This window comes from Ferrovibrio sp. (assembly GCF_017994015.1).
Classification (GTDB): Bacteria; Pseudomonadota; Alphaproteobacteria; order Ferrovibrionales; family Ferrovibrionaceae; genus Ferrovibrio.
On the sequence record NZ_JAGOLP010000001.1, the window covers coordinates 273,722 to 322,975 of the forward strand.

At 63.5% G+C, this 49,254-nt stretch carries 47 protein-coding genes (1 of these 47 running past the window's edge); 28 read left to right on the forward strand and 19 right to left on the reverse strand.

Annotation, left to right across the window (positions count from 1 at the left end):
• Positions 1-381: the 3' portion of a hypothetical protein gene (locus KBB36_RS01485; RefSeq protein ID WP_290975846.1), read on the forward strand. 33 nt of this gene lie to the left of the window's left edge; the window shows 381 of its 414 coding nt (coding positions 34-414); its start codon lies off the left edge, out of view; it ends in the stop codon at positions 379-381.
• Positions 382-400: 19 nt separating this feature from the next.
• On the opposite strand, the gene KBB36_RS01490 is transcribed toward KBB36_RS01485, so the two are convergent.
• Positions 401-952 carry a hypothetical protein gene (locus KBB36_RS01490; protein WP_290975849.1) on the reverse strand — a complete coding sequence of 184 codons (552 nt, stop codon included), beginning with the start codon at positions 950-952 and terminating at the stop codon, positions 401-403.
• A 514-nt stretch (positions 953-1,466) separates the two neighbouring features.
• On the opposite strand from KBB36_RS01490, the gene KBB36_RS01495 reads away from it, so the two are divergent.
• From KBB36_RS01495 to KBB36_RS01510, 4 genes are all read left to right on the forward strand, one after another.
• Entirely contained in the window at positions 1,467-2,615 is a 1,149-nt protein-coding gene (locus tag KBB36_RS01495; protein ID WP_290975852.1) for an FIST N-terminal domain-containing protein, read from the forward strand.
• Positions 2,608-4,878, forward strand: coding sequence for an ATP-binding protein (locus KBB36_RS01500; RefSeq protein ID WP_290975855.1), 2,271 nt, complete (start codon positions 2,608-2,610; stop codon positions 4,876-4,878). Before KBB36_RS01495 ends, KBB36_RS01500 begins: the two co-directional genes overlap by 8 nt.
• Positions 4,875-5,771 (forward strand): response regulator, encoded by an 897-nt coding sequence (locus KBB36_RS01505; RefSeq protein WP_290975858.1) that lies wholly within the window; start codon positions 4,875-4,877, stop codon positions 5,769-5,771. Before KBB36_RS01500 ends, KBB36_RS01505 begins: the two co-directional genes overlap by 4 nt.
• A 123-nt stretch (positions 5,772-5,894) precedes the next feature.
• The gene (locus KBB36_RS01510) at positions 5,895-6,479 is read left to right on the forward strand and encodes a hypothetical protein (RefSeq protein WP_290975861.1); all 585 of its coding nucleotides are present in this window, start codon (positions 5,895-5,897) and stop codon (positions 6,477-6,479) included.
• Here the strand turns inward: KBB36_RS01510 and KBB36_RS01515 are convergent.
• Genes KBB36_RS01515 through KBB36_RS01525 form a run of 3 tightly spaced genes read right to left on the reverse strand, consistent with a single transcriptional unit; the run spans position 6,473 to position 10,565 of the window.
• Positions 6,473-7,675 (reverse strand): NAD(P)/FAD-dependent oxidoreductase, encoded by a 1,203-nt coding sequence (locus tag KBB36_RS01515; RefSeq protein ID WP_290975863.1) that lies wholly within the window; start codon positions 7,673-7,675, stop codon positions 6,473-6,475. The genes KBB36_RS01510 and KBB36_RS01515 overlap by 7 nt on opposite strands.
• Positions 7,662-8,996 carry a hypothetical protein gene (locus tag KBB36_RS01520; protein ID WP_290975865.1) on the reverse strand — a complete coding sequence of 445 codons (1,335 nt, stop codon included), beginning with the start codon at positions 8,994-8,996 and terminating at the stop codon, positions 7,662-7,664. The genes KBB36_RS01515 and KBB36_RS01520 overlap by 14 nt, the downstream gene beginning before the upstream one ends.
• A gap of 36 nt (positions 8,997-9,032) precedes the next feature.
• Complete coding sequence (locus KBB36_RS01525) at positions 9,033-10,565, reverse strand: M81 family metallopeptidase (protein WP_290975867.1); 1,533 nt, start codon at positions 10,563-10,565, stop codon at positions 9,033-9,035.
• Positions 10,566-10,648: 83 nt separating this feature from the next.
• On the opposite strand from KBB36_RS01525, the gene KBB36_RS01530 reads away from it, so the two are divergent.
• A complete protein-coding gene (locus KBB36_RS01530) occupies positions 10,649-12,268 on the forward strand; it encodes an ABC transporter substrate-binding protein (RefSeq protein ID WP_290975870.1) in 1,620 nt (539 codons plus the stop codon).
• A gap of 35 nt (positions 12,269-12,303) precedes the next feature.
• Here the strand turns inward: KBB36_RS01530 and KBB36_RS01535 are convergent, their stop codons facing one another.
• From KBB36_RS01535 to KBB36_RS01550, 4 genes are all read right to left on the reverse strand, one after another.
• Entirely contained in the window at positions 12,304-13,479 is a 1,176-nt protein-coding gene (locus KBB36_RS01535) for a 3-hydroxybenzoate 6-monooxygenase (protein ID WP_290975873.1), read from the reverse strand.
• Positions 13,480-13,530: 51 nt separating this feature from the next.
• Positions 13,531-14,706 (reverse strand): hypothetical protein, encoded by a 1,176-nt coding sequence (locus KBB36_RS01540; protein ID WP_290975875.1) that lies wholly within the window; start codon positions 14,704-14,706, stop codon positions 13,531-13,533.
• Between the two features lie 66 nt (positions 14,707-14,772).
• Positions 14,773-16,941 (reverse strand): methyl-accepting chemotaxis protein, encoded by a 2,169-nt coding sequence (locus tag KBB36_RS01545; RefSeq protein WP_290975878.1) that lies wholly within the window; start codon positions 16,939-16,941, stop codon positions 14,773-14,775.
• 94 nt (positions 16,942-17,035) lie between these two features.
• Entirely contained in the window at positions 17,036-17,758 is a 723-nt protein-coding gene (locus KBB36_RS01550; RefSeq protein WP_290975881.1) for a hypothetical protein, read from the reverse strand.
• A 50-nt stretch (positions 17,759-17,808) separates the two neighbouring features.
• On the opposite strand from KBB36_RS01550, the gene nth reads away from it, so the two are divergent.
• Together nth and KBB36_RS01560 are read left to right on the forward strand one after the other, a co-directional pair.
• Positions 17,809-18,471, forward strand: coding sequence for an endonuclease III (gene nth, locus KBB36_RS01555; RefSeq protein WP_290975884.1), 663 nt, complete (start codon positions 17,809-17,811; stop codon positions 18,469-18,471).
• The gene (locus tag KBB36_RS01560) at positions 18,468-18,800 is read left to right on the forward strand and encodes a hypothetical protein (protein WP_290975887.1); all 333 of its coding nucleotides are present in this window, start codon (positions 18,468-18,470) and stop codon (positions 18,798-18,800) included. The genes nth and KBB36_RS01560 overlap by 4 nt, the downstream gene beginning before the upstream one ends.
• Here the strand turns inward: KBB36_RS01560 and KBB36_RS01565 are convergent.
• The 7 genes from KBB36_RS01565 to KBB36_RS01595 form a co-directional block, all read right to left on the reverse strand.
• Positions 18,792-20,051 carry an NAD(P)-binding domain-containing protein gene (locus KBB36_RS01565; protein WP_290975889.1) on the reverse strand — a complete coding sequence of 420 codons (1,260 nt, stop codon included), beginning with the start codon at positions 20,049-20,051 and terminating at the stop codon, positions 18,792-18,794. The two genes, KBB36_RS01560 and KBB36_RS01565, sit on opposite strands and share 9 nt — an antisense overlap.
• Entirely contained in the window at positions 20,048-20,992 is a 945-nt protein-coding gene (locus KBB36_RS01570; RefSeq protein ID WP_290975892.1) for an SDR family oxidoreductase, read from the reverse strand. The genes KBB36_RS01565 and KBB36_RS01570 overlap by 4 nt, the downstream gene beginning before the upstream one ends.
• On the reverse strand, positions 20,989-21,897 hold the full coding sequence (locus KBB36_RS01575) for a bile acid:sodium symporter family protein (protein ID WP_290975894.1): 909 nt from the start codon (positions 21,895-21,897) through the stop codon (positions 20,989-20,991). Before KBB36_RS01575 ends, KBB36_RS01570 begins: the two co-directional genes overlap by 4 nt.
• Positions 21,898-21,941: 44 nt before the next feature.
• Positions 21,942-22,409, reverse strand: a complete 468-nt coding sequence (locus KBB36_RS01580) for a hypothetical protein (protein ID WP_290975897.1) — start codon at positions 22,407-22,409, stop codon at positions 21,942-21,944.
• Between the two features lie 12 nt (positions 22,410-22,421).
• Positions 22,422-23,225: a polymer-forming cytoskeletal protein gene (locus KBB36_RS01585; RefSeq protein ID WP_290975899.1), complete on the reverse strand. Its 804-nt coding sequence runs from the start codon at positions 23,223-23,225 to the stop codon at positions 22,422-22,424.
• Between the two features lie 66 nt (positions 23,226-23,291).
• Entirely contained in the window at positions 23,292-23,987 is a 696-nt protein-coding gene (locus tag KBB36_RS01590) for an EI24 domain-containing protein (RefSeq protein WP_290975902.1), read from the reverse strand.
• Positions 23,984-25,420 carry an amidase gene (locus tag KBB36_RS01595; protein WP_290975905.1) on the reverse strand — a complete coding sequence of 479 codons (1,437 nt, stop codon included), beginning with the start codon at positions 25,418-25,420 and terminating at the stop codon, positions 23,984-23,986. The genes KBB36_RS01590 and KBB36_RS01595 overlap by 4 nt, the downstream gene beginning before the upstream one ends.
• 87 nt (positions 25,421-25,507) lie before the next feature.
• Between KBB36_RS01595 and KBB36_RS01600 the strand changes: the two genes are divergently transcribed.
• Together KBB36_RS01600 and KBB36_RS01605 are read left to right on the forward strand one after the other, a co-directional pair.
• Positions 25,508-26,524: an adenosine kinase gene (locus KBB36_RS01600; RefSeq protein WP_290975908.1), complete on the forward strand. Its 1,017-nt coding sequence runs from the start codon at positions 25,508-25,510 to the stop codon at positions 26,522-26,524.
• A 276-nt stretch (positions 26,525-26,800) separates the two neighbouring features.
• Positions 26,801-28,045: a branched-chain amino acid ABC transporter substrate-binding protein gene (locus tag KBB36_RS01605; RefSeq protein ID WP_290975911.1), complete on the forward strand. Its 1,245-nt coding sequence runs from the start codon at positions 26,801-26,803 to the stop codon at positions 28,043-28,045.
• A gap of 236 nt (positions 28,046-28,281) precedes the next feature.
• On the opposite strand, the gene KBB36_RS01610 is transcribed toward KBB36_RS01605, so the two are convergent.
• The gene (locus KBB36_RS01610; RefSeq protein WP_290975914.1) at positions 28,282-29,049 is read right to left on the reverse strand and encodes a hypothetical protein; all 768 of its coding nucleotides are present in this window, start codon (positions 29,047-29,049) and stop codon (positions 28,282-28,284) included.
• Between the two features lie 65 nt (positions 29,050-29,114).
• Between KBB36_RS01610 and KBB36_RS01615 the strand changes: the two genes are divergently transcribed.
• Positions 29,115-30,002, forward strand: coding sequence for an SDR family oxidoreductase (locus tag KBB36_RS01615; RefSeq protein WP_290975917.1), 888 nt, complete (start codon positions 29,115-29,117; stop codon positions 30,000-30,002).
• A gap of 6 nt (positions 30,003-30,008) precedes the next feature.
• Here the strand turns inward: KBB36_RS01615 and KBB36_RS01620 are convergent, their stop codons facing one another.
• Positions 30,009-30,761: an alpha/beta hydrolase gene (locus KBB36_RS01620; RefSeq protein WP_290975920.1), complete on the reverse strand. Its 753-nt coding sequence runs from the start codon at positions 30,759-30,761 to the stop codon at positions 30,009-30,011.
• Between the two features lie 94 nt (positions 30,762-30,855).
• On the opposite strand from KBB36_RS01620, the gene KBB36_RS01625 reads away from it, so the two are divergent.
• The 8 genes from KBB36_RS01625 (at position 30,856) to KBB36_RS01660 (ending at position 38,723) form a co-directional block, all read left to right on the forward strand.
• Entirely contained in the window at positions 30,856-32,052 is a 1,197-nt protein-coding gene (locus KBB36_RS01625; RefSeq protein WP_290975923.1) for a glycosyltransferase family 4 protein, read from the forward strand.
• Positions 32,049-33,011, forward strand: coding sequence for a glycosyltransferase family 9 protein (locus tag KBB36_RS01630; RefSeq protein ID WP_290975926.1), 963 nt, complete (start codon positions 32,049-32,051; stop codon positions 33,009-33,011). Before KBB36_RS01625 ends, KBB36_RS01630 begins: the two co-directional genes overlap by 4 nt.
• Before the next feature lie 64 nt (positions 33,012-33,075).
• The gene (locus tag KBB36_RS01635; RefSeq protein WP_290975929.1) at positions 33,076-33,318 is read left to right on the forward strand and encodes a type II toxin-antitoxin system Phd/YefM family antitoxin; all 243 of its coding nucleotides are present in this window, start codon (positions 33,076-33,078) and stop codon (positions 33,316-33,318) included.
• Positions 33,315-33,713 carry a type II toxin-antitoxin system VapC family toxin gene (locus KBB36_RS01640; RefSeq protein ID WP_290975932.1) on the forward strand — a complete coding sequence of 133 codons (399 nt, stop codon included), beginning with the start codon at positions 33,315-33,317 and terminating at the stop codon, positions 33,711-33,713. Before KBB36_RS01635 ends, KBB36_RS01640 begins: the two co-directional genes overlap by 4 nt.
• 102 nt (positions 33,714-33,815) lie before the next feature.
• Positions 33,816-35,804 (forward strand): threonine--tRNA ligase, encoded by a 1,989-nt coding sequence (thrS, locus tag KBB36_RS01645; RefSeq protein ID WP_290975935.1) that lies wholly within the window; start codon positions 33,816-33,818, stop codon positions 35,802-35,804.
• A 37-nt stretch (positions 35,805-35,841) separates the two neighbouring features.
• Complete coding sequence (infC, locus tag KBB36_RS01650; protein WP_290975990.1) at positions 35,842-36,384, forward strand: translation initiation factor IF-3; 543 nt, start codon at positions 35,842-35,844, stop codon at positions 36,382-36,384.
• A gap of 115 nt (positions 36,385-36,499) precedes the next feature.
• Positions 36,500-37,477, forward strand: coding sequence for an NADPH:quinone oxidoreductase family protein (locus KBB36_RS01655; RefSeq protein ID WP_366933160.1), 978 nt, complete (start codon positions 36,500-36,502; stop codon positions 37,475-37,477).
• Between the two features lie 13 nt (positions 37,478-37,490).
• Entirely contained in the window at positions 37,491-38,723 is a 1,233-nt protein-coding gene (locus KBB36_RS01660; RefSeq protein ID WP_290975941.1) for a methyltransferase, read from the forward strand.
• A 3-nt stretch (positions 38,724-38,726) separates the two neighbouring features.
• Here KBB36_RS01660 and KBB36_RS01665 read toward each other — a convergent pair whose 3' ends face one another.
• Entirely contained in the window at positions 38,727-39,500 is a 774-nt protein-coding gene (locus KBB36_RS01665; RefSeq protein ID WP_290975944.1) for an FCD domain-containing protein, read from the reverse strand.
• A gap of 117 nt (positions 39,501-39,617) precedes the next feature.
• Between KBB36_RS01665 and KBB36_RS01670 the strand changes: the two genes are divergently transcribed.
• The 9 genes from KBB36_RS01670 (at position 39,618) to KBB36_RS01710 (ending at position 48,851) form a co-directional block, all read left to right on the forward strand.
• Positions 39,618-40,910, forward strand: coding sequence for a serine hydrolase (locus tag KBB36_RS01670; RefSeq protein WP_290975946.1), 1,293 nt, complete (start codon positions 39,618-39,620; stop codon positions 40,908-40,910).
• A gap of 148 nt (positions 40,911-41,058) precedes the next feature.
• Positions 41,059-42,300, forward strand: coding sequence for a branched-chain amino acid ABC transporter substrate-binding protein (locus KBB36_RS01675; RefSeq protein ID WP_290975949.1), 1,242 nt, complete (start codon positions 41,059-41,061; stop codon positions 42,298-42,300).
• A gap of 146 nt (positions 42,301-42,446) precedes the next feature.
• Positions 42,447-43,397: a branched-chain amino acid ABC transporter permease gene (locus KBB36_RS01680; RefSeq protein WP_290975952.1), complete on the forward strand. Its 951-nt coding sequence runs from the start codon at positions 42,447-42,449 to the stop codon at positions 43,395-43,397.
• A gap of 3 nt (positions 43,398-43,400) precedes the next feature.
• Positions 43,401-44,687 (forward strand): branched-chain amino acid ABC transporter permease, encoded by a 1,287-nt coding sequence (locus KBB36_RS01685; RefSeq protein ID WP_290975955.1) that lies wholly within the window; start codon positions 43,401-43,403, stop codon positions 44,685-44,687.
• Positions 44,688-44,689: 2 nt separating this feature from the next.
• Entirely contained in the window at positions 44,690-45,451 is a 762-nt protein-coding gene (locus KBB36_RS01690) for an ABC transporter ATP-binding protein (RefSeq protein ID WP_290975957.1), read from the forward strand.
• 2 nt (positions 45,452-45,453) lie between these two features.
• Positions 45,454-46,161, forward strand: a complete 708-nt coding sequence (locus tag KBB36_RS01695; protein WP_290975960.1) for an ABC transporter ATP-binding protein — start codon at positions 45,454-45,456, stop codon at positions 46,159-46,161.
• 67 nt (positions 46,162-46,228) lie between these two features.
• A complete protein-coding gene (locus KBB36_RS01700; RefSeq protein WP_290975962.1) occupies positions 46,229-47,365 on the forward strand; it encodes a hypothetical protein in 1,137 nt (378 codons plus the stop codon).
• A 65-nt stretch (positions 47,366-47,430) separates the two neighbouring features.
• A complete protein-coding gene (locus KBB36_RS01705; protein WP_290975964.1) occupies positions 47,431-48,402 on the forward strand; it encodes an SPFH domain-containing protein in 972 nt (323 codons plus the stop codon).
• Entirely contained in the window at positions 48,399-48,851 is a 453-nt protein-coding gene (locus KBB36_RS01710; RefSeq protein ID WP_290975968.1) for an NfeD family protein, read from the forward strand. The genes KBB36_RS01705 and KBB36_RS01710 overlap by 4 nt, the downstream gene beginning before the upstream one ends.
• Here the strand turns inward: KBB36_RS01710 and sugE are convergent.
• On the reverse strand, positions 48,829-49,149 hold the full coding sequence (gene sugE / locus KBB36_RS01715) for a quaternary ammonium compound efflux SMR transporter SugE (protein ID WP_290975971.1): 321 nt from the start codon (positions 49,147-49,149) through the stop codon (positions 48,829-48,831). The genes KBB36_RS01710 and sugE overlap by 23 nt on opposite strands.
• Positions 49,150-49,254 lie beyond the last annotated feature (105 nt).

A 49,254-nucleotide genomic window follows, 5' to 3' on the forward strand; every position in this document is an offset into this window, starting at 1 on the left:
GTGCTGCTCGGCCTGATTTTCCTGGCTGGGGCGCTGGATGGCTTTTGGTTCATTTTCACCGGCCAGCATGCCATCCATCCGCCCACCTCGGATGCCGGGCTGGCCTTTGAGGCGGCGCTGAAAGCCACCGGGTTTTTCTGGCCGCTGATGAAAAGCGTGGAACTGGTGGCGGCTTTCTGCCTGCTGAGCAACAAGGCGCCGGCTTTGGGCCTGGCGCTGCTGGCGCCTTTGCTGGCCGTGATCGTGCTGTTTCACTTCGTGCTCAATCCCGGCGGCATCCCGCTGGCAATCATCCTGATCCTGCTGAGCGGCATTCTGGCCTTCCAGTATCGCCGGCGCTTTGCCGGCCTGATCGGTTCGAGCTGCCAGACCGGCAACTGAACGGCCGGCTCCGGCAGCCTCAGGCCGCCTCGCCCAGCATCTGCTGCGCCGATTTTTGCCGGAACAGGAACATCATGTTGGTGCCTGATAGCCAGTGATCGAACGGCGTAAGATGATGTGTGATCACGGCAAGCCCCTGGCTTTCGGCATAATCAAGAAATGTTTGCAGGTGCCACGGGGCGGCGATGATCGAACGCGCCGTGAGGTGCGGCTGCAGGGCGGCTAGCTGCCGGGCAACATGGCCAGGATCGGTGGTGGTTTCGTGCAGGAACAGGTCGATCTTGTGCTCCAACTGAGCCAGCACCTGTTCGGAATCGCCGCGCACCACTTCACCGCGATAGCCGGGAAAAAGCCGCCAGAGAAACGCATCGCGCTCCAGCACACGCAAGATCATGGCGGCGCCAAAGCCGTGGCGCACGCCCGCCTCAACAACAAAACCGGGCTTGGTGGCCCGGATCAGCAGGTAATGTGCCAGGCGATGGCCCCAGCGGTATTCCGGATCAACCAAAGCCTGCCAGTGGTGGGCATCCAGGGCTTCCTGGCAATAGCGGTGAAAATCCACATCAGCCAACAATTCCTCACGATAGCGCAAGATCTCGCTTAGGCTATGGCCGGTGATGGTTGCGATTGTGGCACACAGAACCCGCTGATTTTCCGGCGTGGTGTGGAAACTCTCCAATCCCGGCTTATAAGAGCGGAACAGTCATATTAGCGCCAGACGGAGGCGTGGGGCGAATGTGCGGAAGATCACCAGCAGGCGCGGCGCCAAAAGCAGGATTCGACCAAAAGGCCCCTCTAAAAGATGTTTTAAAATCATCAATCAACCCTGCAATTTTTTATATACGGTATTTTACAGAATATACTGCCGCAACAAACAATTTAAACGGGCGCCCTTCTTAATGCCCACAGGCCTTTTGCCACTGCTGCCGCCAGGGCTGTATCGCCCTGTCATTATTGCTGCAACAACAGGCGATATTCCAAAGGTTATCAAGAACTAACGCCAGCCCCCCTTGTGCAGTTATCGCGGCCGCCTGTAATCAATCAGCAGGCGAGAGCAGCCCGCCGGCCGAGAGGATGTGTTGGTCATGCGCGTATCCACCGCCCTGTGGCAGCCTGATTCAAATACAGCACCCGACCTGACCGCCTTGCCGGCTGATGCGGGCTTGGTGCTGTATTTCGGCAGCCGCGCGGCATTGGCCCGGCATCAGCCCTATCCTGCCCTGCGCGCCACCTGCCCCACGGCCCTGATCCTGGGTTGCAGCACGGGCGGCGAGATCATGGATGACGAAGTGCATGACGGCGCCATCGCCGCCGCCGCCATCCGTTTTAATCACACACCGCTGAGCCACGGCTCGGTTATGCTGCCGGCGAACGGCTCGTCCTTCGAGGCCGGCCAGGCCTTGGCGCAACAGCTGGAGGCTGACGATCTGGCCGGCCTGTTTGTGCTGAGCGACGGCACTCATATCAATGGCAGCGAGCTGATTGCCGGCCTGCAATCTGTTCTGGGCAAAAACATCATCATCACCGGCGGCCTGGCTGGTGATGGCGCCGATTTTGCCGAAACCTGGGTTGGCCTGAATGAAGTGGCAGCGCCCGGCCGCATTGCCGCTATCGGCTTTCGCGGCAAGGCGATACGGCTGGGCCATGGCAGCTTTGGCGGCTGGGATGCCTTTGGCCCGATCCGCAGCATCACGCGCTCAGAGGGCAACGTGTTGTATGAGCTGGATGGCAAGCCGGTGCTGCCGCTCTACAAATCCTATCTTGGGCCTGAAGCACAAAACCTGCCCGGCAGTGCGCTATTATTCCCGCTCACCATCGCGCCGCCCGGTCATGACAGGGAACGCCTGGTGCGCACTGTGTTGAAAGTGGATGAAGCCAATGGCTCGATGACCTTTGCCGGCGACGTGCCGCAGGGTTGGTCCGGGCAATTGATGCGCGGCAATTTCAACCAGCTTGTTGCCGGCGCGGAACAGGCGGCATTGGCCGCCAGCCAGCGCGCCGCCGGCATTGAGGGCGACCGGCTGGCCTTGCTGATCTCGTGTATCGGCCGCAAATTGCTGATGGGCCAGCGTGTGGTGGACGAGGCTGAGGAAGTGAAGGCGATCCTGCCGGACATGCCGCTGATCGGCTTCTACTCCTATGGCGAAATTGCCCCGCACAAGCTGACCGGCCGCTGCGAGTTGCACAACCAGACCATGACCATCACCATTCTGGGCGAAGAGAATCATGCCTGATACGGTGCATGGCCTGCTGCGCCGACAGATCCGGCAAGCGACGCATGACGGTATGCTTGATCTTGACCGGCTCTACAGCCTGGTGAGCAGCGCCTATCATGATGCCGATGCGGATCGTGAGCGCGAAATGCGCGCCAGCCAGCTTGTGTCGGAAGAATTGCAGGAGCTGCATGAAAAGCTGAAAGGCGAGAGCGAGCGCCGCCTCACACAAGCCAGAAACGAGCTTGATCTGGCGATTGAGGCTTCTGGTGCCGGCTTGTGGCGCTGGGATATCGCCACCAACAAATTCATGGTTTCGGACCGTTTTCGCAGCATCATCGGGATCGAGACCAATGCAGAATTTGAAGGCTTCTTTGGCGGCACCGGCTTTCACAGCCTGATCCACCCGGACGACCTGAACCTGGTCAAAACGGCCCTGCGCGGCATAACGCTGGGCGAGCCATTCGAGATCGAATTCCGCATCGTTCTGCGGAGCGGCGAAACCCGCTGGCTGCAAGGTATCGGCCGTGGTTTCGCAAGCGGGCCGGATCATCTGCGCCAGGCTGCGGGCACCATCGTGGATGTTACCGAGCGCCGCATCGCGCGCGAAAACCTGGGCTTTGCCATCGATGCCATGAATGAGGGCTTTGCCCTGTTCGATCCGGATGATTGCCTGCAATTGTGGAACCAGCGCTATATCGAGGCTTTTCCGCATCTGAAATCCGTGCTGCGGCGTGGCATCAGTTTTGAGGAAATCACGCAATTCGCAGCACAAGCCGCCAAGCTGGGTAACCGTGACTTCAACCCCACTGCCTGGGTGATGTGGCGCCTGAAGCAGCATCTCAATCCGGGCGAAGCTTTTGAGCAGACATTGCTGGATGGCCGGGTGTTGCGCACCATCGAACGGCGCACCTCGAATGGCGGCACAGTGCTGACGGTGCAGGATATCACCGGCGAGCGCGAGCGGCAGCGCCAGCTTGAAGAAGCAAAAAACCAGGCGGTTGCTTCAGACAAGGCCAAGTCGGATTTTCTGGCGGTGATGAGTCATGAAATCCGCACGCCGCTTAACGGCGTCACCGGCATGCTGCAGATATTGTCGCAATCACCGCTCTCCGGCCAGCAGGCAGAATGGGTTGCCACGGCGCAGCAATCGGCCGACCTGCTGTTAAGCGTGGTCAATAACATCCTCGACTTCTCCAAGCTGGAAACCGGCGCCTTCGAGCCGGACCCGGAAGACTTTGATCTCGACGCGCTGCTGGAAGGCGTTGTGTCGATGATGACACCGCGCGCCTTGCAGCGCGGCAACCAGATTGAACGCAGCATACCGGCCGATAGCCTGCGCTGGCTGCGCGCCGATACCTTCCGCCTGCGTCAGATCCTGGTCAATCTGATCGGCAATGCCATCAAATTCACCGAACATGGCCGCATTGATATCCGCGCCGATGCCAGGCCGGCAGCGCAAGGCCGCGTCGCATTACATTGCAGTGTGACCGATACCGGCATCGGCATCACCGAAGAGATACAGGCCCGCCTGTTCCGGCGTTTCAGCCAGGGCGATGCCTCCACCACACGCAAATATGGCGGCACCGGCCTTGGTCTAGCCATCTGCAAAAGCCTGGTGGAGAAGATGGGCGGCAACATCCAGGTGAACAGCGCCAGCGGGCAAGGTGCCAGTTTCAGCTTCAGCATCCTGTGCGACCCGGCTTTGTCCGTGGAAGGCGAAACCAGCCATCACCACGCGACAGCCGAGTTGCCCACCCTGAACCGCAATCTCAACATCCTGGTGGCGGAAGACAACGCCACCAACCAGATGGTGACGCGCCTGCTGCTGGAAGGCGGCGGTCATCATTGCACCATTGTGAATAATGGGATCGAAGCCGTTCAGGCGGTGCGCAGCGGCAGATTCGATCTGGTGTTGATGGATGTGGAGATGCCGGAAATGGACGGGCCAACGGCGGCACGTCAGATCCGCGCCCTGGGAAATGAAAAGGCTGATATCCCGATCATCGCGCTGACCGCCAATGCCTTTACCGATCAGCGCCAGGCCTATCTCGATTCCGGCATGAACGACTATGTCAGCAAGCCGATCGATCCGCATAAACTCAGCGCCTCGATTGCCCGGCAATGCGGCGATGGCGCTGAGGCCCTTGGCCCGCTGGTCGGCAGCCAGGATGGGCCGGCAGATGATGCCTTGACCCAGGATCACGCCGCCGAATTGAGCCTGCTGCTGGAACAGCTTAACTCGCTGGAAGCCAGTATCGAACCGGGAGCGCGCCGGCCATGAACCGGCAGCCGGCATCGCTGGAGCAGATCGATATCGTGGTGGTGGACGACAACCGCACCATGCTGAACCTGATGCGCACCATCTGCCGTTCCATCGGTATTCACAGAATCCGGGTATTCCAGAATGTCGAAGAGGGCATGAACGACATCCGCGTGATTCATCCCGATATCCTGATCACCGATTATGAGATGGAACCGATCACCGGGCTGGATCTGGTGCACATGATCCGCTCCGACAGCAACCCGGTCCTGAAGCGCCTACCGATCCTGATGGTGACGGCCCATTCGCATCGCGGGCTGGTGCTGGAAGCACGCGATACCGGGGTGGATGATTTCATCGTCAAGCCGGTATCCCCAGAGCGGGTTGAGGCCGGCATCCGGGCGATGATCGAGCGCAAGGCACGGTCTGCGGCATCTGCGCCGCCAAACGGCGATAACCAGGGCATGCTCCCTGGCAAAGACGGGGGCGACACTGCACAGCAGGCGATAAAGCTGGAGCGGTTGCGCAAGGCGGAACAGGAAATACGCGCCCTGAAGGAACAATACGAGCGCGATTTGCTGCCGGCCGTCACGCAGTTGGCCACGCTGCTGTCGCAGATCGAAGCCGGCCAGCTTGACCCTGACCGCCTGCCCAAGGCATTTCGCGCCGCGCATGACTTCAAGGGCCAGGGCGCCAGCTTCGGCTATCCACTGCTTTCCGAATTCGCCGGTTCGCTGGCGCGGCTGCTGCGCGACAAAATCCAGCTTACCGAAGTTGAACTTAAAATCGCCCGCGCCCATGCAGATGCGCTTATCATCGTGGCGCGCAATCGTATCCGCGGTGATGGCGGCCAGACCGGCCGCGCCCTGCGCCAGAGCTTTGAACGCATGGTGGCCAAAATCGGCGGCCAGTGAGCCTATAAGTTCAAAAACGGCGCCTCACGGGTGCTTTGCGCCAGATCAATGCCAGATGCGCTGACCAGCGACATAACAGCCGCATAAACAGCGCCTTCATTCCTGCCCTTCCCGGAGTCCACCATGCCGACCGCCAGCCTGACGATGCCAACCGGCAACCTGCATGCCAATCCGGTACTGCATGCAGCCCTGCTCTACTGGCTCAGCCTGCCGAAAGCGCATGACGAGGCCTTGCCGGATTTCCTGCATATCGATGCGGAGACGATTCCGCATGACATCCTGCCGCATCTGCTGATCGCCGAGATGAGTGATGCCGATTTTGACCATGGCCATTACCTGCTGGCCGGCACCGAGATCAAACGCTGGTTCCGCCTGCCGCCCGAAGGGCTGGATGTGGATCATGCGGCGCGTATCACCCCGGCCGGCTATATCGACCATATGTATGAAATCGCCCGCGACCTGGTGGCGCGCCGCATGCCGCTGCATGTACAGACCAAGTTCCTGCAACCACATCAGCCGCCGGTGATATCCGAAAGTGTGGTGATGCCGCTGACCCGCGGCGGCGACAAGGTGGAATGTGTGATGATCGTGCAGGTGTTTCACAGCCCCGGCGCCGCAGCCAATGCGCCCGCGCCCGAGCCGCATGCCCTGCTGCCGCCAGGCGCCGATGTGATGGTGGAATACAGCCCGATCCGCCCGGCCTATTGACGGCGCTGCAAGGCCCGGCCCGCCGCCTGGCCGGATGCCCAGGCCCATTGAAAATTGAAGCCGCCGAGATGGCCGGTGACATCCACCACCTCGCCGATACAATAAAGCCCCGGCACGGCGCGCGCCATCATGCTCTGGGATGACAGCCCGGCGGTGTCGACGCCGCCGAGCGTCACTTCCGCCGTGCGATAGCCCTCATGCCCGGCCGGCAGCAGGCGCCATTGTTTCAGCGTGTTGGCGGCCTGGCGCAGCCGCGCATCGCTGAGATCAGCCAGCCGCATGGTGCCATCATCGCCGGCGCGGAACAAAGCCAGGCGGCGCGGCAGCCATTGCCCGATAGCCGTGGCCAATTCCTGTTTCGGCGTTTCACGCCGCGCCTGTTTCAGCTCCGCCAGCACATCCTGCTCTGGCGCCAGATCGGCCTCGATCGCCGCGCCCTCGCGCCAATAGGATGAAATCTGCAACACTGCCGGACCGCTGAGGCCGCGATGGGTGAAGAGCAGGGCTTCGCGGAACCGCGTCTTGGCGCAGCTCAGAACACTATCCGGTACCGCCAGGCCGGCCAGGGCGCGCAAAGGCTCCAGTTCCTCAGGCGCGAAAGTGAGCGGCACCAGCCCGGCGCGGGTGGGCACCAGATTGAGGCCGAATTGCGCAGCGATGCGATAACCCAGGCCACTGGCGCCAAGCTTGGGAATCGAAAGCCCGCCGGTGGCCACCACCAATTGCGGCGCCGTATAGTGGCCTTGATCCGTGCTGACCTGATAACCCGCGCCATCATGCGCCACGGCGGCAATGCTCTCGCCCAGGCGCAGCACCACGCCGCCCTTCTCACATTCCGCCAGCAACATGGCGACGATCTGCCTGGCCGAGCCGTCGCAGAATAGTTGGCCCAGGGTTTTTTCATGCCAGGCAATGCCATGCGCTTCCACCAGGGCGATGAAATCCTGCGGCGTGTAGCGGCGCAGAGCCGAGGTGCAGAAATGCGGATTGGCCGAGATGAAATGCCCCGGCGCGGCATTCAGATTGGTGAAATTGCAGCGCCCGCCGCCGGAAATGCGGATTTTCTCGCCCGGGCTTGTCGCATGATCCAGCAGCAGCACACGCAGGCCGCGCTGGCCGGCCACGCCGGCACACATCAGCCCGGCGCCGCCGGCGCCGAGCACAATCACATCAAAAGCAGAATCAGGGTCGGTCACGCGGCGGCACACGGGTTTCCAGGGCCGGCGGCGTATACGCCACCCGGAAGCGGCAGGGCGCATTGCCGTAGCGCGCTTCCAGCGCCTGGCAGGCTGCGGCAATGCCGGCCGGATTGGGTTTGGTGCCGGTTTCGATCCAGCCCAGCAGGGCGGCAAACAGCGCCGGATAGACCGGATCAGCCAGATAGCTGTGATCGGCATGCTCGGTGAAGCTCTGCACCAGATTGCCGCCCTGGCCGGCGCGTTCCATCGTGCTGCGGAAATACGCATCCAGCTCCACAAACGCCGTCGGGTCGTTCAGGCCCTTCACCGTCACGACCGGCAGCCGGATACGGCCGCTGGGATCGGTATCGGCGCCGAAGCTGGCCACCGCCTGGGGATCGGCGCGATAGCGCAGCACCCCTGCATTCAGGCTTGCATCATCGGCCGAGCCGGCATACCGCACGCCGCTATTGCCGAAGGCGCTGCGGCCGGCGGTGCGCTTCTGGGCGATATCCTGGAAATGCCAGGTGGCCCAGGCCAGATGGCCCTGGATCGACCGCTCCGGAATCTTGATGACATCGGCGATGGTTTTCACCTTCGCCTGTTGCTCGGGGCTGCGCTGCGCCGCCGGCTTGTCGAGGCCGAGGCAGTCATTGACCCGCCGGGTCAGTTCCGGCCGGGTCAGCGCCGCGCCTTCCGGCAGGCCCTGCCAGAGCGGATAAGCCGGCTCATTCGGTGCCGGGTGGTTGTTGCACAGATACTGGTAGACAACACGCAGATCGAGGCGGAAATCGTAGGAACGCGTGCCGCCGGCCAGCACGCCGCTGGTGAGCAGCACGCCGTCATAGGCGCGGCCATACATCTCGGCGCCCATAGCCGCCACCCCGGCGCCCCAGGATTGCCCATGCAGGATGGTGCGCTTGGGTACGGCAACATGACGCCGGAAAATCCGGTTCAGCCGCTCGGTATCCTCGGCAGCGGCGCGCAAAGCCACGCCGCCCTGGCGGAAGCTGGAACCGGCCCAGGCATAGCCGGCACGCACGGTGATCGACCAGCGTTTGAAATCCTCTTCGGTGCGCTTCATCGATGGCGCGCCGAGTTCCGGCCCGCCATGGGCATGCAGCACCAGATGGCCATTCCAATCCGCCGGGATCGCAATCAGATAAAACGCCCCCGCCCGATCCTGGCCAGCCAGGCAGCGCGTGCCGGCCGGTGCGGCATCCGGGCAGTTTTGCGCCACAGGCGCCGCTTCCAGGGCGGTGTCGGGGCCGGGCAGGCTGCCGGCGCAGCCGGCAAGCAGCAGCCCGGATAACAGCAGGGCCAGGTTCGGGCGCTTCATTGGCGTTTCCTCGGTTGGTGTTTTTTTATCTTTGCCTCAGGCCGGCGCCCAATCCAGCTCGGGATCAAGCGGGAAGATCGGGCGCGGCACATTTTTCCACGGCACGCGCTGCAACATCGGCGTGGTGAGACCGGGCGCATCGACTTCGATGATGCGGTCATCGCTGAACAGATCATCGAAGCCGGCGCGGAAATGGCCGCGCGATTTCACCACCAGCGAACGCAGGGCGCGCAGATCGATTCCCAGGCTTTCAAAGAACATCGGGTCCAGCGCCTGATGGCGATAGGTGGTGACCACCACGATGATGCCATCCACGGCGATGGCCGCCGCCTTGCCCATATCCATCTGCCGCCCGGCCGCCATGCCGCGCCGGCCGACAAACAGGCCGTCACTCAGCCGCAGCACACGCGCCGGCAGCGTCACTGTGCCGGAAAAACTGGTGCTGGGTTTGCGGTTGAAGGTGGCGGGAAATTGCACGCCTTCGCCCAATTGATGCGCCTCGGCGGCCAGTTCCGGATCGAAGAACGGCCCGATGGCGCAGCCGCTGACGCCGGCCTTGTGAAACGCTTCCAGGATATAGGCCGTGTTGCCGCCACCGCCGCCGCCCGGATTATCCGCCACATCGGCAAACAGCAGCGAAGGCAAGCCCGGATCGGCCGCCACCGCCAGCGCCTTCCGGGTGCAATCGGCAATCGAGGTCAGTTTGGCGACAAACCGCTGGCGCTGGCTCCAGACATGTGCCGCCACATCGCGCGCCACGGCATCGGCGCGTTCCTGGCTGGCAGCGGTCACCACCACCGATGTGCCATTCTTTGGCGTGTCGCCCAGCGAAAAGCCGGAATTGATCGATACGTCCCACACCTCCTGGCCATCCACGAATGTCTGGCCATAGGCGATCACATCGGCATAGGGCCCGGCCTTGGTATTCTGCGAGGTGGAAGGCGGGATGAAGGGCAGTTTCTGATAGCCGTTGAAGGGCCGCTCGCCGGCCAGCATACGATGCAGGTGGCGCGCGCAATCGGCGCCGCGCTCGGCCATATCGGTATGCGGATTGCAGCGATAGCTGATCAGCGCATCGGTCAGCGCCACCATGTCGGCGCTGAGATTGGCATGCAGATCGAGCGTGCAGATCAGCGGCACATCCGGGCCGATTACCTCGCGCACGGCGCGAAACAACGTGGCATCGGGATCAACATCCACCGTGGCAATGGCGGCGCCATGCTGTGACAGGAAAACCGCATCCAGCGGGCCGCCGGCAGCGATATGATCGCGCAGATGCTGCACCAGGCGGGCAACAAACCAGTCGTAAAAACCCTGCTCCACCGGGCCGGAAGCGCCCACCGCGCCGAGGATCAGCGGCAGTTTCTGCCACGATCCGAGCGCATCCATCGCCTGGGTGAAACCGGTGACGGTGGGCGGGCTGGCCGGTGCCGGCTTGGCGATATCGGCCAGCAGATCGGCGCCTTCCAGCAGCACCGCATCGCGGAATTCGGCCTCGGTGGCGATCGGCGCATTATTGTTGCTTTCCAGCATGAAGCCGCCGAAAGCGACGCGATAGAGCTTGTTCATATCAGGCTACCATTTGACAGCGGGGCGACGATTGTTCTCATACTAACGAAGCAGTTACTGCGGGGGCAATCATGGAGAGGGCAATGTTTCACATCAACCGGCGCAACCTGATTACCAGCGGCATGGCGCTCGGCGCCTTGGCGGCTTTGCCGGGTGGCGCCCGGGCGCAGGCCGGCGCCACCGTGGTGGCCGGCACGCTGACGCTGGGCACCAAGCTGGAGCTGAACACCCTCGACCCGCATTTTTTCAACGGCTTTCCGCAGGCTTCCAGCCACATCCTGATCTTCGATGCGCTGTTTGAACTGGATGAGCGTTTTGTCGCCCGCCCGGCTTTGGCCACCGGCTACAAACTGGTCAGCGAATTGATCTGGGAGATCGAGCTGCGCAAGGGCGTGAGCTTCCATAACGGCGCCGCCTTCACCGCCGCCGATGTGGTGGCGACCTATGAGCGCGTGCCGCATGTGCCGAACAGCCCGAATCTGTTCAGCCAGTTCACCAAATCCATCGACCGGATCGAAGTGGTGAACCCGCATCTGATCCGCTGCCACACCAAGGAGCCGAACCCGACCCTGCCGGGCGACCTGGCCCGCGTGTTCATCATCCCGGCGGCTTTGGCCAAGGCCAGCACGGCGGATTTCAACCTGGGCGGCGAAGCCGGCAAGGGCGCCTGTATCGGCACCGGGCCATATCGGGTCACTGAATGGGTCAATGGCGACCGCCTGCTGCTGGAAGCCAGCCCGACTTACTGGGGGCCGAAGCCGGTCTGGGGCAAGGTGGTGGAGAAGGTGATCAAGAGCGATCCCACCCGCATCGCCAACCTGCTTTCGGGCCAGGTTGATGCCATCGACGAAGTGCCGCCGGCCGATCTGCCGCGGCTGCGCGACGATGCCCGTTTCGGCACCTATAGCGGCCCCAGTTCGGTGGTGCATTACATCGCCTTTGACAGCGACCGCGATGACAGCCCGTTCATCAGCGCCAAGGATGGCCAGCCGCCGCTCAAGGGCAATCCGCTGAAGGACAAGCGGGTGCGCCGCGCCCTGTCGCTGGCGATCAACCGCGAGCTGATTGCCACCAGGTTGATGGATGGCTCGGTGACGCCAGCCTCGCAATTCATGCCCTCCAGCTTTGAAGGCACCAGCCAGAAACTGAAACCGCAGGCCTTCGACCCCGATTTGGCCAAGAAGCTGCTGGCCGAGGCCGGCTATACCGATGGCTTCAAGATCACCCTGCATGCCACCGGCGACCGCTATCCGAAGGACCGCGACATCGCCCAGGCCATCGGCCAGACCTGGACCCGGCTGGGGTTGCAGGTGGCGATTGAGGCTGTGCCCGGCACGGTTTTCTTCGGCCAGGCCAGCACGCAGAAATACTCGGCCTTCATCGCCCAGTATGGCACCGAGGAAGCCCTGGTGGGGCCGCGCGCGCTGATCCATACCGTGGATGCGACACGCGGCTTCGGCACCGCCAACCGCACGCGCCATTCCAATGCCGCGATCGACGCGCTGATCCAGAAGGCGGCGGTGGAGATGGACAAGGACAAGCGCAATGTCCTGACCGCCCAGGTGCTGGAAGCGGTGATCGAGGAACAGGCCTTCATCCCGGTCTTCCATCCCAATTGGCAATTCGCCGCGCGCAAGGAATTGCTGGTGCAAAGCCATCCGTTGCGCCGCTTCAACGCCTTCATGGTGAAACCGAAGGCGTAAGGCAGGGTTCATAACGGTTTCGGCGCCGCCATGCCTCAGGCGCCGCTGGCGCCGAAACCGTAGAGCCAATCCAGGCTGGTGTAAAAATCCGCCGGGCTTTTGGCGCCGAGCCAGGCATTGCGCGCCAGGCGCTGCGCCCCGGCCGGGTGATAGACGTATTCGCCCATGGCGCGCGAGGCCAGTTGCAGCCGCGTGGTGCGCGGCAGCCGGGCGGCGGCATAGGCTGCCAAAGCCGCCGGAATATTGTCCAGTTCTGCGCCGAGTGTTTCACCCAGGCAGACTGCATCCTCCAGCGCCATGCAGGCGCCCTGGGCCATATATTGCAGCATCGGATGCGCGGCATCACCCAGCAGCGCAACGCGGCCATCAACCCAGTTTTCCTGCGGCTCGCGGTCACACAGCACCCAGCGTTTCCAGCTTTCGGCGGCATGAATGATGCGCTGGGCGCGCGGCACCACATGGGCAAAGCTGGCTCGCACCAGCTCAGTCGGCACCGGCTCGCCGGCCACGGCTTCGCTGGCATCGGTATGCACCGTGGCCACCAGGTTGAACACTTTCCAGCCTTGCAGCGGGTAATGCACGATATGGCATTTCGGCCCGGCCCATAGCGTGGCGGCATTCCAGCGCAATTCTTCCGGCATCTGCTCGGTGGGAATCACCGAACGATAGGTGGTGTGGCCGGAAACGCGCGGTTCGCCATCGCCCACCAGCCGGGCGCGCACCGCCGAGCGCAGGCCGTCGGCGCCGATCAGCGCCTGGCCTGGCAGCCTTTCGCCATTCTCAAGCAAGGCCACCACGCCTGTGGTTTCATGGGCGTAATCCACCACGCGGGCAGCAGTGCGCAGGGCAACCCGCGGATCGGCGCGGCAGCCTTGCAGCAAAACGCCATGCAGATCAGCGCGGTGGATCACGGCATAGGGATTGCGGAAATGCTGGCGGAACGGCGCCTCCAGCGGAATGGTGCAGATACGCTGGTCTGACACCGCATCCATCAGCACCAGGCCGTCAACATACACTGCCTTGTCGCGCGCCAGGGCGCCGACGCCGAGGCGGTCCAGCGCATGGAAGGCATTGGGGCCGATCTGGATGCCGGCGCCGATCTCGCCGAGATTGCCGGCCTGTTCCAGCACCGTGACTTGCAGCCCCTGACGTGCCAGAGCCAAAGCTGCCGCCAGGCCGCCAATGCCGCCACCCGCCACCAGTATTGTCATGCCGCCCGCTCCCGCATTCCGGCCCCAGCCGCTTTATCTGTATGCGGTTTTCTACCCGGTGATGAATCCGCTGTCACCATCGCCAGCACCATCCTCCTCGGCGCGGCGCTCCGGCATCGCGAACACGGCTTTCTGCGCCGCCAGGATTTCGCTCAGATGCACAAACTGGAACCGCCGCGTCTTGAGCCGGTCGATATAACTGTCGATCACACTCAACGCATGGTCGATCTTCGAGATATTCTCGCCAAGCTGCCAGAATTTCTCATTGGCGCTGAGCAGGAAATTAACAAAATCGGCCGAGCCGGTCTGATGCACAAACAGCTTGTCGAAACTGTCGTTATATTGCTGCAACAGGCTGTGGATGATGCGCGTGGCATAGACCATGCCCTTGGCCACCGCATCGCGGTCGGCATCATAATCCTTGCGGTTTTCCCGGGCGACATAATCCACCGGCTCGCTTTCGCCGGCCAGCCAGGTGACCAGATCCATCAGCCGCTGTTTGATGCGCACATATTCGTATTCAAAATACGAGATGCCCTTCCAGCCATAAAAAACCTCAAAGGTCTTGTCGGGCGGGATGGCAAAGGCCTTGGCGATATCGCGCAAGGCTTCCATGTCATCCAGGAACCACAGCTTGTGCACCAGTTTCTCAACCCGTGCGGCACGATCCGGCGCCGTGGGCGGGATCAGTGTCTGCACCATCTTGTCAAAACGCTGATTGATGAAGGCGCGCACCGCCTCGTATTCCTGCGGCGTGATGGCGAAATAGGCTTCATCGGCCACAATGCCCTTGCTCTGCAATCGGTCCTTGACCAGAAACGGCGCATAGGACGGGATCGAGCAGAAGGCATCGATGATGGTCTGGTCGCGCTGGCGGCGCGGATCGTCAAGCGTTTCGCTGAGCAGGCCGGCATCCTGCAAGGCACGCCAGCCGCCGCGCATCCGCGGCAAATACGAGATGCCGCCTTCGCCCAGCGCATCCACGTTATAGGGTATCACCAGCTTTGTTTCGGTGTAGTTGCCGAGTGAAAAATCCGATACCCGCGTGGTGGTTTCCTTGACCACAAAACAGCGGTTGAGCCGCGCATTGGCAAAGAGCGGCTGGCGTTCTGCGCCATCCTCCAGCGGCGGCGCAGCGGCCAGCGCGCGCGTGAACAGCAGCGTGGCATAAACCCGCGACGTGCTGGAATTCAGCGTCGCGAGGAATTTTTCCTTGGCGTTTTCCATCGGGTCGGCATCCTATCCGACGCCCCCGACGGGCGATAGTTCGCCCGCCGTTATCAACTGCTCACATCAGAGCCGGAAGAAGCCCACGGTCTGCGCCAGCTGGTCGGCCTGGCCGGCCAGCGACTGCGCCGCCGCATTGGTCTGTTCCACCAGGGCGCCGTTGCGCTGGGTCATCTCGTCCATATTACCCACGGCAACATTGACCTCCTCCAGCCCGGTGGCCTGTTCGGCCGAGGCGGCGGCGATCTCGGCCACGATATCCGACACTTTCTTGATCGCGCCGACAATCTCGTCGAGCGACTGGCCGGTCTGGTTGACCAGAGCGGCGCCGCTGCGCACCTGATTGTTGGATTCCACGATCAGCGCCTTGATATCCTTCGAGGCATTGGCGGAACGCTGCGCCAGGCTGCGCACTTCCTGCGCCACCACGGCAAAGCCCTTGCCGGCCTCGCCGGCGCGTGCCGCTTCCACCGAAGCATTCAGCGCCAACAGGTTGGTCTGGAAGGCAATCTCGTCGATCAGGCCAACAATATCGCCGATCTTGCGCGCGCTATCCTCGATCCGCGCCACTGCCGCCACCGCATCGGCCACCACGCTGCCGCCCTTGTTGGCGGTATCCCGCGCCGCGCCGGCCAGCTGGTTGGCGGCCTGGGCGTTATCGGCATTCTGCTTCACCGTGGCGGTGATCTCGTGCATCGAGGCCGCCGTCTCTTCCAGGCTGGCGGCCTGCTGCTCGGTGCGGCCGGCCAGATCGGTAGAGCCGGCGGAGATTTCATGCGCCGCATCGCGCACCGCATGGGTGGCGGTGCCCAGCTGCTGCACAATTTCGGTCAGCTTGGTTGCCATGCGGTTGGCATCCTGCTGCAATTCGGCAAACACGCCATGATGCGTGCCGGCCATGCGGGCGCCAAGATCACCATCGGCCAGCCGGCCGAGCACATCCGACAATTCACGCAGCGCGCCATCGGTGGTGCCGACTAGGCGGTTGACGCCTTCGCCCAGCTTGCGCATCACGCCATCCAGCTGATCGGTGGCAATACGCTGCGCCAGATCGCCATTGGCGGCGGCCTGCACCACCTGGCCGACGGCACGATCCAGCGCCGCTTCCTGCTCCTGCCGCTCCGCCTCATGCTGCCGGCGCTGGCTTTCCTGCTCGGCAGCGAGGCGGCGATTTTCCTGTGCATTGCGCTTGAACACCGCCAAAGCCGCCGCCATGCGACCGATTTCGTCGGCGCGGGCTTCTTCGGGGATCGTGGTTTCCAGTTCACCCTTGGCCAATTGCTGCATGGCGCCGGTGATCGCCATGATCGGCCGGTTGATGCCGCGGGCCAGCAACACCGCAATCACGGCGGTGAGCACCAGCGAACCGATGGCAATCGCCAGCAGCACCAGCAAAGCGTTGCGTGCTTCGGCAGCCTGCCTGCTGGTATCGGCGACGATTTCCACCACCGCCACCGGCTGGCCGGAATAATTGGTCATCGGCGCGGTGAGCACGGCGTAATCGGCGCCATTGCGGCTGCCGCTGCCCAACTGGATTTCCCCCCGCATCGCCGCTTTGAGAGCGGCGGCAGAAGCCATCTGCTCCTTGCGCGTGGCGGCATAGAGTTTGAAATTGTCGCCATCGGGCAGATGGATACTCACCTCCACCTTGCTGCGCGCCTTCATGCGTTTGACAAATTCCTCGCCCAGCACGGTGCCGGTATCCACCACGCCGATCAGCTTGCCATCGGCACGCAGCGGCACGCTGGCGAAGATCGAAAGATTGTCGCGGCCCGGCTCGATGCCGCTATGGGTGCGGTTGGTTTCCAGTGTCTGCTTCACGGTCAGGCGCCGCGCCAGCACATTATCGCCAAAGGCAGTGGGATTATGCGAGCGCATGAAGGCGATGCCCGGCGGCACCTGCACGGTGATCAGGCCGATACCCTGGCGCTCGGTGAGGAATTTCATGGTTTCGGCCAGCACGGCCAGGCCGGCGGCGCGATCCTGCTTCACCACCGCTTCCTGCACGGCGCGCAAACCGGCCACAGTGTTGCTGACGGCTTCGAGCGCGCGGATTTCCTGCACCACACCATCCTGCACATCGCTGTAATAATCGCGCATCTGCTGCTCGATATCAGCGCGCGCATTGCTCAGATTGTCGGCCACCATATAAGCGGCAACGATGCCGATGCCGAGAAAGGTGGCGGCCAGCATGGCGGCGACAATACGCGCGCCGATGGAGCGTTGCAGGATCATGGACATTTCCCCCGATACTAAAAAAAACGCGAGTGATACGTGTTCGGGGGGGATCATCCGGCCTTGCCCGGAACTTGGCAAGTATGCCGCAACCTCAGTGTAATATTAGTTTGCGCTCTGGCCGGCTGCCACGCATGCCAGGACCACAGGCAACAAATTCTGTCAGATTCTTCGCGTAACAGATGCGTATCTCACTCAACGCATCATCTTTCACGATCAACACCATATGCTCACGCTTCAGGCCAAGCACGGCATTGGCATTCTGGAATGCGTCCAGCACCGCGCCGGCGGTGTTCGGCCCGGGCGTCAGGGCGGGCAGCGTCAGGCGCTGCATCAATTGTTCCTGGGCGGCAAAATACGCTGCCATGCTGAGGCCGCTGCACGCGCCATGTTTGGCCCATTGGCAATTCATCAGCGCAGCGCTGGGCTGGCGGCAGAGATGGCGCCGCAGCAAGGCTTCCGGCACAGCCGCAGCATCCGGCTGGCAATATTGCGGCCAGGGCTGATTGCTGCCGGACTGATTCCTGCCGGACTGGGCTTCCTGATATTGCGGCCACAGGCCATGCACCACAAAGCCGAAGCGATTATCGGCGCATTGCAGGCGGTTGCCGCGCGCCTGGCGCGGTTCGGCGCAGAAAGCCGGCGACCAGCTCAGCGCCAGCACATAATAATCAAACTGCCCCGCCACACCCCGGCTTGGGCCTTGCTGCGCACAGGCGCGGCTTTCCAGCCGCTCCGGCAGGCGACAGCTCTTAGTTTCGGCCCGCAGCGGCGCAGGCAACAGCAACAGCAGAAGGGCGACAAGCAGGCGGATCATCGGCTAAAGATTCACCAGCCGGCATTCAGCCGCAAGCCCCGGAAGCCACCATGCCCGCCAAGCCGAAAAAGCTGCCGCCCGCCACCATCCACGAGATTTTCGCCCGCCTCGCCGCCGCCGAGCCGGAACCGAAAACCGAACTGAACTATGTCAATGAATACACCTTGCTGGTGGCGGTGGTGCTATCCGCCCAGGCCACCGATCTGGGGGTGAACAAGGCCACCAAGGCGCTGTTTCAAACCGTGCAGGATCCGGCGGCGATGCTGCGCCTGGGCGAAGCCGGGCTGAAACAGCATATCAAGACCATCGGGCTGTTTAACGCCAAGGCCAAGAATGTCATCGCGCTGTCTGAAAAGCTGGTGCGCGAGCATGGCGGCAAGGTGCCGCGCAATCGTGATGCCTTGCAGGCTCTGCCCGGCGTGGGCCGCAAGACCGCCAATGTGGTGCTGAATGTATTATGGGGCGAACCCACCATTGCGGTGGATACGCATATCTTCCGGGTGTCCAACCGCATCGGCCTGGCGCCGGGCAAAACCCCGCTGGCGGTGGAACTGGGGCTGGAGAAAGTGGTGCCGAAAGAGTTCATCCAGCATGCGCATCACTGGCTGATCCTGCATGGCCGCTATATCTGCAAGGCGCGCAAGCCGGCCTGCCCGCGCTGCCGCATCCGCGACCTGTGCCGCTTCACGCCGAAGACGGAAGACGTGGATTGACGGGCTATCTACTCGACAGCAACGCCTATGACGCCATCCTGCGCCATGATGATGCGGCGCGGCTGCAACAAGCCGAGCTGGAGCTGATCGCCAGCGGTATTGTGCTGGCGGAGCTGCGCCAGATCGCCGCTGCCGAACGGCGCCAGGCTTTGCTTGCGCTGTTTTTCACCCTGCATGGTAGCGCGCCGCAAGCCGCGCCCAGCCTGGCCAGCCGCGATGCGCTTTTGCTGGCCGAGGCACGGGCGGCGGATGCCATCCTGGTGAGTGACGACAAGGCTTTGCAGGCGGCCGGTGCGGTATCCTATGCCGGCTTCCGCGCGCTATTTTAGCCCGGCAATCACCTTGCCAAGTTTGCGGCGGTAAGCATGGAAATCAACAAAGATGCCGTGTTCGCCGCTATCGGCCGGGCGCGGCGCGGCGCAGAATTTATCGATCTGGCGGCGCAGCGCCGCACCGGCCGGCTTGTCGCGGGCGGCGATATAGGCGGCGATGGCTTCGGCCTGCAACATGCGGCCCTGCCAGCCGATGCCGGCGCCTTCCAGCAGGCCACAGACATAGAGGCCGGTATCGCCGGGCGGAAAGATGTTGAGATGCAGATGCGGTGCCGGCTCGCGCCAGTTGAGCAGGGCCGTGTCGATAAAGGGAAAGCTGATGCGATAGCCGGTGGCCAGCAGCACCAGGTCAAAGGCTTCGGCGCTGCCATCCTGGAAAAACACCAACTCACCGGCAAAACGCTCGATCGGCTTGCGCAGGCTCACATCGCCCTGGCCGAGATGCTGCAACACCAGTGAATTGACAATCGGCGTGCGGTCATAGAGCCGGTGTTTCGGCTTGGGCAGGCCAAAACGTTCCGGCGGCCCGACCAGGATGCGCAGCACGGCTTCATGCAGCAGCGAACGCAGCGGGCGCGGCAGCACAAAACGCTTGTTGTGATTGCCGGCATCGGCCGGGCGACCGGCAAAAAATTTCGGCACAAAATGATTGCCGCCGCGCAGGCTCCAGGCCACGGATTTGGCGCGATGCACTGCATCCACCACAATATCGCAGCCGGTATTGCCGGCACCGACGATCAGCACCCGCTTGCCGGCAAAAATATCCGCTGTCTTGTAGGCTTTGCTATGCAGCAAGTGGCCACTGAACTGGCCCGGTATCGCCGGGATGTTGGGATCGCTGAGATGGCCATTGGCAATCACCAGGCCGGCATAAAGCGCGCTGCTGCCATCGCTGAACGAGACCTGCCAGCCGTCACGCTGGCGGCTGACACTACGCGCCTCGGTATTCAGCCGGATCTGCGGATAGAGATCAAAATGCCGCGCAAAAGCCCGCAAGTAGCTCTGCACCTGATCATGGCGCGGATAAGCCGGCAGGTTTTCATCCATCGCCAGATCGGCAAAGGCGGTGGTGCCTTTTGACGAGATCAGATGCGTGGAGGCATAAACCGCGCTGGCCGGGCCGCCATAAAGCCATTGCCCGCCGATATCGGCCTGCGCCTCCACCACCTCAAACGCGATGCCGGCCTGCTTGAAGGCTTTCGCCGCCGCCAGGCCGGCCGGGCCGGCGCCGATGATCAGATGTTTCATGCGCGGGCCTGCCAGTAGCGGTCAAAGGCGGCGGCGCTGTCATAGGCCGGCACATAGCCGAATTGCGCCTTGAGCCGGGTGTTATCCAGCACCGGGCGGTATTGCAGGAACAGCACCTGGGCCGGGCCGAGACTGGTCAGGCCAAGCCGGTTGGCGGCCCAGAGCGCACCGCGCATAACCGCCGGCGGAATGGCCAGATAGGGCTTGCCGATACGCGCCGCAATCTGGCGCAGGGTCAGCGCGCCATCGCCGGCCAGATTGTAGATGCCGGCTGGCCCGGCGCCCTGCAAAGCCGTGGCATGGTGCAGCGCGCCCACCACATCGCTTTCGGCCACAAAGCTGAACGGCGTGCTGGCGCCCAGCAGGCCGGTGATCAGCGGGCGTTCAAATATCGCCGTGATCTGGTTGGCGACGCCGGGGCCAAGCACGGTGCAGGGCCGGAACACCACCTGTTCCAGTGCGGGCTGCATCTGCCGCCAGCGCGCCAGCATTTCCTCCACCAGGCGTTTGTTGCGGGCATAGGGAAAATCCTCATTGCCGCGCACCGCATCGGTTTCGCAGAGCGGCACCGGATTATCGGCATGATAGCCATAGGCGGCGCCGCTGGAGGTGACCACCAGCCGCCGCACCCCGGCCGCCTGGCAGGCTTGCAGCACATTCTCGGTGCCGCCGACATCGATGGCATAATCCAGCGCCGCATCGCCGCCCGCTGCCACCACGGAAGCCAGATGCACCACCACACGCGGCCGCACCTGCTGGAACAGGCCGCGCAAGGCGGCGCCATCGCGGATATCGCCGAGGTGAAAGCTGCCTTGCGCCGGGCAATCGGCCAGGGCGCGGCGATCCAGGCCGATCACCGGCTCGCCGCCGGGTATTGCTGCCAGCCGCCTGAGCAGGGCCGCGCCGATGAAACCGGCGGCGCCGGTGATCAGGATACTCATGACAAATCCGCCTTGCGATCCTGGCGGCGCCAGATGCTGGCCAGGGTCCAGCCCGAAACGATATGCCAGATGCCCCAGCCGGCGGCGATCAGCGCCGCCCCGCCCAGGGCGTCAAAATGATTGAGGATCAGCGCCAGGCCGAGGCCGGAATTCTGCATGCCGACCTCGATGGTGATGGCGCGCGTATCAGGCGTGTTCAGCCCGGCGATGCGCGACACGCCCCAGCCGACGCTGAGCGCCAGCGCGTTATGCAATGCCACCAGCGGGATGATGATGCCCAGGAAACCGAGCAGATATTTGCCATTGGCGATGGCGGCGGCGGCAATGAACAGCACCAGAAACAGGAATGAGCCGGTTTGAAACGGCTTGCGCAGCCGCGCCGCCAGGGTCGGCCGGTGATGCGCCAGCAGCATGCCGGCCAGCATCGGCAGGCCGAGGATGGCGGCGGTGGACAGGATGAAGGATAGCGGCTCGATCTCGATCTGGCGCAAAAGCGCAGCGGTATCCGGGTTAAGCCCGGCCCAGAACAGAATGTTGAGCGGCGTGGAAAGCACCGCCAGCACCGAGGACAGGCCGGTGACGCAGACCGAAAGCGCGGTATTGCCGCGCCCCATATGGGTGATCAGGTTGGACAGGTTGCCGCCCGGGCAGGCGCCGACGATGATCATGCCCAGTGCCACGGATGGATGCGGCTTGAGCAGCATGGTGAGCGCCCAGGTGGCGGCCGGCAGCAGCAGCACCTGCGCCGCCATGCCCAGCACCGGCGCGAATGGCTTGCGCAAAACGGCGGCAAAGTCGCTGAGCCGCAGATCCAGCGCCACGCCGAACATGATCAGGGCCAGCACCAGGCCGAGCACGAGCTGTCCGGTGCTGTCGAGCCGCAGCACCACCTCGTCTATCGCCATGGTTCCCCCCGCTATGCCAGCCTGCTATGGGCCAGCCTGCTATCTCAGGATGCAGCTTTGCCCGGGGTTGGTTGGGTTTTCAAGAGCGCTGCGACACAATCCGCATCGGCCACGTTGGCGCCACGCCGCCGTGCCAGCACTTCGGCATGCTGCACCCGCAGCGAGGCCGGGGCATCGCCGGGATACAGCACAAATAACAGCACGCAGGCCGGCTGGTCTGACAGATACTGCCAGATTTCCGCCGGCGCCTCGCGCCGCACCTGGCCCGGCGGGCCAAACAGCGCGCGCACTTCGGCGGCCGTCTTGGCCACCACATCCTGGCTCACCGGACGACGCGGCGGCTCGCCCGGCACCGCTGGCGGCGGCGCCAGGGCCAGGTTCAATTCTTCCTTGGGTTCTGCCGGCACAACCACCGGCGCTTCAACCACCGGCGGCGGCTTGGGCGCAGCGCCGCAAGCCGCCAGAACCAGAAGCAGCAGCGCCGGAAAGGCGCTGCGCAGGAATACAGACATGCAGGCTGCCGATTACTCTGCGGCGGCGGAAGTGGCGAGGCGGCCAGACGCCACGGTCTGCACCGTGCCGCTCAATTCGCCGCCACATTCCACTTCGATCTGGCCATAGGCAATCTCGCCCATCACCTTGCCGGTGCCGCGGATCAGCAGGCGGCCGCGCACACTGAGCTTGCCCTCAAAACGGCCACGGATTTCGGCCTCGTCGATCTCGGCGGCGCCCTTGAACTGGCCGGTTTCAGCGATCTCGACAAAACGGCTGTCGCTGAGCGTGGCTTCCACTTTGCCTTCAACCACCACCTTGTCGCAGGCGGTGATCTGGCCGGTGAGGCTGATTTCGCGGCCGATGATCAGCACCTTGGGCTCGGGTGAATCATTACGCGGCGCGGCGGCGCTGGAAGCCGGCATCGCCGGCACCGGGTTGAATACGGTGGGCGCGGCAGCCGGCGCGGCCGGGCGCGGCTGGCCCAGATCCATCGCCGGGCGCTTGGCGATTTCAGGGCGGAAAGTGGGGGTGCCGGAAGCGAGATTGTCGCTCATGCTGGACGGTCCTTGATTAGCGGCTGCGGGAAAGACGGAAGGATTGGGCAGGCTGGGCCGGCCGAAGCGCTGCAAATGCAGCGGCACCGGCGGCAGATCGTCGGCGGCGGCCTTGAGCGGCGCCGGCGCAACAGCGACGGGTTCGGGCTCGCCGATTTCGGCCGGCGGCGCGGCGCTGCTGGCCACAGCCGACAGTTCCTTTGGCGGCGCTGCCTTCGGCGGCGGCGCGGCGGGCAATATGGCGGCGGATGACTCTACTGGCTTCTTGCGACCAAACATGCGGTAACCCCTCATCCCTGATGCTGTATCCAACCACCGGACGCCCTGGCCCTGGCCGCTCTGGCCTCACCTCTGCTGTGGCATCCCTGGTGCCGCCGGCAGACGCTTGAAGATATGAACCATAAACGCCGTGGCGACGATCGGCACAACTAGATTTAGCAGAGGAATGGTTAACAGAAGAACAATGAGCAATCCCGACAACCACAAGTCGCCGCGATGCCGCCGCCGCAGCTTTTCCATCTCGGCACGCGGCAGATAACGGCTGGCGACCAATTCATAATATTCACGGCTGACCAGATAGCCGTTCACCGCATAAAACAACGCCAGCTTGAACGGCGGAAAGAATAGCAGCACCAGATAAACCGGCAGCAGCAGCAGATTGATGCCCAGCACGGTGAGCAGGAAACGCAGCGATTGCAGCAGCGAAGCGGCCGCGGGAAGTGGTTTGCCGGGCGGATCGGCGGCATAGTGTTTGGCTTCCACCGCATCGGCCACATCATCCAGGAACAGGCCGATAGCGGCGGTCATCACCAGCGGAAACAGCAGCAGCTTGAGCAGGAAGGCGCCCAGGCCGGACAGCACCGCGATCAGGCTGTCGAGCCAGCCGGTGCCGGTGCTGGGCAGCAGGCCAACACCATACCAGACGGCAAATCCCAGCAGCACAAACACCACGATGGAAATGCCCAGGCTGCGCAGCAGCACGCGCCGGAAAGCCGGATCGGGCAGCTGCGCAATGGCCAGGCGAAGGGCCGCAGCGATCATCGCGGCTCCACGGGATTATGCGTGCCGAGCGCCAGGTCGGCTTCAAGCAAGGCCGACAGCGCCAGCAATTCCGCCTCGCCGCGCGGCCGCGCCACCAGTTGCAGGCCAACCGGCAGGCCGGATTTGGTGAAGCCGACCGGCACCGAGATGGCCGGCGTGCCAGTAAGCGTGACAGCGAAGGTCAGCACCAGCCAGGAGATGTAGGTGTCAAACTTGCGGCCATTGACCTCTTCCAGATAACGGACGCGATGATCAAATGGCGGCGCCACCACGGTGGGCAGAGCAAGGAAATCATGGCGTTCAAAAAACGCCGCGATGCGGTTATAGAGCGCCCCCTGCTGCTGCCGCGCAATGGCAATTTCCTCGGCGCTATGCTGCAAGCCCTTCTGGGCATTCCAGATCACCTCCGGCTTGACCAGTTCCTGTTTGTCCTTGATGCGCGGCCATACACTGGCGGCGAAGTTGATCGCGCGCAGCACCTGGAAACAATCCTCGGCATCCTTGAAGCTGGGGGCGCGGTCATCCACCGTGGTACCGAGCTTTTCCAGCCGGCGCATTGCCGCCTGGCATACTTCCACCACTTCCGGATCAACCGGGCAGAGTTCCAGATCGGGGCTGAAAGCGATGCGGCAGCCGCCGGCAAAGCGGCTCGGCAGCCGGCCCAGCGTCATCTGGCGGTCCACGGCGGCGACAAAACTTTCGCCCGGCGGCGGCAGGGTGAGCGGATCGCGGGTATCGAGGCCGCTTTGCGCATCCAGCAGCAAAGCCACATCGCCGACCGTGCGGCCCATCGGGCCATTCACCGCCAGGGTATCAAACGGCAGCGCACGCGGCCCGGTGGCAACCCGGCCCGGCGACGGCCGCAGCCCGACCACGCCGGCAAAGCTGGCCGGAATGCGCAAAGAGCCGCCCAGATCGGAACCATCGGCCAGCCAGACCTCGCCGGTAGCCACCGCCACCGCCGAACCGCCGGACGAGCCGCCCGGGGTGAGTGCGGTATTCCATGGATTGGTGGTGGTGCCGAACACGTCATTGAAGGTTTGTGCCCCGGCGCCGAATTCCGGCGTATTGGCCTTGGCGACAATCAGCGCGCCCTTGGCTTCCAGCCGCTCCACCGACCAGTCCGACCGCGTGGAGATATGATCGGCAAAGGCGCGGCTGCCCCAGGTGGTGCGCACGCCAGACACTTCAACCAGATCCTTGATCGCCATCGGCAGGCCATAAAGATAGCCCGGGCCGGGATTTTCCGGCCGCTCCAGCCGCGCCGCAGCGGCGCGCGCACGCTCGAAGCAGCGCGTCGGCAGCGCATTCACCTTCGGCTCCACCTCGGCAATACGCGCCTCGGCGGCATCAATCAGTTCGGCGGGGGTGAAATCGCCGTTTTTCAGGCCATCCACTGCCTGGCGCGCCGTCAACCGGATCAACTCGTTCATAGCGTCCTCATCCTCCACCGAATTGCGTTCTTTTCATGGCCGGGGTAAGGGAGAGTAACGACAAACTTTCACACCGGGTAGGCTTCCATGACCGTTACCAACTCCACCCCAGCCGACAAGCGCGGCGTTCTGGCGATTGGCAATGCCATCGTGGATGTGCTGGCCCAGGTGGATGATGGCTTCCTGCAACAGCATGGCATGAACAAGGCGCATATGACGCTGATTGATGCCGAGCGCGCCGAAGCCATCTATGCCGCCATGCCGGCCGCCAAGGTGCGCATGTCGGGCGGCTCGGCAGCCAATACCGCCGCCGGCATCGCCATGCTGGGCGGTGCTGTGCGTTTTGTCGGCCGCGTGCGCAACGACGAACTGGGCGATGCCTTCAGCGCCGATATCCGCAAGATCGGTGTGGGTTTTGACACCAGCCCGGCCCAGGACGGCCCGGCCACGGCGCGCTGCCTGATCCTGGTGACACCGGATGCCCAGCGCACCATGAACACCTATCTCGGCGCCTGCGCCCAGATGACGCCTGAAGATATCGACCCCGCCGCCATCGCCGCAGCCCAGGTGACCTATCTGGAAGGGTATCTATGGGACCAGCCGCATGCCAAGGAAGCCATGCGCAAGGCGATGCGGCTGACCCATGAAGCCGGCGGCAAGGTGGCGATGACGCTGTCTGATGCCTTCTGCGTTGAACGCCACCGCGCCGAATTCCAGCATCTGGTGGAGCATAATATCGACATCCTGTTCGCCAATGAAAGCGAGATTGTGTCGCTGTACCAGACCAGCGATTTTGACGGCGCCTTGCAGCATGTGCGCGATCATGTTGACGTGGCGGCGCTGACCCGCTCGGAAAAAGGCTCGGTGATCCTGGCCGGGCAGAATGTGCATATCATCGATGCCGTGCCGGGGGTGAGCGTGGTGGATACCACCGGCGCCGGCGATCTTTACGCCGCCGGTTTCCTGCATGGCTATGTTGATGGCTTTGACCTGCATGCCTGCGGCCGGCTTGGCAGCCTGTGCGCGGCGGAAGTGATCAGCCATGTCGGCGCCCGGCCGCAGATCGATCTCAAACCCTTTGTGGCGCAAGCCCTTAAGGGTTGAGCGCAACCGTCGTCATGCGCGGACTTGATCCGCGCATCTCTCCTTGGCCTGCAATTCTTGGAAAAGACGAAAAAGCGAGATGCGCGGATCAAGTCCGCGCATGACGAGAGGGGGAGAAACCTGCCCTAAAAATGCGGCCGCGATCTTGAAACATACTTATCGGCTGCCGCCATATATGATAGTTAGCGCACAAATATTATTCATCCCGGCAACGGCTTGAACCTGGGCGGCGGCTCTCTACGCTGCCGCCCGGTTCATTCGAGGAAAGCGTTGCCCATGTTCAGCCGTTTCACACGCCCGATCTGCCTGCCGGCTTTCTGCCTGCTGGCGCTGCTGCTCGGCAGCGGCCCGGCCCAGGCGGCCGAGACTATCCGCATCGCCTTCATCGATGCGCTGTCCGGCGGCGCGGCGGCGGTGACGCAGAACGGCCTCAATCATTTCCGCTTCATGGCCGAGCGCCTGTCAAAAGCCGGACGCAGCTACGAGATCGTGGCCTACGATAACAAGCTCAGCCCGCAGGAAAGCATCGTGGCGGCGCAAAAGGCGCTGGATGCCGGCATCCGCATCATCGCCCAGGGCAATTCCTCGGCGGTGGCGGCGGCCTTGGTGGATTTCCTCGACAAGCATAACGAACGTAATCCCGGCCAGCAGGCGCTGTTCCTGAATTACGCCGCCATCGACCCGGCATTGACCAACGACAAATGCTCGCCCTGGCATTTCCGCTTCGATGCCCATGCCGATATGAAGATGCAGGCGCTGACCAATTTCCTTGCCGGCAAGGCCGCGGTGAAGCGGGTTTACCTGATCAACCAGGATTATTCCTTCGGCCAGGCGGTGCGCAAATCGGCGCTCGACATGCTGCAAGCAAAACGGCCCGATATCCAGATTGTCGGCGACGAATTGCACCAGATGGCCAAGATCACCGATTTTTCGCCCTATGTGGCCAAGATCAAGGCCAGCGGCGCCGATAGTGTGATCACCGGCAATTGGGGCAACGACCTGGCTTTGCTGCTCAAGGCCGCCGCCGATGCCGGGCTCAATCTGGATTGGTACACCTATTACGCCAGCGGCATCGGCAGCCCCACGGCGGTGCGCCAGACCGGGCTGGCGCATCGGGTTTATGGCGTGATCGAAGGCCAGGCCAACGATCCGGGCGCCGATGCCGACGGCATCGAGAGCGCCTATCGCGCTCGTTTCCAGGGCAGCTTCAATGTGCCACGTATCCGCGCTTTGATGGAAATGCTGGATCAGGCGGTGAGCCGCAGCCCGGGTGATCTGTCGGCCCGGGCGCTGGGGCGGGCTTTGTCGGGCGCCGAATACCGCACCATGTATGGCGCCACGACGCAGTTGCGCCGCGCCGATCACCAATTGCTGCAAGACCTGGTGATTGCCTCGCTCGGGCCGTTGCAGGACGGCATGAAATTCGACGAGGAAGCCACCGGCTGGGGCTGGCGCAGCATGGGCCGCATCGCCGCCCAGGCCACCGCCCTGCCCACCACCTGCAAGATGCCGGCGCTGTAGTTGCGGGTGTTATGCCGAGCGTCGCCTCGCTCGTTACCCCCCCCCCTTTCGTCATGCCCGGGCTTGACCCGGGCATCCCGTTTTTCAATGTTTTCGGATATTTTTTCAATTGGATAGAGATCCCCGGGTCAAGCCCGGGGATGACGACGGCGGGGGTGCTCAGTCGGTCAGAAGTTAAACCGGAGAGCCGCGGATCAAGTCCGCGCATGACGATTATGGGGCGGTAAGCCAGCGCCCTAATTCCGGCCCAGATCGATCGCTTCGATTTCGCGCGCGGCGGCTTCGGCAGCCGGCGTGTCCGGCGCCATCAGGCGCACCTGGATCAGATCGGCGCGGGCGCCGCGCCGGTCGCCCGCCGCGTGGCGCAGATAGCCGCGTTCCAGCAGGGCTTCGACATTGCGGCTGTTCAGCGCCAGCGCGGTTTCAGCATCTTCCAGCGCGCCGGCCGGATTGTTGCCCAGGCGGCGCGCGGCGGCGCGCAAGGCCATGGCATCATCGCGGGTCGGCGCCAGGTGCAGCACATGGTCCAGATCGGCCTCGGCGGCGGCATAATCGTTCAACTCGGCCAGCGCCTGGGCGCGATCCAGGCGCAGTTCCAGCGCATCGGGCCGCGCCGCCACGGCGATATCGAGCAATTTCCGCGCCCGGTCGGCCAGCCCGGCCAGCAGCCAGGCATTGGCCGCCTGCGCCACCAGATCGGTGACCAGATGCGGCGCCTGGGCTTCGGCCTCGGGCAGCAGCTTTTCCAGCCGGTCGGCGGCATCGCCGTAATGTTTCAGTTCAAACAGCGCCAGCGCCGCGCAATGGCCGGCCGGCAGGCCACCGCCGGTAGCCTGCCAGCTCTGCGCCGTGGCAAAGGCTTCCTCGGGCCGGCTGCGCGACAGGTTGAGGCAATCCTGATAGCTCACCGCATCCAGCGCACGCTGTGCAAAGGCTTGTGGCGATGCTTGCAGCAGCAGCAGGCTGACCAGCAGAATGGGGCGGAACAACATGGCCTTGGACATGGGGTGGAAGATGGGGGCGCAGACTGCCGCCCACAACCCCGAAAGGCAAGCAGGAGCAGCCCGCCTTGAGCAATACCCGGACTTTGTTCTGTTTTGGCCTGGGTTATAGCGCCCTGGCGCTGATCGAGCGGCTGCGCCGGCAGGACGGCGCAGCCAACTGGCTGTTCGCCGGCACCAGCCGCAATGCCGAGAAATGCGCCAAGCTAGCCGCCCAGGGCATCGACATGCAGCTCTTTGACGGCACGGCGCCGCTGAGCAAACCCGACAGCCTGCACCAAGCCGATCATGTGCTGATTTCCGCGCCCTCGGAAGCCAGCGGCGATGGCGACCCGGTGCTGCGCCAGCATGCCGACGATCTGGCCCGGCGCCGCGATCTGCGCTGGATCGGCTATCTCTCAACGACAGGGGTTTATGGCGACCAGGGCGGCGCCTGGGTGGACGAGAGCATGCCTATGACACCGAGCCAGCAGCGCGGCCGGCGCCGCGCCGAGGCCGAGGCGGCATGGTTTGCACTCGGCGCCCGGCATGGCCTGCCGGTGCACAGCTTCCGGCTGGCCGGCATCTACGGGCCGGGCCGCAACACGCTGGAAAGCCTGCGCCAGGGCAAGGCGCATCGCATCATCAAGCCGGGGCAGTATTTCTCGCGCATCCATGTTGCCGATATCGCCCAGGTGCTGCATGCCTCGATGCTCAAGCCCAATCCCGGCGCGGCCTATAATGTGGCCGATGACGAGCCGGCGCCGCCGCAGGAGGTGGTGGCCCATGCCGCCGGCCTGCTCGGCATCACGCCGCCGCCGGAAGTGCCGTTTGAACTGGCCGAGATGACACCGATGGCGCGCAGCTTCTATGCCGAGAACAAGCGCGTCTCGAACCGCCGCATCAAGCAGGAACTCGGCGTGACATTGCTCTACCCGACCTACCGCGAGGGCCTGGCGGCGTTGCTGCAAGACTGAGACGGATCAGGCGAGACCGAAAACGGTTTCGATCAGCAGGGCGATATCCTCGGGACGCGAGAGGCGGTGGTCGCCATCCTTGAGCAGGGTGAGGCGCACATCGCCGCCCGAGAAGGCCTGGATGGTGCGCAGCGCGTGCTGCCAGGGCACATCGGGATCGTTCATGCCTTGCAGGATACGCACCGGGCAGGCGAGCGGAATCGGCTGATCCAGCAGCAGATGTTGCCGCCCTTCCACGATCAGGTGGTGAAAATATTCATAGGGCTGATCGAAATATTGTGACGGCTCGCGCAGCACGCCGTCACGTTCCAGCACGGCGCGCTGCGCCGGTGTCATCTGCGCCCACATCAGGGCTTCGGTGAAATCCAGCGCCGGGGCGATCAGCACCAGGCCGGCGCAACGCGCAGGCCGCGCCAGAGCCGCCAGGGTGGCAAGCCAGCCGCCCATGCTGGAGCCGATCAGGATCTGCGGCCCGGTTGTCACCTGATCCAGCACCGCCAGTGTATCGGCCAGCCAGCGGCCGATGCTGCCCTGGCTGAAATCGCCGCTGGATTGGCCATGGGCGAAATAGTCAAACCGGGTGCAGGCCCGGCCACGCGCGCGGGCCGCCGCTTCTAGCGCCAGCGCCTTGGTGCCGGTCATGTCGCTGCGGAAACCGCCGCAAAACAACAGGCCGGGCGCAGTGTCGCTGCCGGACAAATGGGCATAAGCCAGGCGCTGGCCATCGGGCCGGTTCAGAAAAGCGGGGGGGCTGGGCATATCGGTCATACCCAGAGTCGTAACCAAGCTGCGCAGTTCTTGCCAGGGCCAAGGCTTTGCTATAGTCGGGGGGCAGAAAGTTGCAATCCGACGCATGCCCGACTCCCTGACCGATCCGATCGCCAGCCGCCCGCCGGCCGTGCTCCAGGTATTGCCAGCCCTGGTGACCGGCGGGGTGGAACGTGGCACCGTGGACCTGGCCCGCGCCCTGGCCCTGGCCGGCTGGAAATCCTATGTCGCCTCGGCAGGCGGGCCGATGGTGCGCGAACTGGAGCGCGCCGGGGTGCAGCATTTCACCCTGCCGCTGGCGAGCAAGAATCCGCTGGTGATGCGCAAGAATGTCGCCCGCCTGGAAGTCTTGCTGCGCGACCTGCCGGTAGACCTGGTGCATGCCCGCAGCCGCGCCCCGGCCTGGTCGGCGCGGGCCGCCGCGCGCAATTGCGGGCTGCCCTTCGTGACCACCTTCCACAATGCCTACAAAGCCGATAACTGGCTGAAAAAGCTGTGGAATTCTTCTATGGCCAAGGGCGACAGGGTGATTGCCATCTCGCGCTTCGTGGCGGATTTTGCGCATAACCGCTATGGCGTGCCGTGGACCCGGCTGACCACCATCCCACGCGGCACGGATTTGACCAAATTTGACCCCACCCGGGTCAGCCCGGAACGCATCACCCAGCTTTCGCGCGCCTGGCGCCTGGAGGATGGCCTGTCGGTGATCCTGCTGCCCGGCCGGCTGACGCGCTGGAAAGGCCAGGCAGTGCTGCTCAAGGCCCTGGCCAAGCTGGCGGAAATCCGCGGCAAACGCGATTTTGTCGGTGTGGTGCTGGGCGACCATCAGGGCCGCGAAAATTATCGCAACGAACTCTATGCCCTGGCCGAGCAGCTTAAGCTGGGCGGCAGCCTGCGGCTGCCCGGCGATTGCCGCGACATGCCGGCGGCGCTGATGCTGGCCGATGTGGTGGTTTCAGCTTCAACCGAACCGGAAGGTTTTGGCCGCGTGGCGGTGGAAGCCCAGGCCATGGGCCGCCCGGTGATTGCCACCGATCATGGTGGCGCGCGTGAAACCGTGCTGGAAGGTGAAACCGGCTGGCTGGTGCCGCCGGGCGATTCCACTGCCCTGGCCGAAGCCTTGAACAAGGCGATCTCGATCACGCCGGAACAGCGCGCCGCCTTGCGCGAGCAGGCGATAGCCCATGTGGCAGCGCATTTCACCAGCGAGGCGATGTGCGCCGCCTATATCCAGGTCTATACCGATCTGCTGTTCGGGCCTGAAGCCGGAACCGGCACATGACCTTGGCGGCCGGTGTGCAGGCGCAGGCCGAGCCGCAGCGCCTGCTGGTGATCAAACACGGCGCGCTGGGCGATTTTGTGCAGGCTTTGGGGCCGATGCAGGCGATCCGCGAGGCGCATCCACAGGCCCATATCACCCTGCTGACCACCGCGCCCTATGCCGAATTGGGCCGGCGTTCCGGCTTTTTTGACGATGTGTGGGTGGATACGCGGCCGCGCTGGTTTTCCCTCGGGCAATGGCTGGCTTTGCGCCGCAAGCTGATTTCTGGCCGTTTTGGCCGGATTTACGATTTGCAGACATCGGGCCGCTCGTCGCGCTATTTCTACCTGCTGCCAACACCGCGCCCGGAATGGTCGGGCATCGGCCTGGGCCGTTCGCATCCGCATGCCAATGAGCGCCGCAACCTGATGCACACGCTGGACCGCCAGGCCGAGCAATTGCGCATGGCCGGCATCAGCCGGGTGCCACCGCCGGATCTGAGCTGGGCCGATGCCGATATCGGGCGCTACCGGCTGGAACCGCGCTTTGCCCTGCTGGTGCCGGGCGGCTCGGCGCACCGGCCGGAAAAACGCTGGCCAGCGGAGAAATACGCCACCCTGGCCCGGGCACTGAGCGCCGATGGCATCCAGCCGGTGCTGATCGGCACCAAGGCCGAGGCCGAACTGATTGCCGCCATCAAGGCGGCGGCGCCGAAAGCCGCCGACCTGCTCGGCCGCACCAGCTTTTTTGACCTAGCCGCCCTGGCGCGCCATGCCGTGGTGGCGGTGGGCAATGATACCGGGCCGATGCATCTGTTCGCCGTGGCCGGCGCGCCCTGCCTGGTGCTGTTCTCGGCCGCTTCCGACCCGACACTCTGCGCGCCACGCGGCCAGCAGGTGCGGGTGATCCGCTCGGCCAAGCTGGAAGAGGTCAGTGTCGAGGAAGTGCTTGGCGCCCTGGCGCTGATAAATCAATTGTAATCCGGGCTTTCCATTCTAATATGACCATTGGTCATGACCATGGTCATGCGATCGGAGGTTCACCATGACCCGGATGATAAAAGCCAGTGAATTCAAGGCCAAATGCCTCAGCCTGATGGATGAGGTGGCGGCCAGCGGCGAAGCCATCACCATCACCAAGAATGGCAAGCCGGTGGTCACTCTGGTTCCGGCCCGCAAACCAAGCTTCGAGGAGGCTTTTGGTTCCATGCGAGGCCTGATCCATATCAGAGGTGACATCATCGCCCCGGCCTCAGAGCCAGAAGACTGGGAGGTTCTGCGCGATTGATCCTGCTCGACACTCATGCCCTGATCTGGTTCCTGCAACGCCCTGAAGCCTTCGGCAGTATTGCCAAGCGGCAATTGCAGGATAATTTCGCAACCGGTCAATTATCGGTATCGGTGATCAGCTATTGGGAAATCGGCTTGCTGGTGCATAAAGGCCGGATCGGGCTTGATGTAAGCCCGATCCGGTTTCGCGAAATGGCTATTGAGCGCGGTATCAGCGAATGCCCCCTGGATGGCCGCGTCGCCCTGGAAGCCGCCGCCCTCGACCTGCACCCAGATCCGGCCGACCGTTTCATTGTTGCCACCGCATTGGCGCACACTGCCACACTGGTGACCGCCGACGAGAAGATACTGGGCTGGGCGGGGCCGCTGCTGCGCCAGGATGCGCGGCTCTAGCCCACGGCCAAGTTCCAGGCCAGGTGGCAGGGTTGACAGCCACCATTCATGCTCTAGGCTGCGCCGCCCGAGTATTCCGGCTTGTTTTCAAAGGATTCCGCCATGTCCACCGATGCCGCCGCGCCCGAGATTCGCCTGACACTGCCTGATGGCAGTGTGCGAACCTGCGCCGCCGGCAGCACCGGGGCGGATGTGGCTGCCAGCATCGGGCCAGGTCTGGCCAAGGCGGCTTTGGCGATCCGGCTGGATGGTGTGTTGCGCGATCTGAAGCAGCCGCTGCGCCAGGATGCGCGGTTCGAGATCGTGACCATGAAGGACCGCAATGAGGCGGAAGTGCTGGAACTGATCCGGCATGACGGCGCCCATGTGCTGGCCCAGGCGGTGCAGGAATTGTTTCCCGGCACGCAGATCACCTTCGGCCCGGCCACCGAGGACGGCTTCTATTACGATTTCGTGCGCGACGAGCCGTTCACGCCGGAAGATTTCGGCAAGATCGAGCAGCGCATGGCTGAAATCGTCAAGCGCGACCTGGCGATTGAGCGCGAGGAATGGCCGGCCGACAAGGCGGTGGCCTATTTCCAATCCATCGGCGAAACCTACAAGGCCGAATGGGTGGCGGAAATCGCCAAGCGCGGCGAGGCAATCTCGATCTACCGCCAGGGCGATGCCTGGCTCGACCTCTGCATGGGGCCGCATCTGCCCTCCACCGGCAAACTGCCGGTGGCCTTCAAGGTGATGAAAGTATCCGGCGCCTATTGGCGCGGCGATGCCAAGAACCGCCAGTTGCAGCGGGTTTATGCCACCGCCTGGCGCGACCCGAAGGAACTGGATGCGCATCTCAAGCGGCTGGAGGAAGCCGAGAAGCGCGACCATCGCCGTTTGGGTCGCGAGATGGGCCTGTTCCACCAGCAGGAAGAAGCTGCCGGCATGGTGTTCTGGCATCCCAAGGGCTGGACGCTGTATCGCACCCTGGAACGCTTCATGCGTGAGCGGCTGGAAGCCGCCAAATATGTTGAGGTGAAAACCCCGCAATTGGTGGACCGCAAATTGTGGGAAGCTTCCGGCCATTGGGAGAAATTCCGCCAAAACATGTATATCGCGGAGAATGAGGACGGCATCCGCGATTACGCCGCCGATCCCAGCGAACGTATCTTCGCGCTCAAGCCGATGAACTGCCCCTGCCATGTGCAGATTTTCAACCAGGGGCTAAAATCCTACCGCGACCTGCCTTTGCGTATGGCCGAATTCGGTTCCTGCCACCGCTTCGAGCCGGGCGGCGCGCTGCATGGCATCATGCGGGTGCGCAATTTCACCCAGGATGACGCGCATATCTTCTGCACCGAAGACCAGATCATCTCGGAAAGCCAGGCTTTCTGCTCGTTGCTGCAAGGCATCTACAAGGATCTGGGCTTTGCCGAATTGCGGGTGAAATTCTCCGACCGTCCGGCCACCCGGGCCGGCTCGGATGCAATCTGGGACAAGGCCGAGGATGCGCTCAAGGCGGCCTGTGAGGCAGTGGGGCTGGATTACACGCTCAATCCCGGCGAAGGCGCCTTCTATGGCCCGAAGCTGGAATTTGTGCTGCGCGACACTATCGGCCGCGACTGGCAATGCGGCACCTTGCAGGTGGATTTTGTGCTGCCGGAGCGGCTTGGCGCGGAATATGTCGGCGCCGATGGCGGCCGGCATCGCCCGGTGATGCTGCATCGCGCCATTCTGGGCAGCTTCGAGCGTTTCATCGGCATTTTGCTGGAGCAATATGCCGGCAAGCTGCCGCTCTGGCTGGCGCCGTTGCAGGTGGTGGTGGCGCCGATTGTCTCGGATGCCGATGGCTATGCCGAGCAAGTCGCCGAAGCGCTGGGCTTGGCCGGCCTGCGCGTCGATACCGATCTGCGCAACGAGAAGATCAACTACAAAATCCGCGAACACAGCCTGGTGAAAGTGCCGGTGCTGGCAATTGTGGGCAAAAAAGAGGCTGAGCAAGGAACAGTCACTTTGCGCCGCCTGGGCGAGGAAGCCCAAGTAACCATTGCGCTGGCCGATGCGGTTGCTAAATTGGCCGCCGAAGCGCGCATGCCGGCTTCAGCTTGAATTTTCAGACCATCGTCAACATCGACAGGAGATCGCCATAGCCCGCCCGCCCTTCCAGCCCGCACCGCCGCCGAAGTCCGATGGCCCGCGGGTTAATTTCGAGATCGACGTGCCCCAGGTGCGCCTGATTGATGCCGCCGGCGAAAATCGCGGCGTCGTTTCCATCCGCGAAGCCATCCGCCTGGCTGAGGAAGCCGGCCTCGATCTGTGCGAAATTTCGCCCAATGCGTCGCCGCCGGTGGCCAAGATTCTGGATTTCGGCAAGTACAAATACGAAGCCCAGAAAAAAGCCGCCGAAGCCCGCAAGAAGCAGAAGGTGATCGAGATCAAGGAAATCAAGCTGCGTCCGGGTATCGACCAGCATGATTACGAGGTCAAGATGAAGGCGATGCACCGCTTCCTTGACGAAGGCGACAAGGTGAAGGTGACCCTGCGCTTCCGCGGCCGCGAGATGGCGCACCAGGAACTTGGCATGAAAGTGCTGGACCGCGTGCGTGACGAACTGGCCGAGAAGGCCAAGGTCGAGCAGTCGCCGAAGATGGAAGGCCGCCAGATGACCATGGTCATCGCGCCAAAATAACCACCACACGACGTCATGGCCGGGCTTGACCCGGCCATCTCTTGCCGGCAAACGGCGGGGGCATGGCGAAATAAGGGCAGGGAAACACCGCATGAGCAGCGCGAATAGCAGCACCGTGAAAGCCATGATCGCCAAGGCCTGGGGCGGCCCGGAAAGCCTGGTCTATGACGATCTGGCCTTGCCCGAACTGGGCCCCAAATCTGTGCGGATCCGGGTGCATGCGGCGGGCCTGAATTTCCCCGACACGCTGATGATCGCCGGCAAATACCAGTTCAAGCCCAGCTTCCCGTTTGCCCCCGGCATGGAATGTGCCGGCACAATCGAGGCGGTGGGCGAAAAGGTGCGCGACCTCAAGCCCGGCGACCGCGTGCTGGCCACCACCGGCCATGGCTCGTTTGCCGAAGCTGTGGTGACCGAAGCCAACAACGTATTCAAGATTCCCGACAGCATGAGCTATGAAGTGGCGGCCGGGTTTCCGATCACTTACGGCACCACCTATCACGCCCTGGTGGACCGCGGTCGCATCAAGAAGGGCGAAGTGCTGCTGGTGCATGGCGCCGCCGGCGGCGTTGGCCTCAATGCGGTGGAACTGGGCCGCGAACTGGGCGCCACCGTGATCGGCACTGTGGGGTCTGATGAGAAGGCCGCCATCGTCAAGGAATATGGCGCCAGCCATGTCATCAACTATTCCACCGAGAGCATCAAGGACCGGGTCAAGGAACTGACCGGCGGCAACGGCGCCGATGTGATCTATGACGCGGTGGGCGGCGATGCCTTCGACCAGTCGCTGCGCTGCATCGCCTGGGATGGCCGCCTGCTGGTGATTGGCTTTGCTTCCGGGCGTATCCCGGAAGCGCCGGCCAATCTGGCGCTGATCAAGGGCTGTGCCATTGTGGGTGTATTCTGGGGCGCCTTTGCGGCGCGCGAATCTGACAAGAACCGCGCCAATTTCGCCGCTTTGTTCAGCCTGTTTGAACAGGGCCGGCTGAAACCCCATGTCTCTGCCAGTTTCCCGCTGACCCAGGTGCCGCAGGCCATGCAGGCCCTGCTCAGCCGCAAGACCACCGGCAAGGTGGTGATTACCGTGCCGTGATGAAGCCTGTGCCGTGAGCGGGCCGGTTCAGGCGCAATACGAGGCCTATCCCTATCCGGTGCGCGACCCGGCCGATGAGGCGCGGCGCCTGATCACCGGCAGCCCGAGTTTTCTGCCGGAAGTGAATCATTACCTGTTTGCCGGGCGGCGTGATTTCCGCCAGCCATTCCGTGCCCTGGTGGCCGGCGGCGGCACCGGCGACGGCGCCATCCAGCTGGCGCAGTATCTGCAAATCGCCACGCAGCAATTGGGCGGGGCGCAGCATGAAGTGGTCTATCTCGATCTCTCGGCGGCTTCGCGCCGGATTGCCGAAGCGCGCGCCGCCGCACGCGGCCTGAACAATATCCGCTTCATCACCGGCTCGCTGCTTGATCTGCCGCAGCTGGCGCCCGGGCCTTATGATTACATTGATTGCTGCGGCGTGCTGCATCATCTGCCGGTGCCGGCCATCGGCCTCAGCATCCTGGCGATGCAGCTCGGGCCGCAGGGCGGGCTGGGCCTGATGCTGTATGGCACGCTGGGCCGCGAAGGGGTGTATCCGTTGCAGGCCGCCTTGCGGCAAATCCTGCCCGAGGATGCAACGCCGCAAGAAAAGCTGGCGCTGACCCGGCAATTGCTGGCCGATTTGCCGCCGCTGCATCCGTTCCGCCGCAATCCTTTCCTGCATGACCACCAGAGCGGCGATGCCGGGCTGTATGATCTGCTGCTGCATAGCCAGGATCGCAGCTATCTGGTGCCCGAGATTGTTGAATTGCTGGATACCTGCGACCTGGAGCCAGTGGCCTTCATCGAACCCTGCCGCTATGACCCGCTGAGTTATCTGAAAGACGAGCGGCTGCGCGAGCAGGCGGCGGCTTTGCCGCTGCTGGAACAGGCGGCGCTGGCCGAGCGGCTCTGCGGCAGCCTGAAAACCCATGTGCTGTATGCCGCGCCGCGCCATCGCGCCGCCGCCTGCCCGGCCTGGCCCGACGATCCGGCGCTGATCCCCGGCCTGCGCGGCCTGCCGCCGGCAGCTTTGGCGGCGGCTTTGGAGAAAACCGGCAAGCTGACCGTGACCTTTGAGCAGGACCGCCTGGAATTGCCGGCACCGGAAGGCGCCGGCGCCATCGTGGCCTTGCTGGATGGAAGGCGCAATCTGGGCCAGATCGCCGAAGCCCTGGGCCTCAACTGGGGACAATTCAGCGCCGCCTATGCCCCGGTACATGCCCTGCTCACCGGCGTGAACAAACTCTACCTGCGGCTCTAAGCCTTATTCCCCGGGTTTCTGGCGGCGGGCATCGAGCAGCACACTATCCACCGGCTGGTCAAAATCGCGGCCGCCGAGTTCAAAGCCTTTGCGCCAGTCGTTGAGATGGCGCCGGGTCCACAGCTTGCCCAATTCCACATCGCGCTCCTTGAGCGCCAGCACCAGCATGCGATGCGCATGGATCAGGCGTTCGGCGCCCTGCGCCACATCGCGCACCACCAGTTCGGTGACCGGATAGATCAGCATGTTGGACGGCTCGCGCGCCAGTTTGAGCACGCGGTTGGCGCTGGCTTCTTCCAGCGCCATGTGGAATTCGCCATCCAGTTCGCCAACTCGCTGCGGATCGTGCCGCGCCGCCTCGGTGGCGGCGATATTACGCTCCAGCGCTTCGATCAATTGCGGCGTGGCGCGGTGAATGCTCAATTCGATAGTGGCCAGGCTGAGCGCCATGGCGGCTTCCCATAATTCGCGGAATGTCACCTGATGCAGCATCAGCGCGCGGCTCATGCGCGAGGCAAGGCGTTCGTAATGCGGCAGGCCGACGATCAGGCGGCGGCTGGCATCGCGGCGGATCAGGCCGCCCTGTTCCAGCAGGCGGATGCCTTCACGCACAGTGGAGCGGTTGACGCCGAATTGCCGCACCAGTTCGGCCTCGGTGCCGAGCGCTGCGCCGGGGCGCAGCCGGCCGCTGACGATCTCCTGCTCGATCGCCTCGGCCACACGCTCATAGGCCGGCATGCTGGTGATGCGCGGAAAACGGTCCATGGCCTGGCTCATCGGCGCGGTAACTCCCCCCCTGCATCAATTCCCTTGACGGGCAGATGGCTTTGTCGGACAATCCCACAAATAAGGCGTTCGATCAAACAAATGAAACGCCACCTGGGAGGATACAAGATGCTGCGTCATGTCGCGCTGCGTGCGTATGCTGTCGCCTTAACGTCAATCCTTTCGCTTACGCTGCCAGGGCCATCCGCCTTTGCCGCCGATCTGCCGCGCGAACAGCCGGAAGCTTTGGGCTTCTCTTCCGCCCGCCTGGGCAAGATCACCACGCGGCTGAAAGATGATGTGGCCAAGGGCACCATGCCCGGCGCCGTGCTGCTGATCGCGCGCCACGGCAAGGTGGCGTATTACGAAGCCTTCGGGCAGCAGGATCCGCAGGCCAAGATCCCGATGGCCAAGGACAGCATCTTCCGCATCTATTCGATGACCAAGCCGATCACCTCGGTGGCGGCAATGATGCAGGTGGAAGAAGGCAAGCTCACCCTGGCTGACCCGCTGGCGCGCTATGTGCCCAGCTTCAAGGACAGCAAGCTTCTGGTGGAAAAACCCGATCCGGCCGATGCGCAGAAAAAGCTGGTTGAGCTGGTGCCAACACGGCCGATCACGTTGCAGGACCTGTTCCGCCACAGCGCCGGCATCACTTATGGCTTCTTCGGCGACACGGCGCAGAAACGCGCCTATCGCGATAGCGGCGCGCTGGCTGGCGATTACGACAATGCCGAATTCGCCGACCGCATCGCCAAGCTGCCGCTGGGCTATGCCCCCGGCACGACCTGGGATTACGGTTATAACACCGACATCCTGGGCCGTGTGGTGGAAGTGGCCGATGGCGCCAAGCTGGGCCAGGTGTTTGAAAAGCGCCTGTTCAAGCCGCTGGGCATGAAGGATACCAGCTTCTATGTCACCGATGCGGCGAAGCAGAAGCGCATCGCCGAGCCTTTTGCCAATGACCGCAATTTTGGCGCCGGGGCTGATTTCAGCGAGCCGCGCCAGCCGGGCAAATTTGAATCCGGCGGCGGCGGCCTGGTCAGCACCGCGATGGATTATGCCCGCTTCCTGCAAATGCTGCTCAACAAGGGCAGCCTGGATGGCCGGCGCTATCTCAGCCCGGCCACCATCACCACCATGACCAGCGACCATATGGGCGCCATGGTGAAGCCCGGCCCGTTCTACCTGCCGGGCGTCGGCTACGGTTTTGGCCTCGGCTTTGCGGTGCGCCAGCAGGATGGTCTGTCGCCGATGGCCGGCTCGGCCGGCGAATATAACTGGGGCGGCGCCGGTGGCACCTATATGTGGGTTGATCCGAAGCAGAATCTGTTTGTGGTTTACATGATGCAGTCGCCCAGCCAGCGCGTGGCCTATCGTGCGCTGCTGCGCGACATGGTTTACGCCGCCATCGTCAAGTGAAACGCGGAGAAAATCTGACACAACGATAGAGCGGCGTTTCAGCATCAACGGTATTTCCTGCCAACGCGCAGGGGATCGGCGACCGCGCCCAGCGGAATGGATTCCGGGGTGCCAGCGCCGCAGCATAAAAAACGGGATGGAGGAAACTATGGCAGTTCGTTACGGTGTGCCGGTGATGGCGGCTCTGGCGCTGGGCGTGTTCGCCGCGCCAGCTTTTGCGCAAGTGAAAATCGCCTATATCGATCCGCTATCGGGCGCCATGGCGCCGATTGGCGAAGGCGGCGTGAAACATTTCAACTTCATGATCGAGCGCATCAACGCCAAGGGCGGCGTGAATGGCCAGAAGCTGGAATTGGTCACCTATGACAACAAGCTGAGCCCGCAGGAAAGCATCCTGGCAGCGCAGAAGGCGATTGATGCCGGCGCCCGTATCATCACCCAGGGCAACGGCTCGGGCGTGGCGGCGGCGCTGATCGATTTCGTCAACAAGCATAACGAGCGCAATCCCGGCAAGGAGGTGGTGTATCTCAATTATGCCGCCGTGGACCCGGCCTTCACCAATGACAAATGCAGCTACTGGCATTTCCGCTGGGATGCCCATGCCGATGTGAAGATGGCGGCGCTGACCGGCTATATGAAGAACAATCCGAAGATCAAGAAGGTTTACCTGATCAACCAGGATTACTCCTTCGGCCAGGCGGTGCGCAAATCCGCCAACGAGATGCTGAAGGCGAAGCGGCCGGATATCCAGGTGGTGGGCGACGAATTGCACCCGCTGGCCAAGGTGACCGATTTCTCGCCCTATATCGCCAAGATCAAGGCCAGCGGCGCCGATAGTGTGATCACCGGCAATTGGGGCTCGGATATCTCGCTGCTGCTCAAGGCCGCCGCCGATGCCGGCTTGCAGGTGGATTGGTACACCTATTATGCCGGTGGCGCCGGTGGCCCGACCGCGATCAAGCAGACCGGCCTGAAGGACCGGGTTTATACCATCGTGGAAGGCGGCCCGAATCACATGGAAGCGGCCAACCAGGCTTTTGAGGAAGAATTCCGCAAGAAGGCCAATATGGGCGTGTGGTATCCGCGCGTGCGCAATCAGATGGAAATGCTGGCGACGGCGATGAACCAGGCCAAGTCAAACGATCCGAAGGTGTTTGCCGAGAAGCTGCGCGGCATGAAATATACCAACATCTACGGTTCGGCCACCTACATGCGCGCCGAGGATCACCAGTTCTTCCAGGACATGTTCATTGAGGTGTTCACCCCGATTGCCGAAGCCAAGCTGAAATATGACGAGGAAAATACCGGCTGGGGCTGGAAAACCGTTGCCACGGTGAAGATGGCCGATACCGACGTGCCGACCACCTGCAAGATGGCGAAGCCGAGCTGATAGAAGCCAAGGGCAGCGGGGCGGCGCCATGCCGCCCCGCCAGTCCAGACCGTTCGACAAGCCGCAGCATGGCAGCTTGTCCAACGACCTGGCAAAATCCGGGCACCGTAAACTGGGCGCCAAAAACTAGGCGAGGGGGAAGTAACTTGCTTGAACTGGTGTTGTTCTCGACCTTGAACGGCGTGCTCTATGGCATGCTGCTGTTTCTCCTCGCCAGCGGCCTGACGCTGATTTTCTCGATGATGGGCGTGCTGAATTTCGCCCATGCCAGCTTCTACATGCTGGGCGCCTATTTCGGCTTCCAGATCAGCCAATGGCTGAATTTCTGGGCGGCGCTGATCGTGGCGCCGGTGCTGGTTGGCCTGATCGGCGCCGGCATCGAGCGCTGGGGCCTGCGCACGGTGCATAAATGGGGCCATGTGGCGGAATTGCTGTTCACCTTCGGCCTGGCCTTTGTGATCGAGGAACTGGTGCAGATGATCTGGGGCAAGCTGCCGGTGGATTATCGCGTGCCGGCGCTGCTGGATTTTCCCGCCTTCACCCTGTTCGGCACCACCTATCCGGCCTTCCGCATGTTCATGCTGCTGATCTCGGTGGCGATTTTCCTGGTGCTGCTCACCATCCTGACCCGCTCGCGCATCGGCCTGGTGATCCAGGCGGCGCTGAGCCATCCGCAGATGGTGGCGATGCTGGGCCATAACGTGCCGCGGGTTTTCATGATGGTGTTCGGCTTCGGCTGCGGCCTGGCCGCCATTGCCGGGGTGATTGCCGGCCCGGCTTTGGTGACCCAGCCGAGCATGGCGCATGTGCTCGGCCCGATCCTGTTTGTGGTGGTGGTGTTCGGCGGCCTGGGCTCACTCTCCGGCGCCTTCATCGCCTCCTTGCTGATCGGCCTGGTGCAGACCTTCGCCATCGCCATCAATTATTCGCTCGGCGAGGCGCTCAGCCTGCTGGGCATGACGCGGCCGATGCAGGGTTTCCTCAGTGATCTATGGCAGGTCACGGTGGCGCAGATCGGGCCGATCATTCCCTATCTGATGCTGGTGCTGATTCTGATCTTCCGGCCAACCGGCCTGATGGGCACGCGGGAGACCTGAGCCATGACCAGCCAAAGCAGCAGCGCCATCAAGCAATCTGGCGTCAATTACGTCGGCTATGCCATCTGGGGCCTCACCGCCATCGCCTTCCTGCTGGCGCCGAAAGTGTTCACTTCCGGCGCCGCCATCACCACGATGAGCATGATGGGGATCATGATCATCTTCTCGCTCAGCTATAACATGCTGCTGGGCCAGACCGGCATGCTGTCCTTCGGCCATGCGGTGTATTACGGCCTGGGCGGTTTTCTCACCGTGCATGCCATGAACACATTCGCCGCCGCCAAGCTGGCGATTCCGCTGCCCCTGCTGCCGCTGGCCGGCGGCGTCACCGGGCTGATCTTCGGCATCATCTTCGGCGCCGTCTCCACCCGCCGCGCCGGCACCGCCTTTGCCATGATCTCGCTCGGCCTGGGCGAATTGATCGCGTCGATGTCGCTGATCCTGCGCGGCTTTTTCGGCGGCGAGGAAGGTGTGACCGCCAACCGCACCAAGCTGCTGCGCCTGTTCGATATCAGCTACGGGCCGCAGATCCAGGTTTATTACCTGATCGCGGTGTGGTGTTTCCTGTGCATGGTGCTGATGTTTGCCTGGACCCGCACGCCGCTGGGCCGCATGTGCAACGCAGTGCGCGAGAATCCGGAACGCGCCGAGTTTGTTGGCTATTCCACACAGATGGTGCGGTTCATCACCTTCTGCGCCGCCGGTTTCTTCGCCGGCATCGCCGGTGGCCTGGCGGCGATCAATTTTGAACTGATGAACGCCATCAACGTTTCCGGCGCGCAATCCGGCGTGGTGCTGCTGATGACCTTCATCGGCGGGGTTGGCCATTTTGCCGGGCCGATCCTGGGCGCCGTGCTGGTGACCTTGCTGCAAACCTTCCTCAGCGACCTGACCGGGGCCTGGATGCTGTATTTCGGCCTGCTCTTCATCACCATGGTGATTTTTGCGCCGGGCGGCATTGCCGGCCTGATCCTGATGCACGAGCCGCTGATCCGGCGCGGCAGCATCGGCCATGTGCTGCCGGCCTATGGCGCCATCCTGGTGCCGGCTTTGCTCGGCCTCTGCGGCCTGTCGCTGCTGATCGAGGTGGCGCATCATCAACTGGTGAAAACCGCTACCGAAGGCCCGGCGATGAAATTCTTCGGTGTGGCCTTCGCCTCCAACACAATACCGCCCTGGATCGCCGCGCTGGCGCTGATCGTTTTCGGCCTGTGGCTCGGCCGCCGGCTGGCGCCGATGGTGATACGCGGCTGGGCCGCCGCCACCGCCACCACCGGCAAGGGGGCCTGAACATGACCGCCATCGCACTTTCGTTGCAGGACCTGCATAAGAGCTTCGGCGCCACGCCGATCATCCGCGGCGTGTCGCTGGATATCCGCCAGGGCGAGCGCCACGCCATCATCGGGCCGAATGGCGCCGGCAAATCCACCTTGTTCCATCTGATCTCCGGCCGCTTCCCGCTCACCGCCGGGCGCATTGCGCTCAAGGGCGAGGATATCACCGGGCGCAAGCCGTTTGAGATCAACCGGCGCGGCCTGAGCCGTTCATTCCAGGTCACCAACATCTTTCCGCGCCTCACGGTGTTTGAGAATGTGCGTTGCGGCGTTTTGTGGTCGCTCGGCTATCGCTATTCCTTCTGGCACAATGTGCGCAAGCTGAAGGATGCCAACGAACAGGCCCAGGCTGTGCTGGAACGTATCGGCCTGGGCAACAGGCGCGACATCCTGGCCGGCGTGCTGACCTATGCCGAGCAACGCGCCTTGGAAATCGGCATCACCATTGCCGGCGGCGCCGATGTGATCATGCTGGATGAACCCACCGCCGGCATGAGCAGGTCGGAAACCGACCATGCTGTGGCGCTGATCAAGCGCATCTCGGAAGGCCGCACCCTGATCATGGTGGAGCACGACATGGGCGTGGTGTTTGACCTGGCCGACCGGATCAGCGTGCTGGTTTACGGCCAGATCATCGCCAGCGACGCCCCGGCGGCGATCCGCAGCAACAAGGCGGTGCGCGAAGCCTATCTCGGCCAGGCGCTGGAAGCGGAGCATTGATCATGAGCCAGACTTTGCTCGAAGTGCGCGACCTCAATGCCTATTACGGCAAGAGCCATATCCTGCATGGTGTCAGCTTTGATGTGCGCGAGGGCGAGATTGTCTCGCTATTGGGCCGCAACGGCGTTGGCCGTTCCACCACGATCAAGGCGATCATGGGCGATGTGCAGCCGCATGGTTCGATCCGCTTCAAGGGCCAGGAGATTGTTGGCCGCAAGCCGCATGAAATCGCCCATCTCGGCCTCGGCTACGTGCCCGAGAACCGCGACATCTTTCCCGGCCTGACGGTGCGCGAGAATCTCTATCTCGGCCAGAAACACGCCAAGAAGACCGGGCGCTGGAGCATCCAGGACATGTACGACATCTTCCCGCGCCTGGCCGAGCGCGCCGAGGCGCCGGGCGGTGTGCTGTCGGGCGGCGAACAGCAGATGCTGACCATGTGCCGCACCCTGATGGGCGATCCCGATCTGGTGATGGTGGACGAGCCGACCGAGGGCCTGTCGCCGATGATGGTGGAACATGTTGGCAAATTGCTGGTGCGCATCGCCGAACGCGGCGTGGCCATCCTGCTGGTGGAGCAGAAGCTGACCATCGCGCTGAAAATCTCGCAGCGGCTTTATGTCATGGGCCACGGCCAGATGGTGTTTGAAGGCACGCCGGCACAATTGCAGGCCGATGCCGCCACCCGCAAGGAATGGCTGGAGGTTTAATAGGGCGCTTGATTTTCCCGTAAATGGAAAGGATGCTCACTTTCTTAACCGAGTGAGCCATCCGATCATGCGCCCTTTATCCGCCCTGCTGCCGGTTCTGCTGCTGACAGCTTGCGTCACCACCGACAACAGCGCCAGCGACGAAGCCTTTCGCAATGGCCTCAGCGCCATGGCACAGCAGCGTTATGAAGCGGCGGTCAGCAACATGGATGCCGTGCTGGCAAGCCACCCGGCACAATTGCGCCAGGCCCAGGCCGCCACTTTTCGCTGCCTGGCGCTGGCCAAGCTGCCAAACACCGCCCAGGCCGAAACCGCCTGCCGGACCGTGGCGCAGCAACTGGCCGGCCAGCGCGGCAATGAATTGCGCAGCCTGCAAGTGCAGGCACGTTGGGCGCTGGCCGATCTGCGCCGGGCGCAGCAGCCGGCCGAAGCCCTGGCCGAAGCGCGGGCGATTGCCGCTGAATTCGGCAACGAAGCTAATCCGGCGCTGCGCCATGCGGCGGCGATGGTGCAGTTTGTCGGCGTGGCCATCCTGATCCGGCAAAACCAGGATGCCGAGGCTGCTGCCTGGATCGACCGGATCGAAGCCGCCGGCTGGCTGGAACCGGATGGCATCAATAGCAGCACCATGGCGGCACGGCTGGCGGCCGAACTGCCCTATATGCGCCTCGCCCTGGCACTACGCCAGCGCAATGCAGCGCAGATCGTTGCCGTGGCGGAGCGCTACCGCGCCGGTTTGCTGCCGGGTGGCGACATTGCCCGCCGCGATGCCGCCACCATGTTGCTGCTGCCGCTGGCCTATGGCCGCATGATGCAGGCGGATCAGCGTGGCCTGGATGCGGCGCTGGAACGATTCTTTGCCGAGATCGAAAGCATCCCGGGGGCGCCAAGGCCGGGCTTTGCGCCAAGCGCGCTTCGGCTGGCCGATCCCTGGGCCGGCTATCTGCTCTATGACGGCATCCCGAAGCCGATGCGCGAGCGGCTGGAACAGGCCGGGCTGGGGCGCGGCTTTTTCGATGCCGGCCTGATCGCCATGCAGGGCGGCAACCAGCAGCAGGCGGCCGAACATCTCGACCGCATCGCCGCCGCTTTGCGCCGGGAAGATCATCCCACCGCCAACGAGCTGGCCAACCGGCTGCTGCGGATACGCCGCGCCCTGCTGCTGCAAGCCTCGCCGCCGCCGGCAGCGCGCATGCAAGGCTGACGGCTTGCAAAGCCCTGGCAACATGCCAATGTGATGGAAGCAATCGCCGCAACCAAGGAAATCCCATGGAAATCTCCGCCGGGCTGATCGTTGCCATCATCCTGCTGGCCCTGGTGGCCGTTACGGTCTTTGCCGGCGTCAAGACCGTGCCGCAGGGCCAGCAATGGACCGTGGAGCGGCTGGGCAAGTATATCCGCACCCTCACCCCGGGCCTGTCGATTATCATCCCCTATATCGACCGCATCGGCCGCAAGCTGTCGCTGATGGAAACCGTGCTCGACATTCCGAGCCAGGAAGTCATCACCCGCGACAATGCCACCGTCACCGCCGATGGCGTGGTGTTCTTCCAGGTGCTTGATCCGGTGAAGGCGGCCTATGAGGTGCAGGACTTGCTGTTTGCCCTGTCCAGCCTGGCGATGACCAATGTGCGCTCGGTGATCGGCGCCATGGATTTGGACGAAGTGCTGTCGCAGCGCGACCAGATCAACCGCCGCCTGCTCTCGGTGGTGGATCAGGCCACTTTGGCCTGGGGCATCAAGGCGACGCGCATCGAGTTGCGCAACATCCAGCCGCCGCAGAACCTGCTTGATTCAATGGCCAAGCAGATGACCGCCGAACGCGAGAAACGCGCTGAAATCCTCACCGCCGAAGGCGCCAAACAGGCCAGCATCCTGCGCGCCGAGGGCGCCAAACAGGCCGCCGTGCTGGAAGCCGAAGGCCGCATGGAAGCCGCCAAGCGCGATGCCGAGGCGCGTGAGCGGCTGGCCGAGGCGGAAGCCAAGGCAACCCAGATGGTGAGCCAGGCCATTGCCGACGGCAATGTGGCGGCGATGAACTACTTCGTGGCGCAGAAATATGTTGAGGCATTCAGCAAATTTGCTGAAAGCCCGAACCAGAAGCTGGTTTTCATGCCGATGGAAGCCACCGGTCTGCTCAGCAGCCTGGGCGGCATCGGCGAATTGGCGAAACAGGCTTTTGGCAGCGAAGCGGCGGCCAAGCCTGTGCCACGCCCCTGGGGCGGCGGCAGCACGCCATGAGCCTGCCTTTTGCACTTGAACCCTGGCATTGGCTGGCGCTGGGCGTGGCCTTGGCCGGGCTGGAAATCCTGCTGCCCGGCGCGGTGCTGATCTGGTTTGGCGCCGCCGCCTTCTGTGTTGGCGGCCTGCTCTGGCTGCTGCCTGATCTGAGCAGCGCGGCGCAATTCGGCAGTTTTGCCGTGTTGGCGCCGCTCTGCCTCGGACTCGGCCTGTGGCTGCGCAAGCGCGGCGCAGCGGCCAATCCCGAGGCAGTGGTGAACCAGGGCGCGGCCCGGCTGATCGGCCAGCGCGGCCGGCTGGAAGGCGCGCTGGAAAACGGCCATGGCGAAATGCGGCTGGGCGACACGGTCTGGCCGGTGCGCGGCCCGGATCTGCCGGCCGGCAGCATCGTGCAGGTGATCGGCGCCGAGGGTGCGCTGTTGCTGGTTACGCCGGCGCCGCCAGCTTGAGGCCGATGATGCCGGCCACGATCAGGCCGATGCAGCCGAGCCGCAGCCAGTCGGCGCTTTCACCAAACAGCCAGATGCCGAGCAAAGCCGTGCCCACTGTGCCGATGCCGGTCCAGATCGCATAGGCCGTGCCGAGCGGCAGGCTTTTCAGCGCCAGGCCAAGCAAAGCCAGGCTGACGATCATGGCGCCGATGGTGAGCAGACTGGGCATAAGCCGGGTGAAGCCGGCGGTGTATTTCAGGCCAACGGCCCAGCCGATTTCGGCCAGGCCAGCCAGGAACAGGAGAATCCATGCCATGGGAAGGCTCGTTCGCTGTGACGGGCCGTCCCATCGGTATTTGGGGGAGCGGCCGGGTCGTCCCGGCGCCAGTTTTATTTAGGCTGGCGGCACTGAATTTTCAAG

Excerpts from the sequence above, each read along its gene's own strand:
- KBB36_RS01495 (WP_290975852.1), top strand. The coding sequence starts at position 1,467 with ATGCGCGTATCCACCGCCCTGTGGCAGCCTGATTCAAATACAGCACCC.
- KBB36_RS01500 (WP_290975855.1), top strand. The coding sequence starts at position 2,608 with ATGCCTGATACGGTGCATGGCCTGCTGCGCCGACAGATCCGGCAAGCG.
- KBB36_RS01505 (WP_290975858.1), top strand. The coding sequence starts at position 4,875 with ATGAACCGGCAGCCGGCATCGCTGGAGCAGATCGATATCGTGGTGGTG.
- KBB36_RS01510 (WP_290975861.1), top strand. The coding sequence starts at position 5,895 with ATGCCGACCGCCAGCCTGACGATGCCAACCGGCAACCTGCATGCCAAT.
- KBB36_RS01520 (WP_290975865.1), bottom strand. The coding sequence starts at position 8,996 with ATGAAGCGCCCGAACCTGGCCCTGCTGTTATCCGGGCTGCTGCTTGCC.
- KBB36_RS01525 (WP_290975867.1), bottom strand. The coding sequence starts at position 10,565 with ATGAACAAGCTCTATCGCGTCGCTTTCGGCGGCTTCATGCTGGAAAGC.
- KBB36_RS01530 (WP_290975870.1), top strand. The coding sequence starts at position 10,649 with ATGTTTCACATCAACCGGCGCAACCTGATTACCAGCGGCATGGCGCTC.
- KBB36_RS01535 (WP_290975873.1), bottom strand. The coding sequence starts at position 13,479 with ATGACAATACTGGTGGCGGGTGGCGGCATTGGCGGCCTGGCGGCAGCT.
- KBB36_RS01540 (WP_290975875.1), bottom strand. The coding sequence starts at position 14,706 with ATGGAAAACGCCAAGGAAAAATTCCTCGCGACGCTGAATTCCAGCACG.
- KBB36_RS01545 (WP_290975878.1), bottom strand. The coding sequence starts at position 16,941 with ATGATCCTGCAACGCTCCATCGGCGCGCGTATTGTCGCCGCCATGCTG.
- KBB36_RS01550 (WP_290975881.1), bottom strand. The coding sequence starts at position 17,758 with ATGATCCGCCTGCTTGTCGCCCTTCTGCTGTTGCTGTTGCCTGCGCCG.
- nth (WP_290975884.1), top strand. The coding sequence starts at position 17,809 with ATGCCCGCCAAGCCGAAAAAGCTGCCGCCCGCCACCATCCACGAGATT.
- KBB36_RS01565 (WP_290975889.1), bottom strand. The coding sequence starts at position 20,051 with ATGAAACATCTGATCATCGGCGCCGGCCCGGCCGGCCTGGCGGCGGCG.
- KBB36_RS01570 (WP_290975892.1), bottom strand. The coding sequence starts at position 20,992 with ATGAGTATCCTGATCACCGGCGCCGCCGGTTTCATCGGCGCGGCCCTG.
- KBB36_RS01575 (WP_290975894.1), bottom strand. The coding sequence starts at position 21,897 with ATGGCGATAGACGAGGTGGTGCTGCGGCTCGACAGCACCGGACAGCTC.
- KBB36_RS01580 (WP_290975897.1), bottom strand. The coding sequence starts at position 22,409 with ATGTCTGTATTCCTGCGCAGCGCCTTTCCGGCGCTGCTGCTTCTGGTT.
- KBB36_RS01585 (WP_290975899.1), bottom strand. The coding sequence starts at position 23,225 with ATGTTTGGTCGCAAGAAGCCAGTAGAGTCATCCGCCGCCATATTGCCC.
- KBB36_RS01590 (WP_290975902.1), bottom strand. The coding sequence starts at position 23,987 with ATGATCGCTGCGGCCCTTCGCCTGGCCATTGCGCAGCTGCCCGATCCG.
- KBB36_RS01595 (WP_290975905.1), bottom strand. The coding sequence starts at position 25,420 with ATGAACGAGTTGATCCGGTTGACGGCGCGCCAGGCAGTGGATGGCCTG.
- KBB36_RS01600 (WP_290975908.1), top strand. The coding sequence starts at position 25,508 with ATGACCGTTACCAACTCCACCCCAGCCGACAAGCGCGGCGTTCTGGCG.
- KBB36_RS01605 (WP_290975911.1), top strand. The coding sequence starts at position 26,801 with ATGTTCAGCCGTTTCACACGCCCGATCTGCCTGCCGGCTTTCTGCCTG.
- KBB36_RS01610 (WP_290975914.1), bottom strand. The coding sequence starts at position 29,049 with ATGTCCAAGGCCATGTTGTTCCGCCCCATTCTGCTGGTCAGCCTGCTG.
- KBB36_RS01620 (WP_290975920.1), bottom strand. The coding sequence starts at position 30,761 with ATGCCCAGCCCCCCCGCTTTTCTGAACCGGCCCGATGGCCAGCGCCTG.
- KBB36_RS01625 (WP_290975923.1), top strand. The coding sequence starts at position 30,856 with ATGCCCGACTCCCTGACCGATCCGATCGCCAGCCGCCCGCCGGCCGTG.
- KBB36_RS01630 (WP_290975926.1), top strand. The coding sequence starts at position 32,049 with ATGACCTTGGCGGCCGGTGTGCAGGCGCAGGCCGAGCCGCAGCGCCTG.
- KBB36_RS01635 (WP_290975929.1), top strand. The coding sequence starts at position 33,076 with ATGACCCGGATGATAAAAGCCAGTGAATTCAAGGCCAAATGCCTCAGC.
- thrS (WP_290975935.1), top strand. The coding sequence starts at position 33,816 with ATGTCCACCGATGCCGCCGCGCCCGAGATTCGCCTGACACTGCCTGAT.
- KBB36_RS01665 (WP_290975944.1), bottom strand. The coding sequence starts at position 39,500 with ATGAGCCAGGCCATGGACCGTTTTCCGCGCATCACCAGCATGCCGGCC.
- KBB36_RS01670 (WP_290975946.1), top strand. The coding sequence starts at position 39,618 with ATGCTGCGTCATGTCGCGCTGCGTGCGTATGCTGTCGCCTTAACGTCA.
- KBB36_RS01675 (WP_290975949.1), top strand. The coding sequence starts at position 41,059 with ATGGCAGTTCGTTACGGTGTGCCGGTGATGGCGGCTCTGGCGCTGGGC.
- KBB36_RS01685 (WP_290975955.1), top strand. The coding sequence starts at position 43,401 with ATGACCAGCCAAAGCAGCAGCGCCATCAAGCAATCTGGCGTCAATTAC.
- KBB36_RS01690 (WP_290975957.1), top strand. The coding sequence starts at position 44,690 with ATGACCGCCATCGCACTTTCGTTGCAGGACCTGCATAAGAGCTTCGGC.
- KBB36_RS01695 (WP_290975960.1), top strand. The coding sequence starts at position 45,454 with ATGAGCCAGACTTTGCTCGAAGTGCGCGACCTCAATGCCTATTACGGC.
- KBB36_RS01700 (WP_290975962.1), top strand. The coding sequence starts at position 46,229 with ATGCGCCCTTTATCCGCCCTGCTGCCGGTTCTGCTGCTGACAGCTTGC.
- KBB36_RS01705 (WP_290975964.1), top strand. The coding sequence starts at position 47,431 with ATGGAAATCTCCGCCGGGCTGATCGTTGCCATCATCCTGCTGGCCCTG.
- KBB36_RS01710 (WP_290975968.1), top strand. The coding sequence starts at position 48,399 with ATGAGCCTGCCTTTTGCACTTGAACCCTGGCATTGGCTGGCGCTGGGC.
- sugE (WP_290975971.1), bottom strand. The coding sequence starts at position 49,149 with ATGGCATGGATTCTCCTGTTCCTGGCTGGCCTGGCCGAAATCGGCTGG.